The following is a 57,671-nucleotide window of genomic DNA, read 5'->3' on the forward strand; positions in this document are numbered from 1 at the left end:
AACTCAGAAGTGAAACGAACCCGCGCCAATGATAGTGTGAGGTTTCCTCATGTGAAAGTAGGTCATCGCCAGGGTTTTATTATTTTAAAGCGGCATTTCCATGCCGCTTTTTTTTTCTTCGAATATTTGTTCCGATATCAGAAAATGGTTGGTTTAATAACCATTAAGTGTTTTTTCCAATGTAATTGGAATTAATATAAATTTATAACTTTTTGTTTATATTTTATCTTTATTGTTCACGTTTTTTTTGTCATAGGCTCATAAAATTGATTTTTATATAACTTTAGTTTAAGTTAATTTTATTTAGGATAGGTTGTAGTTTATGTTAGTCCAACGAATTTTGGATTTTATCAAAACGCTTGAAAAGGAAGGCACACCGATTCCGTGTGATAAAATGCTGTCTGAATGTCTTTCAGAGCGATTTTCTAAAAAGCCATCCAGCGCGGAATTAACGGCCGATGATATTCATTTTCTTCTTTCGTGTTATAAAAGTCGCTGGGAATCTATAGTCGATAAAGAGGATGATTATACTCGTAATCCATCACCCTCAAATCTTCTGTGGATAAATTTAGCCAGTGAGCTTACTCCGATAACAGGGATAAATTATTTAAAAATATTAATTCCAACTTTGGTAAATGAAAAAGATTTAAATGATTTTTCATCACTTAATGAAACGGTTAATCTTTTTAATTTTTATCTAGGCCACGGTGGAAAGACTTTATATCGAAAATGGAGTTTTTGTAAGCACTTAGAGAATTGGAAATTTACTTTATCGACTTATAGGGCCGATAAAAAATTAAGTGTTGTAACAATAGATGAATTAGCGCGTCTAAAGTTATGTAAAGAGACTGCACGCGAAGTAAGTGTTGATGATGAGTATTTCAAAAACTTTTGGGATCTTATGCGTAAAAAAGTTTTTGTTAACTTAAGAGCTCAAGGACGTATGCCTATAGCCTTGCTACCCCATTTGCTCGAGTTAATTGAACGCTACTATTATTTGCGATCGAAAAATTCAGATTTTTCTATTTTTAAAAACGACATAAGGAATTTTTTTAATCGCTTATATGGTTATGAATTGGCGGATGTAAATTTTTTGTATGGGACGAAAATAGAATATAAAAAGGATGAGCAATACTTACTTGATCTATTTATCAATCTTCATACTGCAAATGATTATTCAGAAATAGATTATGAAATTCAAACGTTAGGCAAATGTTTATTTGAAATTAATCCTGATTTAAAAGCCAAAAGTAAAGAGTTAGCCCCTGTCTATCAAAGGGTATCTGTAAAAATTGAACCCTCAGAGCCTCAATTTGTTCAAACAGATGCTTTTGTGAATTGTTGTAAATTGCTTGTTTCATTACTTACTACACAATTTGAATTTTCATTTTTCTTTACTCGTCAAACCCCTAGTTTATGGGATAAAAAAAATGCTGTATTTCCTGAAGCGTATGGAATTTTTGTTATTTTGTTGCCATTAATCGCAGCGAATAAGCCTAAAGCTTTAGAAGCTGCTTATGCAGATATTATTAAAGATATTGTCATTCCGGCAAGAAAAGATAATAGTTGGTGTACATGGCTGACGCGTTTTAAATCAACGAACAGGTGGTTGGAGCTTGCTCAGAATTGTAAGTTAGATGAACTTGGTGTTTATTGGTTTGAGCCTGAATTATTATTTAATGCATTACTCCTTTTTAATACAAATAATCAGTCTATAAAAACACATATTAATCACTTTTTAGATGATATAATTCAAACTTATGCTCAAAATCAAAATGATCTGATGAAGCAATTTCGGGTTAATATTTTGTTTACTGAGTTTTTAGATGAGTTAAGTGAGAGCCAGCGCACCAATTTGTTACGATTAATTAAGTTATGTGATCCGCAAATAGCAAAAGCTAAGTTTCTCCTTAATTGCACCAAACATATCAATGCGCATGTGGCAAAATTATCCCAACGTACAGAAGCATCATCGGTACATTTTTTCCCGCAAGTGAGCAAATTAGAAGTTACACGATTATTTAATTTGACAGAAGAAATAAAAGATGTAGAAACAATGATGTTTGAGTATAAAACTCAATTGTCTAAATTTAATATTCTACCTGTGATAGGCGAGCGGATAAGCAACTACTTATTGAAAATAAGCCAACCTATTTTGAGCGTGGCACAAAAAGAAAATGCTAAAGATTGTGAGGCACCTATACTCGATTATATTGGTCAATATAACTAGAACGGTTTATATTTCTACTATCTTGACCAAAACTGTCTTGATTTTCTGTGTTCGAAGCTCAAATAGCTCTATGCATGCTACGTTTGACTCTAGTAAATCAGGATATTTGCTCAAACTAGTGAAATGCCAATAGGACCTAAATCATTCTCATTATTTAATTACAAAATAAACTTTATTTTGTGTATTGTGCGCAAAGTTTAATGAAATTTTCATATCGTTTTTCTGAAATTAAACCCTCATCCTTTGCTTTAATAATGGCACAGTGTTGGGTGTCTTTATGTGTGCAATTACGAAATTTACACTGTGACAAATAAGGCCTAAATTCAGGATAGCCGCGAGAGATTTCTCTAGCATCGATATGCCATAAGCTAAACTCTCTTACTCCAGGAGAATCAATTAGTGCCCCACCGCTAGGCAAATGGTAATAACGTGAATTGCTGGTAGTGTGTTTACCTAATTCTGATATTTCAGATAACTCATTTATAGAAATGTTTTGTTCGTGAGGCAAAATATTGGAAATAAGCGACGATTTGCCCACCCCAGACTGTCCTACAAAGACACTAATTTGGTGATTTAATATGTGTTTAAGTTGTTGCAAGCCATCAGGCATGTTTTTATTCGTTTGCAGAATAGGATAATGAAGATTCCCATAATCCAGGAGCAACTGTTCTTTAAGCGCCTCACAAGGCAAATCAGTTTTATTTAATAAAATTACAGCATGCAAGTGTAATGTTTCTGCCATAACTAAGTAGCTATCAAGTAGCGGCCAAGAGATTTCAGGTTTGGGTGCAATTACAATAATAAGTTGCGTAATATTAGCAGCAACAGGCTTTACCGTACCTGAGCTAGTTGGTTTTGCTAAAACACTGCTTCTAGGGTAAAGACTGACAACTACACCTTGATTCATTCCCTCTGTTTGCCAAATTACCCGATCGCCAGCAACCAATGTTTCCAGATTCGGTCTAATAGAACACCGTATATGCTTACCCTCATGGTCTTCGATTTCAACATGCCTGCTAAATCGAGTAATAACTAAACCATCCGCCAGATCATCATGATTTTGTTTATTTTCATGATAGTTTTGTTGGATTTTTTCAATACGGGCAGATTGTTGCTTACTAATACGTCTTTTACTCATAGTTCAGATCTATAATATAATCATTAAAAATATTCTTTAGCGTGTTGAAAGCAAATCAAGGCTAAATAACCATACAGTATGAAGGTAAATTAAATTTAATGAAAGTCTACTTGGTTGGTGGTGCTGTTCGTGATCAATTATTGAATCTACCAGTAAAAGAACGTGACTGGGTTGTTGTTGGCTCTAGCCCTGATGATTTATTAGCAAAAGGATTCAGGCAGGTTGGGCGTGATTTCCCTGTGTTTTTGCACCCAGAGACTGGTGAAGAATATGCTTTGGCACGAACTGAAAGAAAATCTGCTCCAGGATATTATGGTTTTTCTTGCAATTTTAGTAACACTGTAACTTTAGAGGATGATTTAGCACGTCGAGATTTAACAATTAATGCAATAGCTATGGATGAGCAGGGGCATCTTATTGATCCTTATCAGGGTAGAAGTGATTTAGAAGCAAAGTTGCTTCGTCACGTATCTCCAGCTTTTGTAGAAGATCCCGTACGTGTATTACGTGTTGCTCGTTTTGCAGCGCGTTTTCATCATTTAGGTTTTAAGTTAGCGGATGAAACACGTTCATTAATGTATACTATGGTTCAGCAGGGTGAGTTGGCTCATCTGGTCGCTGAACGAGTCTGGCAAGAATGGCAACAAAGCCTGGAGGAGAAAAATCCAGAGCAATTTATTGTTACCTTACGTTCTTGTGATGCATTACGAGTAATTTTGCCGGAGATTGATGCATTATTTGGTGTTCCGAATCCGTATCGATATCATCATGAAGTAGATAGTGGTGTTCATACTTTGATGGTCTTACGTGCAGCAGTGGGTTTAACTGCAGATCCGATTATACGTTTTGCCGCAACGGTTCATGATTTGGGTAAGGCCTTATCTCCTATGCACAATTGGCCAAGCCATCATGGTCATGAAGAGCGTGGTGTTGCCATTATTGAAGCTTTATGCTCTCGTTTACGTATCCCTAATGATTATCGAGCCCTTGCCGTGATAACTTCACGATTTCATTTGAATATTCATCGCTTATTTGAGTTACAAGCAAGTACTATTGTCAAGCTTTTAGAAAAGAGTGATGCATTTCGTCGTCCCAATCTCTTCTATAATATGTTAGTTGCTTGCCAATCCGATGCAGAAGGTTGCGGTCGAGATATTGAGTACCGACAAAGCGAATTATGGAGTCATTTGCTTGCTGAATGTGCTAAAGTGAATAGCCGAGCGCTTGTTACTGAAGGTTATAAGGGTGAAGCAATTAAACATGCGTTACATCAAAGACGCGTGGCATGTGTTGAACTGATATTAAATTCTTGGAAGGCAAATGAAAAATAATCAAAATTTAATTTGGATAGATTTGGAAATGACAGGGCTTGAACCTGAAAAAGACAGAATAATCGAGCTTGCTACCGTCGTGACGGATCCTCATTTAAATGTAATTGCCGAAGGGCCAGTTTTTGCTATTTCTCAACCTAAAACCTTACTGGATGGTATGGATTCTTGGAATACCAAACAACATGGCCAATCTGGTTTAGTCAAACGAGTTTTAGAAAGTCAAATTAGTGAGACACAAGCAGAGCAAGAAACCATCGATTTTTTAAAGCAGTACTTGGATAAAGGTAAATCACCAATGTGTGGAAATAGCGTGTGCCAGGATAGGCGTTTTTTGTATAAATACATGCCGGAGCTTGCGGCTTTTTTTCATTACCGAAATTTGGATGTGAGCACACTGAAAGAGCTAGCTATTCGTTGGAGGCCAGAGTTGTTGAATGGAGTAGTAAAAGAATCCAAACACCTTGCATTAGACGATATTAAAGATTCCATTGCAGAATTGGTATATTATCGTCACCATTTTATAAATATGTCGGATGTAACAAAATGATAGAAAGAGAGCAGTTGGAATTACCTAACGGTGCAGATAAGTTATTACTGCATTCATGTTGCGCACCCTGCTCGGGTGAAGTTATGGAAGCGCTTATCAGTTCAGAGATTAATTTTACTATCTTTTTTTACAATCCGAACATTCATCCTGTTCAAGAGTATGAAATCAGAAAAAACGAAAACATTAGTTTTGCTGAAAAACACAATATTCCTTTCATTGATGCGGATTATGATAAAGATAATTGGTTTACTCGAGCCAAAGGTTTGGAATGGGAGCCAGAGCGTGGTAAACGTTGCACTATGTGTTTTGATATGCGTTTCGAACGAACCGCTTTATATGCTTATGAACATGGTTTTCCGGTGATCAGCAGTTCTTTGGGGATTTCACGTTGGAAAGATATGAATCAAATTAATGATTGTGGAATTCGTGCTGCAAATAAATATCCTAACGTTGAATACTGGACCTATAATTGGCGTAAAAATGGTGGATCAGAACGTATGTATGAAATTGCCAAACGTGAGGGGTTTTATAAGCAAGAATATTGTGGTTGTGTTTATTCTTTACGCGATACAAATGCTTGGCGTAAACAAAAGGAACGTAATCGGATTAAAATCGGTATTAATTATTATTCTGAAGAACAAAAAGACGAAGGAGTGTTATGAGTACGCACTCTCATGATGGTTCACATCATCACCATCACGGACCAAATGTTGCAGCGACTTATGGGAAAGCATTTATCATTTCGATAATTGCTAATGGTCTTTTTGTGGTTTTACAGATTGTTTTTTCCTATTTATCTAATTCGACCAGTTTATTGGCAGATGCTTTTCACAACTTAGGTGATGTTTTGGGTTTGGTTTTAGCATGGATTGCTACAGTACTGATGAAACGCGCACCTACGATGAAGGCAACCTATGGTTTAAAAAAAATATCCATCCTCTCTGCTTTGGCGAATGGGATTTTATTAGTTTTTACATGCGGAATTATTGCTACAGATGCCGTATATAAATTATTTTCGCCATCAGAAGTACAAGCAGTATCTGTAATGATAGTTGCAGGTGTGGGAATAATAATTAATTTTGCTACGGCATTATTGTTTGCTCGTGGCTCTGATGATTTGAATATTCGAGGGGCCTATTTACATCTCTTCTATGATGCTTTGGTTTCTGTTGGTGTGGTTTTATCTGCTGCATTATTGTATTGGACTGGCTGGCTCTGGATAGACCCAGTAGTGGGTTTGTTAATTGCATTAGTTATACTCAAAGGAACTTGGTCTTTATTTTCTGGAAGTTTCAGACTCATCATAGATGGGGTACCAGAAAATATTTCCTGGACTGCGGTTAGCGATTTTTTACTTGGTAAACCTGGGGTAAAAGGGTTCCATGATTTACATATTTGGGCGCTAAGCACTCAAGAAAATGCTATGTCAGTACATTTATATATGCCTGATGAAGAACTTTCTGATGCATTAAGAGCAGAATGGGTTGAACAATTACGCCATGAATTTAACATTCAACATGTGACCATTCAGGTAGAAAGGACCGAAATAAATTGTAATGATGCATGTCATCATCCAAAGTTTTTATAGATAAAAATTTATCGTCATCCTGGGCGTTTACGGCGAAGGATCTCCTGATTTGAGCAATCTATTTATCATAGTGCTCGTACCAGATGTTGGAGACCCCTAATGGCGTTCGGGATGACGTATTAGGAAGATCCATAGCATTCCTAAGTTAATTAATTGCCTTCAGTTAAAGTTTCTTTTGTAATTAACTCTAAACCCTGCTTATAGCTTTTACAAGCAAGTTCTTCCTCACCAAGCTTTTCATGCAATTGCCCCTGAGTTTTGTACGCTAAAGCAGTAGGCTCAACCTCATTTGATTTTTCAAGATAATATTTAGCTTTGCCCCACAATTTACGTTTCATACAGATTTGCCCTAAGCATAAATAAAGCGCTGCTGAATGAGAGTTTTTCTTTAATAATCCCTCGGCAAAAGTAAGTTGTTTTTCATCTGCAGGTAATAAGCTATAAAGCCTAATCAATTGGGGACTAAGTTCTTTGCGCAACGAACGTCGCAATAAATCATTAGCGGTAGTGTAGTCTGCTTTCTTTAATAAGAAGCGGGTATATTCGGCAATAATATTAGGTTCATCAACTAAAGTTTTAGGTAGCGAATAAAAAAAAGTATTTACAGCCTCCGGTTGATTTTGCTTTACAAGATCAATAAGCCTTTGTAAATAAGCATTGTGTTGCAATAATGCGAATTCCTGTGGGTTAACAACCTGGTATTTTTTTAAGTCAGGCAAAATTGTAATGAGTTGTGGCCAGTCTTTTACTTCTTGATAAAGTTGCATGATGAGTTTTAAGACATAAGGATGACGTGGTGCTATATCATGTAAATGTTTTAACGTTGCCAGGGCCTGTTCCCATTGATGATTTGCGAGTTGCAATTCTGCTTGCGTCAATTCAACAGCAATTTTAGCTTCAGGCATTGATTGCTGGGCTTCACGCAAATAATCATCACGTAATTGGTTGTCTCCCATTTTTTGAGCTGCTCGGGCTGCTGTTAAATAATTAAGTAATGGTGTATCCGTGTTGGGTAAGGCTTTAATCAAATGATTTTTGGCCTTTAACCAATGTCCTTCGCTGTATTCAATGAATCCTTTACGAGTTATTGCTTGAGCTTTTTGGGCCTGTCGCTTGGAATGCCATTGAGTTAATGCGCCTGGAGTACGAGAGATGTTCAGGAATAAACGCAGAATAAAATACAAAATAATGAACAAAATAATAAGACTAAAGACAGCTACCCAAACCGTAGTTTCAATAGTCCAATAGTTGATCGCAATGAGTACATAACCTGGATCTTTATTAAGTTGAATTCCTAAAGCTACAGCGCCCAGTAAAATCAAAAAAGCAAAGAGAAGACGAAGCATTATTGATTTCCTCCTTGTTCGCTGTTTTCGCTATTTAAGGATTGATTCACTGGAGTCTTCTTTGCATCAATCAACTCATTGAGCATCGGGAGAGCCGAACCCAGTGTCGGTCTTTTTTGAGTTACATTCATCTGCTGTAATTCAGTTAGTTTTTTGATTAAAGCAGCCGTACTTGGCGTATTTTGATTAAAATTCATTTTAAGATTATTAATCGCTTGTTTCAGAACCAATTGATAAACAAAGGGCTCGTTATTTAGAACTGCCCATTGTGCTTCTTGGAGATTCAGATGGAGTTTTTCTTTGAGCAGGGCTTCAAATAAAGGGGACATGAGCGGTTTAATTTCCTGATCATGTCGGCGAATCACCACAAGTTTTTCCAGTACATTCATACTGCTTTGTAAACGTGAGCGCCAAGAAGAATTATTGGGTGTAGTCGTTACATTTTCTGTTGCAGGAGTGTTCCCACTTATAGGTAGCGGTATGCTCAAATCATTAACACTGTTTTGAGCAGCATCCAATTGGCTTAACAAACCGGCAATATCTACAGAGGGCAAGGCTTGCATTTGTGCTATATCCTTGGCTATTGCCTGTCGTATATTCAAAATTTTGGGGTCGTTTAACTGTTTTAAGAGCTGATCAGTTTGCTCCAGCAATGCTATGGTCGAATCAACACCATTACTCCAATGTGCATTGATTTGAGCTAATTCAAGATAGTAGCGCGCCTTTAGAAGAAGCCAATCCTGATTTTGATAGAACCTTTGGTTCATTGCATTTTGTAATTGCTTGTTCAGGTGATCAAATTTAGTTTGTAATTGTGTTTGTATTTCTTCGGCATTATTTGTTTTTGCACTAATTTGTTCTTGAGTTTGTTCTTGTTTTTGCTCGAGTTGTTGTAGTTGTGTGGAGAAATTATCTCGTGCTTGGTTTAATTGAGCGTGCAATTGTTTATTTAAGGAAAGAGTATGGGCTGCAACGCCTAAGGCGCCTAAGGACACAATAAAAGCGAATGCAGGGATTAGGTATTTACCTTGAGAAACAGTAGGATTGCTTTTGGGTTTTGCTTTTTCAACTTGCATAGTATGAGGTATTTTTTTTGTTTTTTGTGCTTGTTCTTCGTTACCGTTTACCATAAGTTAATCCTTGTTTACGTAGTTAAACAATGTATTCATCACCCGACTAGGGTGGCATATCCTAATATTTCTTATGCCCAATGAAGAGGCTACTTGAGCAAGTCGCTTGCTAATCATTAGCCATTTTTTATTACGCAGCCAATCATGGGCTTCTTTGTCAAACAGTGTAAATAGGTTATGCAAAGACTGTTCACTTGTTAACAGTATAATGTCCACTAAATCATCGCGCCATATCGATTGAATAAATTGAGTGTTAATTTGAGGGATAACCCTTTTGTACACTTCGAGAATAACCAGGTTAGCTCCTCTTTGTATCAACTGTTCCTCAATAAGTGGTCTGCCTCCTACTCCCTTAAATAGTAGCACGTTTTGTTTTTTTGGTTGTTGTAATGTTTTTAAGGCCAATAAATGTTCGCTGTCAGGTATCTCAGGGATCGCACTCACTCGGATGCCGAACTTCTGGAGCGCTGCGGCACTGCCGTGGCCAATTGCAATGACTTGAATTGAAGAGGGCCATTCTATATGTTGCTGGTTTAATTGAGTAAAACAATAATGAACCGCATGAGCACTAATAAAAATAGCTTGGTTTACTGTGCTTAAATCAGGTAATAAATTGACCCAACCAGTATTTGTCGCTTCGATTTCTAACGTTGGGAGTTCAATTACTTTTCCTTCTGCGTCACGAATGCTTTGGCTTAGCGGGCCCGCCTGACTTCGTGGGCGAGTATTTAGAATGCATAAGCCACGTAGTGAATTGTTCATTTTGGAACTGATGCAAGAAGATTTGCAGCACCTTGTGCCAGCAATGATTCGGCGCAATGTTCCGCCATGCTGGTTGCCTGCTCTATTGGACCAGTTTGTGTGCTCTGGATGATTTGCGAACCATCAAGGGTTAAAATTTTTGCTTGTAGAGACAGCTGATTATTCGCCATTGGTGAGCAAAAAACGGCTAAAGGCACATGACAATTCCCACCTAAGAGTGCATTGACCTTTCGCTCTGCATGCACGCAAATAGACGATATTGGATCGTTGAGTTCGACAAGTAGTGCCTGAATTTCGTGATCATCGCTTCTGCATTCGATTGCTAAGGCACCCTGACCACACGCCGGCAGCATGATTTGAGCTGATAATTGTTCCGTTATGACATCGGTGAATCCCATACGTTCAAGACCTGCCGCCGCTAGGATGATTGCTTGATATTCTCCTGATTTAAGTTTTTCAAGCCTGGTGTTGATATTACCGCGTAACGATTTAACACATAAATCCGGTCTATGCGCTAATAATTGCGATTGGCGTCTAAGACTTGAGGTTCCCACTATAGATTGAGCAGGTAGTGTTTGCAGATCAGTGTGTTGATAACTGACAAAGACATCAAACGGATTATCTCTTTTACAGATTGCAACGAGCTCTAAGCCTTCAGGAAATTCTGCAGGCATATCTTTTGAAGAGTGAACCGCAAAGTCTGCTCTCTTATCCAATAATGCTTCTTCTAACTCTTTTACAAATAACCCTTTTCCGCCAATAGCCTGAAGTTTATCTATGAGGAACTTATCTCCAGATGTACTCATAGGTACTAATTCTATCTGCAGATTTGGCCATTTATTTAGCAGTAAATCTCGAACATGATTGGCTTGCCATAAGGCTAATGGACTTTGGCGTGTTGCGATACGTAATGTTCTACTCATATGATACTGCATTTAGGAAAGGATGCAGTATCATACTATGTTCGTTATATGGATGCACGTACAGAAAGAGCGATAAAAATATAAGTCCAACCATTAACAATCATATCAATTGCAATGAACATTCCGATAACCCATAAACCACTAATTGGCCATTGCATGATGATTAAAATGCCAAGAAGAATGGCGATGATTCCTGCAAATAAAAGCCAACCCCATCCTTTAGCTTCTTTTAAAGAGAAAGCCAGAATTATTCGAGTGATACCAATAACAATTAGAACCCCTGCCAAAAGTGCCGTAATTAAAGTGGATGCTAAGAAGGGGTCATAGATGACAACACCAGCGCCAATTAGGTATAAAACTGCAATGATTGCTTGCCAAAATATGCCTTTCCAATCTCTGTGTTTGAAAATATCAATAAAATGAGAGATTGCAGAGATAATTAATAAGGCCGCAAAAAAATACATACTGACCAGTGTCAAGCCAATAACCATACTCAAGCCGACGCAACCTAGAAAAACAAGTAATATTCCCAACCCTAAAAGCCATCCCCAATTACGTCTTAAAGCATCTGGGGTGTAAATTTCATTGGTGTTTGCCATATCATTTCCTTATTGTGATACATCCATATTGAATAATACAAAGTGAAATATACCCTAATTTTCAAAGAGTTGTCGAATGGAGTTGTGAGTTTCGTCGAATTTTTAGTTTAATCGTAAATACTGCCTTTAAATGCAATCTTTTAACGAAAATTTAGGTTGCCTGTGATCGTTGTAGCCTGGGTGCAGCGCAGCGAAACCCGGGTTACGGCTTTGCCTTCACCCAGGCTACAAAGCTTATTTATAACTATCGTAAATAGCATAAGGTTTGTGTTTATAATAAGCCCAATAACGATCTCCATAAGACCAATGCCAGTATTCGTTACGATAATTAACAAAACCTACGGCCTCTAAGACATGACTCATGATCTTTCGATTTTGCTTTGCTTCCTCGCTAATAATTTCTGAAGCAGTTAATGAAAGGGTGCCATCTAAATCTTCCATCCAATCTTTGGGATGAATTCCCATTTCAATGGCCTCTCCTTGTTTATTGATTAAATAGACATCTATTGCAGCACCTGTTGAATGAGGTGGAATATTGGGCGAACCGTCTTGGTTGATTACCGGGGAAACCATTCGGGTTGTTTCTGTAAAAATCTGTGCAGATGACCATTCAGGATGTTTATTTTTAACTTTCTCATAACGTGTATCAAAAAGCGATTTTTGTAGTGTCAGACTCCGATAACTTTCATACAAACAAAAACGTAATCCTTTAGGTAACAAGGATTGAGCTTGCTTTAATTTTTCAAATACTGTTTTTCGCATTTTTGTGTAATCAGTGTTATTCGGTATTTCTGGAGAGGGACCATAGCTAATTTCAGGATGATTTATTAAATCAACTATTGGATCTTGATTATCAATTACCGGAATGGCGACAATTTTAGGATCTGCAATGAGTAAAGCGGGTTCCAGTTCAGTATAGTCTGACATTTTGAATCCTTATAACTTATTTTTTTGCTATGGAGCTAAAGAAATCTGCTGCGTTTTTTTTGATTTCTTCGTCCGTTAGATCTTGGGTATGTGTGGCAATCATCCAAAAGTAACCAAAAGGGTCTTTAATTTGCCCGACGCGATCGCCCCAAAACATATCAGTTACAGGCATAGTAATTTGTCCCCCTGCAGCTACAGCTTGTTGGAACATGGAATCTACATCAGAAACATATAAAAAGAATCCAATTGGGGATTTGCCAAGAGTTTCAGCACTTTTAGCACAATTTTCTCCTTCCATTTCGTCCCCCATCATAATAGTAGAGTTACCGATTTGCAGGTGAGCGTGCATAATCCCTTTTCCATCTAAGGAAGGGAAAATATGCAGGGATTTGGCATTAAATGCTTTTTGGTAAAATTCAATTGCTTTGGCACATTCTTTAAAAGTAAGTGTTGGGGTTACAGTATGAAATCCTTTTGGAATTGCTTGTACCATATCTTATCTCCCTCAGTTTTTGTTTGAATAGCCATTATAGTTTGAAGATTGTTTCAAGGAAATAAAATGATTTTCCTCGTATTTGGTTTTAATCCTGCTGGAAAAAAAAATCACTTCTGGGTATCATCCTAAATTATTATCATGAGGTGTATGGGCATGAGGTTGCAGTTTTTCATATTATTGTTTTGTTTTTCATTTACGGTGTATGCATGTGATGAAGTGCGACAACGAGAAATGCAATTAAGAATTCAACCTGTAGGGGAAGTCGCTGTACAAGGACAAGCTCAAGCAGATAATAAAGCAATTAGTAATGCAACAACAAAAAAAGAACCCGGACAAGAAACGTACGAACAATATTGTATTGTTTGTCATCGAGATGGCCTTGCGGGAGCACCAAAATTCAGAAATGAACAGGATTGGAAGCCGCGTTTAGCCGGGAGAAAATTAAATGATTTACTTGCCTCTTCAATAAAAGGGTTGAATGCTATGCCTGCAAAAGGAACGTGCATTAAATGCAATGATGATGATCTTAAAGCCGCTATATCCTATATGTTGCCAAAATCATGAGAAAACTTACTTTCAGAAAAATTCAAACCTTCAATGCCACACTGACAGTGTTTGTATTATTCGCTTCTTTTTATTTTCAATATGTTGTTGGGCTTGTCCCTTGCCCTTTATGCATTATGCAGCGTGTTTGTGTCTTGTTGTTGTTAGCTGTTATGGGATTGAGTTTTCGAACCTTAAAAAAAGCGCGTGTTATTAGTTTCTTACAAATAATTATTGCATGTGCCGGGTTGTATTTTTCTTTACGCCAGCTATGGTTACAGTCCTTACCTGCAGGTAAAGCTCCCGCTTGCATGCCAAGCTTGGATATTTTAATTCGTTACTTACCATGGCAAACCGTAGTAAAAGCTTTGTTTTTAGGAACCGGGGATTGTGCTGAGGTCACTTGGCGCCTATTCGGAATCTCGATGCCGGGATGGTGTGCGATGTACTTTTTATTCATGGCTCTAATGGGATGTTTCTTATTTTGGCAGACCAGTTCGAGTAAGTTTCGCATGGATAATTTGTAGCCTGGGTGCAGCGCAGTGGAACCCGGGGGATTATGAGCCTGAAAGAATCGTTAGAACCCGGGTTCCGCTGCGCTGCACCCAGGCGTTAAATCGTTTCTGAAGTGTTAAACTGCTGATTTTTACCAACAATGCCAGAATCCTTTTCTTGCGCTACTTGTGATAAATAGGGATTGCGATGATTTTTTTCCGGATGGGCAAAGCGAAGCAGCTGATTTTTAAAGTGAGTAATACGAGCGGCTGATTCCGATGATTGGGATAACGTGATTTTTTGTAATAATTCGAGCAATACTTGGCGTGGTTGATGGCAGACAATCAACATATCACAACCCGCTTTAAGTGCCTCTTCTGTTCGTGTCATTAGATTGCCTATATCGGCACCGGTCATACTCAGACAATCGCTTAAAATCAGACCATCAAACTTCAATTCATGGCGTAATATCTCTTGCAACCAAATTGTTGAAAAGCCAGCAGGCTTGTCCGCATCTATTGTTTTATAAGTTACATGAGCAGGCATGATGGCACTGAGCAATCCTTTTCTAATCAGCTCGATAAAAGGTTTTAAATCTTTAATTTTCAATTCATCAATTGAGGCAAGAGAAATTGGCATTGAAATATGTGAATCAGCACTAACCGAACCATGGCCAGGAAAATGTTTGGCAACTGCAGGCATACCGGCTGCATTCATGCCTTCAATAAAAGCGCTTGCCAAAGCAATAATTACATCAGGATCATGGTGAAAAGCACGATCCAGATGTGCAATAACGCGACTTTGGCCATGTAAATCCAAGACTGGTGCGAGACTTACATCAATACCACAAGCCAACAGATCTTTGGCCATAATTTCGCCATATTGTCTTGCAAGTCTGATACCGACCTCTGGGTTCAGATCATAGGCATCGCCATAAACGCGTGCTGCAGGCAAGGAGCGAAAACCCTGACGCAAAAAGCGTTGCACAAAACCCCCTTCGTGATCAGTTGCTATAAAAATATGGGGATTGAGGTCACGGATTTCACGAATTAAGTGCTCTAATTGCTGAGGATTTGTAAAATTACGTGTAAAAAGAATGACAGATCCTACATGAGGATGTCTTATGATTTCCCGTTCAATATCTGAAAGCTCAATACCTTCTATGTCAATCATGAATAAATTAGTATTTGAACTGGGCATATGTTGATATCCTTTTTAGAATTTGGATGAATAGGACCATGCTTCCATTGGTTTTGCGCATGATATCATAGATTGATTCATTATTAACATGGCTAATGCTGGTAATCTGCAGTTGACTTAGCTATCATCGGCATTTTTGAATTATTTTTAGTAAATGAAAACCTTTTCTTGCAATGTGTTACATAAGCACGCCGCTACTCAAGCACGGGTAACACGTGTAACTACAGCCCATGGTGAATTTATTACACCGGTCTTTATGCCAGTTGGTACCCGCGCTGGTGTAAATAATATGACCCCTACAGAATTGCGAGATGCACACAGTCAAATCATATTAGGTGGGAATACTTATCATATGTTATGTGCCCCTGGTATGGAAGTTATTGAAAAAGCCGGGGGAATGCATCCTTTTATGGGATGGCACGGTCCGATGTTAACAGATAGCGGTGGTTTTCAGGTTTTTAGTCTTTCCAAGAATAAAGAAATTTGTACTATTGATGAAGAAGGGGCTCACTTCAAATTACCTAGTAGTCAGCGATTGATTCATATGACTCCCGAAATGTCTTTGGAAACCCAAAAGATTATTGGCGCGGATATTATCATGGCTTTTGATCAGTGTACGCCGGATAGTTGTACCAAAGATGAAGTAAGCCATATTATGACACGTACGCATCGATGGTTACGACAATCCATGCAATACCACCTCCAACATCCAAACTCACGATATGGTTACGAGCAGGCACTTTTTGGAATTATTCAAGGAGGAACTTTTAAAGACTTACGTCGTGAAAGTGCAGATTTTATCTCTTCAATGAATACCGATGGTATTGCGATTGGTGGCGAAACAATTGGTTTTGATATGAAAACTACTGTTGAGGTTATTCGTTGGGTTCGTGATTATCTGCCTGAAGATAAACCGCGCTATACAATGGGTGTTGGCATGTCGCCACAGGATCTTTTGGATGTAGTTGCCGAGGGAATTGATATGTTTGATTGTGTTGCTCCAACACGTAATGCACGCCATGGCTCTTTATATTGTGGGGAATTAATTCGAGAAGGCAATTGGTTACGTTTTGCCAGTGAATATGAGAACGAACGGATTCAAATTAAGAAATCATGTTTTGCTGAGGATATGTCGCCAATTATGGCACAGTGTTCGTGTTATACCTGCCAGAATTACTCACGTTCCTATTTACATCAGTTAGCAAAGCAAAAAACAAATTTATTTACCGCGTTGGCAAGTATTCACAATGTTCATATAATGCACGATGTTTGTGATAAAATGCGCGAGTTGATAATTAACGAAAGTTCAAACTAAAGGCATCATATGCCCGTTTACGTCATTAACGAATGAATTGTCCTATAAAAAGCAATGCTTTTTATATGGATTCATCAAATAATCTAAAAAATAACAGGAGATAAAATGGTTGTAATTAGCACATCTAAAGGTGATATTCATCTACAGTTAGATACAGAAAATACTCCAGCTACAGTAGAAAATTTTCTTAATTATGTGCGCAGTGGTTTTTATAATAATACAATTTTCCATCGTGTTATTGCAGGTTTTATGATTCAAGGTGGTGGACTGGATTCAGAGATGAAGCAGAAATCTACTAATGAGCCCATTAAAAATGAAGCAAAAAATGCGAAGCCAAACAAACGTGGATCTATTGCAATGGCACGAACCATGGATCCTCACTCTGCAACAGCGCAATTTTTTATTAATGTTGCTGATAATGCATTTCTGAACTACAGCGGTGACCACATGCAAGGATATGGATATTGCGTATTTGGTGAGGTAGTGGAAGGTATGGATATTGTGGACTCTATTGCCAAAGTAAAAACGGGACAACATATGGGACATGCTGATGTGCCAGTAGAAGAAGTAAGCATTATTGAAGTGAAAGAAGTTTAGGAATAAGAAGAAGTAGCCTGGGTGAAGCGAAGCGGAACCCGGGTTTGAACAATTCGTTCATATCCAGAGAATCCCCGGGCATCGCTGCGCTTCACCCTGGCTACAATTTTATCCCTAGGATTTCCGTCTACGCTTTTTGATACTCTCTGAATAATCAAATATGGGTATTTCAATATGGAAGAAAATAGCCAACAGACGCGCTGTAAAAATACTGACTAGTGTGACTATTATGTTAATATTTTCTGGGGTATGAAAATAATCTAGAACGATAAATAGTAATGCACCAGCAAGAGCAATCACTGCATAGAGTTCTTTTCTTAACACTAGAGGGATGTCATTACATAAAATATCCCGCAACATCCCCCCACAAATACCGGTGATCATGCCACTAATAATGGCGATGCTCGGAGATAAACCATGATGCAATGCTTTTTGAGTACCAATAATCACGAAAGTAGATAATCCAAGTGCGTCAAGGATTAAAAATATTTTCATAATTCGAATCAATGAATGGGCAATAAATATAGTTAGGAATGCACATAATGAGGTATACAGCAGATATTCAGGATGAGTTACCCAGGTCAGTGGATAAGTATTAAATAGGGCATCTCTTACAGTTCCACCGCCTAATGCAGTAATGCTGGCAATGAGCATCACACCAAAAAAATCCATTTTTTTGCGACCGGCTGCTAATGCGCCAGTGATCGCTTCAACACAAATGCCTATGATGAAAAGATAATGGAGTAACATATAAACTCAGTGTGTTTTTTTAAAATGCAATGATACCACTATTAAGTCAAATGGAGAAATAGGGCACTGCGAACAACGTGTGTTAGTTCCCAGATCCATCACCAAATAATGGTTCACCTAATTCTTGGACTATCTTGGGCTATTTTGGGGGGACTCTTTTGTAGATGTACTTTGGGAAGAACCACTTTCCAAATCAACATAAATTCCCATGCGAACAAATGAATCAAAATCGGCATCATCATATGATTTAAATAAAGCAGAAAACTCTTCGAACATTCTTTTTTTGACTCTTTCATGAATTGAGTCCCAAATGCTTTCCAGTGTTGGTTTTTGCTTGAACATGCTATTAACTAATAGAGGAGGAGAGGACTGAATAAATTTTTTTGCTTCCTCTCTAACTACTGCCTGTAACTTATAGGAAGCAACTTCTTTTGTGACAAAGTCGATCTCTACATCGGGATGGATTCCTACTAATTTTTCCATGAGCTTATTCAATTTTCCATCACGACAAATATCGATATCCTCTTGCGCACTCTCTTTATCGCCTTCTAATAAGTTATATCCTCTTTGAATCTCATATAAACCCTCTTTCAACATCCTGAGAGCCTCTGCTAATTCCCCCTGTCTATGTTCTTCATCATGAATAGCAATCCAAGTTAAGAGCAAAAGTTTTTTTAAAAGAATACCTGTCTTGGTATGGATTTCTGTTCCTTTCAAAAGGTCATCCAGAGCTCTATGAGCAGCTAATTCTTCCTGAGATTTTGAATTTGATAAAACAGTACCCCACATGGTTATTTCACTAATCGTTTTATCTATTAACGCTGGTTTTAGTTTATCCCCATAACGTTTCTGCAATCGTAGAGCTGATTCGGCTGCCGAACTGTCTACACTTGAGGTATGTGTACTTTGTTTGGTATTAAGACGAGGTACAATATGCATCTCTGCCAGTTTGGTGCGCAATGTATTGGCAATTTCAAATTGCTTATAGCGCTCTGCTAGAGCAACAAATTCATCTTCAGCTACACTTATAAGCTCCGCTCCATTATCTAACAGCATATTGACCATATCTAAATCGCCATTAACAATGGCTGTTTTTAATGGCAGCTCATTCTGAGCGTTTAAATTAGCGCCTTTCAAAATTAAATAGCGTGCGCAATCAATATGATTGCCTCGAACAGCAAAACACAATGCTTTATCTTCGCCAGCACGCAAATCAAAACCATGTTCTTCCAATATCTGAATAATGGGAAGATATCCATGAGCAGCCGCGATGAATAATGGTTCGCAATTGCTAAAGTCAATTTCCTTACTCTTTTCAAGTAATATATTTTTTACCAACTCAATATTATTTGCTTGGCATGCTTCTAGCAAAGCCTCATTCGCCGTAAGGCCGTGCTTTATCAGCAATTTTATTAATGAATATTTTTTAGATGCCGCAGCAAGATGTGCCGCCCCCTTGATTCTGGATGCCTCCCAGAGCAAGTCCCTTGACAACAATTCGCGAAGCGCATCTTCATTTTCGACAAGACAACATGCTTCCAAAAGGTTATAGCTTCTTACACTTTTTTCATGCCTGATTAAACCAGAAGAACGTTTTACAAGCTCCGCTCTAGAGTACTTATTTATTTCAGTTTTTAACTTCTCGATATCATTTATTTCGATGCACTGAAAAATAGCCTCAGATTTCAAAAATTTTTTCATACAGTTGAATCCTTAAACTTATATGATCAAAATCAATACTTCTTAATATTTTCTTAATCTATATAACTTAAAATACCCCACTCAGCATTGTGCTTACATGAGGTGTGCATAATATGCTCTTGAATTTAATTATACACAGACTTTATGGGAGTTTAAAATGCCTCGCAAAACTAGTGATCTAAGAAAAATGTTGGAAAACGGAAAAATTGATACTTCTGATTTTATTTTAATTGCATTAGACATACTCAAAAATGAAAACAATATACTAGAAGATCAAAAACCACTAAAAGAGGCGATGGATGCAATTAAAGTTGATTATCTAGAAGTCAATTATACTGATGCTGTTGAAAAACTTATTACAGCAGCCAAAACTCTAAAGGACCCAGGCATTGCAGAGTTATTTGAACAAGCTGCTGTAGCAGCAGCTAAAAACTGCAAGCCTGAGCAAGTAGAAAGTAGACGGTACTTTGAACATAAGTTTACTACTGAACAATGGAAAACTCTTGACACGACAGATCATCAAGACAGTCTTGACCGCCTTGCCAAATTTATGGTTGGTGCTAATAAGCTATATGCAGAAAAACAAGATTTTTCAAAGCTTAGAAAAGTTAATAATTTGAATGATATGGAAATGGTCGTTGCTGCAATAAGGGGATTTGGTGAGGACGCACATGCTACACCGGTTGTTTTAGGTAAAATAATTGAGATGCGGCATGAAGAAAATGCGTTATCTGATTTTAAAGACAGAGGTTCAGAACGTAAACCACACGATGTCGGTTACTCAATAAACCCTGGTATCATCAAAGCAAACACTCCAATGCCTTTAGTTGAGCGTAGAGAGGAAGCAGTAAAAGGCAGTATTACGGATAGTTTTTTAATCAAGCGAACAGTTAAAGACGGGTATTCTGCTAAAAATGTGGATGTTCCTTTTGTTAATTCAGTTTCTGGTACAGCTTATACTTTGGCAGCCGTATTAAATGAGTATGTTAAAGAAAACCAGCAAAGTCCTACGTTACAAAAAGATATGGATAATATTATTCAGACTTTCTTGGCATTTACTTGCAAATCAGGTTTTCATAGTTTATCAGAAATGATAGATGTACTAAATTCACCAGAAGTGACTAAAGTATTCGATGGATACGGTCTCAAAATAAATCATCCTTTTTCCAAAGAGACTCTTGAAACTGCAATTACTGCTGCATCAGATTATACGGAAACAAGACAATCTCAAAAAAACATGCTTAGTGAAAAATCAAAACATCCTCTCTTTAAGAGACATGCGGAGCCAACTGCTAAAGCAAGTTATCCTGGAGAAATTGCTCTTCGTGTTAGAGAAGATAAACTGACTGGCCCCCGGGTTGAAAGAGCATTGAGAGAAATGTATCAAGAGGGTCTTAAAGGTGATGAAAAATATTCTCCAGAACATTGCAGGGAAATGGCTCAACAATTTGTTAACTATGCAAATAAACATCATCGTCATTTCAATATGGATGGAGTGAAACAATTCCTTAAAGAAATGAATGAGGTCATTAAAGAAAGACAAGAGCATATCGAAAAATATATCGAGCGTTATACCCAGCCTTTCTCAATATGATTCCATTCAATTCATTTTACCAAGGGGCTAGAGACTATTTGAAAACTCGATGCCCTTTGGTCATTTTTCCATTGCTGAATTATTTGGCGCTTTTTATGTTCCAGGTGCATGGCTAAAGTGTTTGACTGAAGCTAAAGCCAAATCAATAATTTTTTTAGACTGCACTTCATCCGCATTAATTAGACTAATATCGTTAATTAATTCCATTAAAAAATTAGGTATTTCTTGTTCCAAGAGTGTACTGTTATAAAGACATGATGCTTTGGTGAAGAGATAGTGAAGTAAATTTTTATTAACTGTTATTTTTTCGCGAGTAATCCCTTGATCATTTTGAGAGTTTCCAAATAACAACCAACCCGGTGAAACATGAAGTTTCCCCGCGATTTCCACCAATTTGACTGGTTCAGGAATTGCTTCACCACGGAGGTACTTACGGCATATTTGTACCGAATACCCTGTAATTTCAGACAACTTATGGATACAAACACCTGAAGTAGAACGTTGTGAATTAAATCCCGCCGCGATCATGGCATCACGTAAGCGGTCCGCAAATTGTTTTGCCAAATTAATTTTTTCCATGCACTGATCTCGGAGTTTGATTTTGATATAAAAACAAATTATAACAAATCGAAACGTTAAATTCAAAATATACAAGTTTAAGAAACTATAAGTTTCTATTGGAAATTAAAAGTTGACAATAAAGGGTGAAGAAGTATAATGCCTCCGAAACCTATGGAAAGGTTTAGTGATGTAAGATGGAACAATATCACAGCACAGTCCAATAGAAGAAAAGTGGATAACTCATAGCAGTTAACCTCGCAAAATCATGGCTTGAATGGTTTCCCCTCCATTTAAGCCTTTCTAAATTCCATAGCCTTGCATTTTGATTGAGTACTTTAGCAAATACGATAAATACAGGGATGAAATAGACGATTTATTAATACAAAATAATCTAAATGATTGCTTTGTAATATCACCTTATTATATACTTCACCCCAATGTGTATGCAGGTCGTTTTATAGGCACGTAGCTCAGTGGTAGAGCACCACCTTGACATGGTGGTGGTCGGTGGTTCGATCCCACTCGTGCCTACCATGCAACTAAATCGTATTCCAGGAGCACCCACTTTCATTTGGGATGATGTTTGAGATCGACTCCTCTTAATAAAGGTTTAAGCCCTGCCATGCAGGGTTTTTTTTTGAAAAGAAGTGCTTACGGATAAAATTATGCCAAACATTAAATTACCTGATGGAAGTATAAAACATTTTGAAGCGCCCTTAACGGTTTATGATGTAGCTCATAGCATAAGCCCTGGTCTTGCTAAAGCTGCTTTGGCAGCTCGTGTTAATGATCGCATGGTCGATACTTCTTTTCTGATTGAAAATGATTGTGCCTTAGTTATTCTGACTGAAAAACAAGAAGAAAGCCTTGAAGTAATTCGTCACTCTACAGCGCACTTATTAGCACAAGCAGTTAAAAGTCTTTTTCCAACAGCTCAGGTAACTATAGGACCAGTTATTGAAGATGGTTTTTATTATGATTTCGCCTTCCAAAGAGCCTTTACTCCTGAAGATCTGGAATTAATCGAAGCAAAAATGGTGGAATTGGCCAAGGCGAATTACCCAGTGGTGCGCAGAGAATTGCCCCGTGATGAGGCAATACAGTATTTCAAGAGTATTGGCGAAGAATACAAAGCGAAGATCATTGCCGATATTCCTGAAAATGAAGTGTTATCCTTGTATAAACAAGGCGATTTTGAAGACCTCTGTCGTGGCCCTCATGTTCCTTCTACTGGATTTTTGAAGGCATTTAAGTTGACTAAATTAGCTGGTGCCTACTGGCGTGGCGATTCCAATAACGAAATGTTACAACGTGTTTATGGTACTGCCTGGGCTGATAAAAAATCTTTGGCAGACTATTTATTCCGTTTAGAAGAAGCTGAAAAGCGTGATCATCGTAAATTAGGAAAGAGCTTAGAATTATTCCATTTTCAGGATATCGCTCCTGGAATGGTATTTTGGCATCCCAAAGGTTGGACAATTTATCAAGAACTCGAGCGCTATATGCGCAATCGCTTGGTTGATTTTGGTTATCAAGAAATTAGAACACCGCAATTAGTTGATAAAGTACTTTGGGAAAAATCAGGCCACTGGGCTAATTTTAGAGATGAGATGTTTGTTACTGAAACAGAAAATCGTCACTATGCAGTTAAGCCAATGAATTGTCCATGCCATGTTCAAGTATTCAATCAAGGTTTAAAAAGCTACAGAGATTTGCCATTAAGATTTTCAGAGTTTGGTAATTGTCATCGCTGCGAACCCTCTGGTGCATTGCATGGTTTAATGCGCGTTCGTAACATGGTTCAAGACGATGCTCATATCTTTTGTACTGAAGATCAAATTCAATCAGAAGTAGCAATGATGCTTGAGCTGGTTCAGTCGGTATATACTGATTTTGGTTTTGGTGAGATTAAGTACCGTTTGGCATTACGTCCTGAAAAGCGGGTTGGAAGTGATGAGGTATGGGATAAAGCCGAATCTGCTTTAAAACAAGCAATGAAAGATCGACATATTGAATGGGTTGATGCACCAGGCGAAGGTGCTTTTTATGGACCCAAAATCGAATGTTCTTTAGCAGATTGTTTGGGTAGAATTTGGCAGTGCGGAACCATACAAGTTGACTTCTCAATGCCAGGTCGGTTGGATGCTTCATATGTCGCTGAAGATGGCAGTAAACAAGTTCCAGTGATGTTGCATCGTGCAATTTTAGGATCTTTTGAACGTTTCATGGGTATTTTGATAGAACACTATGCAGGAAAACTGCCTTTGTGGTTATCCCCAGTGCAAGCAATGATCCTAACAATCAGCGAAAAACAGAATGAGTATGCAAAGAAAATAACACAAATTTTGCAAAAAAGGGGTGTTCGCGCCAACTATGACTTGAGAAATGAAAAAATTGGTTTTAAAATCCGCGAACATACTTTACAAAAAGTACCTTATCTCCTAGTGATAGGAGATAAAGAAGTTGAATCAAACCAGGTTGCTGTGCGTTCACGCGAAGGAACAGACTTAGGTGTGATGACAATAGATACAATTTGTGATACCTTGGCGCAAGAAATTGCTCGTAAAGGGTCAATTATTAAGTAACAAGCAGGGGGGATTAAACCATTAGTGCACCAACTAAGCGTGAAAATGATCGCGCACGAATTAATGAACAGATCAATGTACCTGAGGTACGCTTAATTGATGTCGATGGTAATCAGGCAGGAATAGTTTCAACGCGTGAAGCCCTGCGTGCAGCGGAAGAAGGTGGGTTGGATTTGGTGGAAATATCCCCATCCGCCAAGCCTCCTGTATGCCGTATCATGGATTATGGCAAGTTTCTCTTTGAATTGAGTAAAAAACAAGCTGAAGCGAAGAAAAAGCAGAAGCAAATTCAAGTCAAAGAATTAAAATTCCGTCCTACGACGGAAGATGGAGATTATCAGGTCAAGCTACGCAACCTGATCCGTTTCCTAAATCATGGTGATAAGGTCAAAATTACGCTACGTTTTCGTGGACGTGAGATGGCTCATCAAGAACTCGGTATGAAGATTCTTGAACGTTTACAGCAAGATACAGCTGAATTTGCAGTTGTAGAACAGCATGCGAAACGTGAAGGAAGACAATTGCTGATGGTCTTAGCACCCAAAAAAACTAAGTAGCTGAATAAATGCGGAGTATATTGTTATGCCGAAGTTGAAGTCACATCGCGGAGCGTCTAAACGCTTCCGTAAGACAGCAAGTGGCGCGATTAAACGTCGCGGCGCTTATAGAAATCATATCCTCACCAAAAAGTCTACCAAGGCGAAGCGTCATTTGCGCGTGGAAGCTGGTACTTTGAAGCCATGCGATGCACGTTTAGCAGCACGCATGTTGCACGGTAGTTAAGGGGAGAATGAAGAATGCCAAGAGTTAAACGTGGTGTGACAGCGAAAGCTCGTCACAAGAAAGTTTTAGACCAAGCTAAAGGTTATTACGGAGCCCGTAGCCGAACCTACCGCATGGCGAAACAAGCAGTAATTAAAGCAGGTCAATACGCATATCGTGACCGACGTCAGAAAAAACGTCAGTTCCGTGCTTTGTGGATTACACGTATTAATGCGCAAGCTCGTGAGTGCGGTTTATCATACAGCCGTTTGATTGACGGATTGAAAAAAGCAGCAATCGAACTGGATAGAAAGGTATTGGCTGATTTGGCTGTTCATGACAAAGTAGCTTTTGCTGCAATTGCTGAACAAGCTAAGGCTGCATTGGCAAAATAATCTTTATAAAATATTTAAATGATCGGTGTAGCCTGGGTGAAGCGTAGCGAAACCCCGGTTGTTAATTGTATGTTCCCGGGTTTCGCTACGCTTCACCCAGGCTACAAGTTGACTAAGAATACTAAATAAAGATGAAATTTATTTAAGGAGGCTGCGGCCTCCTTTTTACTTGTGGGTATAATTATGCAGGATATCATCACCATACAAGAACAAGCTTCCGAAGCAATTAAAAACGCGCAAGATGTATCTGGACTGGAGTCTATTCGCGTTGATTTTTTAGGTAAAAAAGGTAAGTTAACTGAAATTTTAAAAAGTCTTGCCCATCTATCTGCCGAAGAAAAACCTAAAGTAGGCCAATTAGTGAACCAGGCAAAACGTGAAATCAGTGAGTTAATTGAAACGAAAATGCTTGAGCTCAAAGAAAAGCAGTTATTAGAAAAACTCTCAGCGGAACGAATCGATGTTACCCTTCCAGGGCGTAAAAAAGAGAGTGGTTCATTGCATCCAGTAACTCAAGTAAAGCATAGGATTAATGAATTTTTTAGTCGTATGGGCTTTGATATCATTGATGGTCCTGAAATAGAAACTGAATTTTATAATTTCGAGGCATTAAACATTCCCGGGCATCATCCAGCTCGCGCAATGCATGATACTTTTTATTTTGGTGATGGCCGTCTTCTGAGAACACATACTTCACCGGTACAAATTCGTGCTATGGAGCAACGTAAACCTCCATTTCGTTTAATTGCCCCAGGAAGAGTTTATCGTTGTGATTCAGATTTGACACATACACCTATGTTCCATCAAGTTGAAGGGTTGCTAATTGACAAGCAAGCAACTTTAGCCAGCTTAAAAGGATTACTCCACGATCTTTTTGCGGATTTCTTTGGTCGTAAATTAGCATTGCGGTTTAGACCTTCTTATTTTCCTTTTACAGAACCCTCAGCGGAAGTCGATATTGAATGCACGCAATGCAGTGGTAAAGGATGTCGTTCTTGTAAATTTACAGGATGGCTTGAAGTTTTAGGTTGCGGCATGGTGCATCCTAATGTACTTAAAGCAGTCAATATTTCCCCAGATGAGTATCAGGGATGGGCATTCGGTATGGGTATGGATAGACTGGCTATGTTGTACTATGGAATCGATGACTTACGTATGATGTTTGAAAATGATCTTACATTTTTAAGTCAATTTTAACAAACGCGCGCTGTTCCAATTATTTTTAGTATTAAAGCTCAATAGAATATGATGATAAAGAGACCTACTGGGCAATAAAAGTTTAATCTGGTGGTAAGGACTATAAATGAAATTAAGTAAATTATGGTTACGTGAATGGGTGAACTTCTCACTAACTGAACAAGAATTAGCACATCAACTGACTATGGCTGGTCTGGAAGTGGATGCAGTGAGTCCCGTAGCAGGGGAGTTTACTCAGGTTATTGTAGCCGAAGTTCTTAGTACCAAACCCCATCCTAATGCGGACAAATTGACTGTATGTGAAGTGAACGCAAATGGAGATAAACCTTTGCAAATCGTTTGTGGTGCTTCTAATGTTAGAGCAGGATTAAAGGTGGCATTAGCGATGGTTGGAGCACGTTTGCCAGGTGGATTTAATATCAAAGAATCCAAACTACGGGGAGAACTGTCACAAGGAATGCTTTGCTCTGTGAGTGAGTTGGGTATGGCTGAGCAATCTGAAGGCATCATGGAGTTAGAAAGCGATGCCCCGGTCGGTATGGATTTACGCGAATATTTAACTCTTGATGATCATATTTTCGATATCGATTTAACTCCTAATCGCGCTGATTGCTTTAGTGTGTTAGGGATCGCCCGCGAAGTCGCGGTATTAAATAAATTACCTTTATTGGAACAATCTATTCCTAAGGTGACCCCAAGTATTGATGATGTATTGGCGATACAATTGAAAAATCCTGACGCCTGCCCACGTTATTGTGGTCGAGTAATTCGCAATATTAATCCTAAAGCAACCACTCCTTTATGGATGAGTGAACGCTTACGTCGTAGTGGCATTCGATCTTTGCATCCTATTGTGGATGTAATGAATTATGTGATGCTCGAATTAGGCCAACCCATGCATGCTTTTGATTTAGAAACAATCAAAGGTGAAATTAATGTGCGCTTTAGTAACAATCAAGAACAGTTAGAGTTGCTCGATGGTCAAGAGCTAAACCTCAATGAAAAAGTATTGGTTATCGCCGATAAAGAAAAACCTTTGGCGATGGCGGGTATTATGGGTGGGGAAGCGAGTGCAGTACAAGCACATACACAAAATGTATTTTTAGAAAGTGCTTATTTTAATCCAATTGTTATTGCCGGTATCGCTAGAAAATTTGGATTATTCAGTGACTCATCACAGCGTTTTGAGCGTGGCGTTGATCCATACTTACAAATGAAAGCCTTAGAAAGGGCTACTGCATTAATTTTATCAATTGCGGGTGGTGAAGCTGGGCCGGTCATAGAAGCTCAAGATAAAAAGCATATACCTGAAACAGTAAGCTTCTCTTTTGATACAGATAAAGTTAAAAAATTAACCGGACTTAATATTTCACAACGGGAAATGAAAAGTTTATTAGAAGGACTTGGCATAACTGTCGGAAAAGAGCAAGCCAGTTTTTTTGATGTGACTATTCCTTCACATCGTTTCGACATTCAACAGGATGTAGATTTAGTTGAAGAAATTATCCGTCTGTATGGATATGATAATTTACATGCCCAGCCTACATATACCTTTGTACAAGCTGGAAAGACTTGCGGTAATGAAGAAATAGCGACCAAGCTTTCACGTTGGTTTAGCTCCAAAGGATACCACGAGACGATCAGTTATAGTTTTGTTGATCCTGAATTACAACAAGAACTTTATCCGCATAAAGAATTTATGCAGTTACTAAATCCAATTTCCTCAGAATTATCGCAAATGCGTGTTGGGATGTGGCCGGGTTTGATCGCATCCATGATTTATAATGTTCATCGTCAACAAAATGCAGTTAAATTTTTTGAAGTTGGTGTGGTTTTTGATGTGAGTAAGGAACAACTCATAGAACGCCCTTGCGTTGCAGGCTTGTTGATGGGAGAGCAAGGCAGCGTAAATTGGAGTGAGCCCGCGCGCTGTTTTGATTTTTTTGATCTAAAAGGGGATCTGCAATCTTTATTTGCTTCACTTAATTTAAAGCAGGTCGAATTTATCGCGGCTGCGCATGATGCGCTACATCCTGGACAATCTGCTCAGATTGTGATCAATAAAGTGCCCGCAGGATGGATAGGTATGTTACATCCTCGTTTGGCGGATGCATTGGACTTGCAAAATGATGTCTTACTTTTTGAAATCAATTTAGCGGCATTAATTGGTCATGAGGTGCCACGCTATAAAACAATTTCCAAGTACCCACAAATTCGTCGAGATTTATCCTTCCTGGTTGATGCGAATATTAGTGTCATGCAAATTGAATCAGCTGTTCGTGCAACGATTGATGAAAATTGGCTGAAATCTTTCGATGTATTTGATGTATATACTGGAGAGGGTGTACCCAAAGGAAAGAAAAGTCTCGCAATTGCTATGACCCTACAAGATGAAAGTCGGACTTTAGTTGATGCAGAGATTAATTCTTTAATTAGTGCTATAATCAATACGTTAGAAAATAAATTTTCAATCATATTGAGGGAATAATCGTGAATGCACTAAGCAAAGCAATAATGGCGGAAACCTTAAGTGATGAATTAAAATTGTCCAAACCCGCATCAAAAGAAATGGTCGAGAATTTTTTTGAAGAGTTGCGGCATGCGCTTGAGCATGGACATCATGTAAAATTATCGGGTTTTGGTAATTTTACCTTAAGGGATAAGCCACAAAGACCGGGAAGAAATCCTAAAACAGGAGAAGAAATTCCTGTAGTAGCCAGAAGAGTGGTAACTTTTAAACCTGGTTTGAAGTTAAAAACAAAAATTGAGTCTATAGGAAAGTAATTCATTGGCCTATTACAACAAACATGTTCTTATATGCACCAACCAAAAGGCTGCAGGCAAGCAATGCTGCGCCAATACTGGTGGTGAAGCTTTTTTTGATTATATGAAGTCGCGACTCCTGGAGTTAGAGATGCATGGTCCAGGTAAAATTCGTGTAAGTAAATCAGGTTGTCTTGGACGTTGCAGTTCCGGTCCGTGTATCGTGATTTATCCTGAAGGGGTGTGGTACACCTATTCATCTTTTGCGGATATTGATGAAATTATAGAAAAGCATATAGTTGCTGGTCATGTTGTTGAACAATTACTAATTGATCAAGAATGATTATTACTAAATTGTAGCCTGGGTGCAGCGAAGCGGAACCCGGGATTAATCGAATCAGTCATGTTTTGATCCCGGGTTCCGCTTCGCTGCACCCGGGCTACATTAAACCAAAAAATCACTGTGATTCTTGTGCGAAATTTGTTATATTTACGCGGATTTAATTAATTGTTTATAAAATTTTATCCTTTTTACTTGTAGGATGTTTCTGTTTTGGTTAAAATCGCCCGTCCATGATAGAAGATTACCAATTTAGGCGGTTCGGAGTTCATTTAATGAAGACATTTAGTGCCAAAGGCCATGAAGTCAAACGTGACTGGTTAGTGGTTGATGCCAGCGATAAAGTTTTGGGTCGCTTAGCTAGTGAGATTGCTCGTCGTTTACGAGGCAAGCATAAAGCTGAGTACACCCCTCATGTTGATACAGGTGATTACATTGTTGTTACAAATGCGGAAAAAGTTAGAGTGACTGGCCGTAAGTTTACTGACAAGATGTACTATCGCCACACGGGATATCCTGGTGGAATAAAATCAGATAGTTTTGAAAAATTACAGGCTAGAAATCCTGTTAGAATTATCGAACTTGCTGTTAAAGGCATGTTACCAAAAAATCCCTTAGGTAGAGAGATGTATCGTAAGCTAAAAGTATATGCAGGTAGCGAACATCCACATACTGCACAGCAACCCAAGCAACTTGATATTGAGGAATAAGTATTATGGCTGAAATGAAGCAATACTACGGCACTGGTCGTAGAAAAAGTTCAACAGCTCGTGTGTTTTTACGCCCAGGCAAAGGCGACATCAAAGTAAACGGTCGTACTTTACAGGAATATTTCTGTCGTGAAACCTCTTGCATGGTTGTTATGCAGCCATTAGAAACCGTTGAGCTTGTTAATAAGTTTGATATTTACATTACTGTATCTGGCGGTGGAGTTTCTGGTCAGGCAGGTGCTGTGCGTTTGGGTATCGCAAGAGCGTTAGTTGCTTATGATGAAGTAGGATTAGCAGAAGATGCTGAGCCTAGCCCCAATTCTATTCGCAGAAAACTTCGTGCACGTGGTTTGCTAACTCGTGATTCACGTCGTGTTGAAAGAAAGAAAGTGGGCTTGCACAAAGCACGTCGTGCAACTCAATACTCAAAACGTTAATCGTTTTTTGGTTAAAAGGCCCCGCAAATGCGGGGTTTTTTGTTTTGCGCAACACTACCTTAGGTTGAGACTCCCCTCTCCCATACGTGGGAGAGGGGTAGGGGTGAGGGTTCATTAGCTGCAATCAATACCCTCATCCCCTGATGGGCACCTTCTCCCCATGGGGAGAAGGGAACTCGTTTAACCAAATGGCGGTGGCGCACCCAGGCTACAAATATACATAAGTAGACGATATGGTGAATAAAATTGCTGGTCCTGCTCCTGAACAGGATAAAAGCGATCTTGTAGATGAAGATCGTCGTCGATTTTTGTTAACTACAACCTGTGTCCTAGGAGGCATAGGGGCTCTATGTGCTTTAACACCCTTTGTTGCTTCCTGGTTACCTAGTGCCAAAGCTCAAGCAGAAGGTGCTCCAGTACAAGTAGATTTGAGTAAGCTCGAACCAGGGGAACAGGCAGTTGTTGAATGGCGTGGTAAACCTGTATGGATAATCAGACGTACTCAGGAAATGTTGCAACGTTTAACTACATATTCTTCAAAGTTGCGCGATCCGAATTCGTTGAGCCAACAGCAACCCTCTTATGCAAAAAATGAGCATCGATCCATCAACCCAGAATATTTAGTACTTATAGGAATTTGTACTCATCTGGGTTGTTCCCCTAAATACAAACCTAATCTTGGAGATTTAGGGCCTGAGTGGCCGGGTGGCTTTTTCTGTCCTTGCCACGGTTCTACTTTTGATCTTTCCGGCAGAGTTTTTAAAGATGTTCCTGCGCCAATTAATCTGGAAGTCCCGCCCTATTATTTTATCGATAAGCATACTATTGTTATTGGCGAGGATAAGGCATAAGTTTCATGTCTACATAATTTGTAGCCTGGGTGCAGCGAAGCGAAACCCGGGAGTGTAAAAATAGTTTTTCCCGGGTTCTGCTTCGCTGCACCCAGGCTACAATAAATGCAATGAGTAAGGCTAGATTAAATGAATAGACTCCTTAATTGGATCGATGAGCGCTTTCCACTGATGAGCACTTGGAAAAATTATTTCAGTGCTTATTATCTTCCAAAAAACTTAAATTTTTTTTACTTTTTTGGCTCACTAGCACTGGTGGTTTTAGTCAATCAATTTATTACTGGTTTGTGGCTTACCATGTTTTATACCCCAAGTGCAGAACAGGCTTTTTCTTCCATAGAATATATAATGCGTGATGTTAATTTTGGTTGGTTATTGCGTTACATGCATTCTACCGGTGCCTCCGCATTTTTTATTGTTATCTATTTACATATGTTTCGTGGCTTATTGTATGGTTCGTACCAAAGACCTCGGGAATTGGTTTGGCTTTTAGGGATGTTTTTATATATCCTGCTTTTGGCGAGTGCGTTTTTTGGTTATTTATTGCCATGGGGGCAAATGTCATACTGGGGGGCAGAAGTCATCACTTCATTGCTAAGCGCAATACCTTATATTGGTAAAAGCCTTGTCATTTGGTTAAGAGGTGATTACACAGTTGGCAATGCCACTTTGCAACGTTTTTTTGCTTTGCATGTTATAGCGATTCCCTTCTTACTCTTCTTGCTAGTTTTCCTGCATGTTGTTGCCTTACATAAGGTAGGTTCTAATAATCCGGAAGGAATCGAAATTAAAAAACAGCTGGATGCAAAAGGTGAACCGTTAGATAAAATTCCCTTTCATCCATATTATATTGTTAAAGATTTAGTGATGATACTTGCCTTTCTCGTTCTGTTTTTTGCAGTAGTTTTTTTTACTCCTGAAATGGGGGGATATTTTTTGGAGCATAATAATTTTGCGCCGGCTAATCCCTTAATTACTCCAGATCATATTGCTCCAATGTGGTATATGTCGCCATTTTACGCCATGCTGCGAGCCATTCCAGATAAATTATCCGGAGTAATGTGCATGGGACTCGCATTACTAGTTCTATTCTTTTTGCCATGGCTCGATCGCAGCCCAGTTCGCTCAATGCGGTATAAAGGAAATTACTCACGAGTGATGCTGTTTCTAGGTGTCATTGCATTTGTATTTTTGGGTTATTTAGGAACAATCCCAGTAACTCCTGCGCGTTTATTTTTGGCCCGTGTCAGTACGGGATTATATTTTGCTTATTTTATATTAATGCCATTTTATACGCGTTTTGAATCACCACGCCCATTGCCTGCACGCATAGGAGGGCGATGATGTATAAGAAAGCAGGCCTTTTTTACTTGTTGACATGGTTTTCAGGCTTACTTGTGAATCCAGTTATTTGGGCTGCGCATCCAGTTGAGGCCAATGTACATGATAAGGAGAGTTTGCAAAGAGGGGCGAGGCTTTTTATGAATTATTGTTCAGGCTGCCACTCTCTGAAGTATTTACGCTATAATCATATGGCCAAAGGATTGGGCTTAACTCAGTTTGATGGTCGAATAAATGAAGATTTATTAAAAAATAATCTGATTTTTACTCAAGCAACAATTAATGATCCAATACGAATTGCTTTGCCTCCAGAAGATGCAAAACAATGGTTTGGAATTGTACCTCCGGATTTATCTTTAGTTGCTCGAGAAAAAGGTACGAACTGGCTTTATAGTTATCTAAATGGCTTTTATAAGGATGATGCACGTCCTTTTGGGACTAATAACCGGCTTGTCCCTGATGTTGCTATGCCAAATATTTTGGAGACTTTAAAACACGAATTGCCGCAGGGACAATTTGACACTAACTTACAAGATTTGGTGACTTTTCTTGCATACGTTGGTGAGCCAGTTCAATCCCTACGTTACCGTATGGGATTCTTTATTGTTGGCTTTTTATTTGTTTTATTTCTTGTTGTACTGGGTTTAAAAACAGTTTATTGGCGAAAAATCGGCATAAAGTAACCCAAAAAGGCAAAAATGTGGTAAAGTGCGAGTTTTGTGTGTTTACTTTACCTTTATATAGGTTTTATGAATTAAATAGGAGTTGCTCATGGCAATTGTTGCGAAGCGCACTATAATGTCTTTATTTTCCGATACAGATGATGTCTACAGCCATCAGGTTCGGATTGTGTTGGCTGAAAAAGGGGTGAATGTAGAAATTCTTGCTGCGAAACAGGCTGAGCCCAGCGCTGATCTTTTATCAGTTAATCCATATGGAACTGTTCCTACTTTAATCGATAGAGAACTTGTGCTTTATGAACCACGTATTATTATGGAATATTTAGATGAGCGTTTTCCTCATCCACCTTTATTACCTGTATACCCTGTTGCTCGTGCAGAAACACGAAAAATGATGCACAGAATAGAACATGATTGGTATTATTTAATGAATCGTATTTTAAAGGATGATAATGCAGACCAGGCTAGGGCAAATTTATTTGAAAGTTTAACAGCACTTGATCCTGTATTTGCAGATAAACCTTATTTTTTGAGTGATGAATTTTCCCTATTAGATTGTGCATTAGCACCTTTATTGTGGCGTCTGCCTCGATTGGGAATTGAGATTACTCCAGAGTTTAAAGGAATAATTGCTTACATGCAGCGCTTGTTCAAACGAGAATCGTTTCAAGCAAGTTTGACTGATGCTGAGCGACAACTAAGAGCGGCATAAAGATATGGCAATGACATCAAATAAACCCTATTTAATTCGGGCTGCCTACGATTGGATAGTAGATAACGAATTAACACCTTATGTTCTGGTTAATGCGGCATACTCGGGTGTGCAGGTTCCCAAAGAACATGTAAACCATGATCGTATCGTGTTAAATATTTCTCCAGCAGCAACTCGCGGTCTTTTATTAGAAAACGATCGAATTATTTTTACTGCACGGTTTTCAGGAAAGACAGAACAAATTTTTGTTCCACCTGGAGCGGTATTGGAAATTTATGCTAAAGAAAATGGTAGAGGCATAGCCTTTGCTATAGAAGATGAAGAAGAACCACCTCCAGCTTCTTCTGGGGATTCTGGTGCTGAATCTGAGGGTTCAACTGCTTCTAAAAGTAAGCCTTCATTAAAATTAGTCAAGTAAATGGACGTAGCCTGGGTGAAGGTGAAGCCGTAACCCGGGAGTTCTGAAACCCGGGTTTGCACTACATCCTAGACTATATATAAGAAACGTGTTCAAACTAAGGCCTGTTTCCATTTCGCTGGCCAAGGCAGTAGAAATGGTAACAGGCCTTAATAGATTTGGAGCACAAGGTGACCATACCAGCAAATTCTCTTTATCGTTGTGAACAAATTAGAGCTTGTGAGCAGCAAGCAACATCTTTGTATCAATTAGATGAGAATGAATTAATGTCGCGAGCGGGAGCCGAGGCATTTTCACTGATACAAAAACTTTACCCGCATGCACGCCATATTGCTGTATTTTGTGGTGCGGGAAATAATGCTGGTGATGGCTATGTTGTTGCACGTTTGGCGCATGAACAGGGATTATTGGTCACGATTTACCAATGTAAAACAGTAGCTGATCTTCCTTTTGCAGCGCAACATGCAGCGTTAATGGCAATAAATGCTGGGGTTGATTGTCAAGCTGCAGATGAACCCTTAGAGAGCGAAGTCGAGTTAATTATTGATGCTCTATTAGGGATTGGTTTGAAAGGACCTGTACATGGAGTCATTGCATCGGCGATTCATCAGATCAATGCAAGTGGCCTTCCTATAGTGGCTTTGGATATTCCATCAGGTCTTAATGCAGATACGGGAAAGGTTGAGAATTTTTGTGTCAAAGCGAATACTACTCTAACGTTCATTGCACAGAAAGTGGGTATGTATACTGCAGATGGCCCGGACTATTGCGGCGAGATTCATTGTTGTTCCTTACAACTTGATGCGTGTGTATCCAAACTAATTCCTTTGGCACGTCTTTTAAGCCCAACTACTTTATCTTTACCACTTGCTGAGCGTAAAAAAAATTCGCATAAAGGAAATTATGGTCATGTTTTAATAATTGGTGGCGGTCCGGGCATGCCTGGAGCGATTAGCTTGGCAGCAAAAGCAGCAATGCGAGCAGGTGCAGGCGCAGTAACTGTTGCAACTTGGCCTGAGCACGCAAAGAACGCTTTATCATTAATTCCAGAGGCCATGGTAAGCGGGGTAAAAACTGCGAAAGATCTAATGCCCCTCTTAGCTCGTGCCACAGTCTGCATTATTGGTCCCGGTTTAGGAGAGACTGAATGGGCGATTAACTTATTTTTGACCGCCATTACGTCACAATTACCTATGGTGATTGATGCATCCGCATTAAGATTGTTATCTGAGCATGCGCAATTGGATGATAATTGGATTTTAACACCTCATCCTGGTGAAGCGGCTTGCCTGTTAGCTTGTTCTACTGATTTGATTCAAAAAGATAGATACCAGGCGGCTGTAAATATCCAACAGCAATATGGCGGAGTAGTTGTATTGAAGGGAGCAGGGACAGTAATTCAAACTGCAGAAAAAGATACTTTTGTTTGTCCTCGAGGTAATCCGGCGATGGCTAGTGCTGGCATGGGTGATGTATTAAGCGGTATTATTGCGGGCCTTTGTGCGCAAGGATTTTCTTTAGCTGATGCGGCACAATGCGGTGTTTGGGCGCATGCGGTTGCGGGTGACCAGGTCGCAAAAAACTTGGGCGGAGCTGGATTATTAGCCAGTGATTTATTGGATGTTTTACCTCATATATTGAATTATCCTGAATGATGACAAAAAGCGAATCGGATACAGATACAAAAATCATATTAGATTTACCTGATGAAAAGGCAAGTGAACAGTTCGCCGCACAATTGGCGTCATGTCTTTGCCCTTCTTTAATCATAACCTTTAGTGGTGATCTGGGGGCTGGTAAAACCACTATTATTCGAGCCATGTTAAAGCATCTTGGTGTCCAATCTGCGATTAAAAGCCCTACCTTTTCACTGGTAGAAAGCTATATATGCAATCATTTAATCATCCATCATTTTGATCTCTATCGAATACATCATGAAGAAGAGCTGGAATATTTGGGATTCAGGGATTATTTTACGCAGGAGAGTATTTGTTGTATTGAATGGGCAGAAAATGCAGGAAAAACATTGCCTAACGTCGATATTCGTTTTAAGTTAGGTATTAAAGGGGCTGGACGTGAAATGCAAATAATGGCATTGAGCACAGTGGGTAAAAGAATTTTAGCTTGCCTGGCAGGTGAAACATGATATTTCGCTCATGGTGTTTTGTGGTAATGTGTCTCTGCTCCATTGCAACGTTTAGTGCTCAACTTAAGTCCGTGGTATTAAAACAGCAAGGAAATCAAACGTCACTATTTCTAACAATCAATGGACCATTCACACATAAAGTGTTTTTTTTAAGTAATCCCGAACGAGTTGTAGTGGATTTAAAGGAAACACAATTAGCTGTAGATTTAAACCAACTGGGGTTAATCAATGGGTTAGTAAGACAAGTTCGCAGTGGACATTCTGATCCACGAACTTTAAGATTAGTTTTCGACGTGAACCAAAAAGTACAGCTCAGATCATCTCCTTGGAAACCAAGTGGAGCTTTTGGTGGTGTACGCGTTGATTTAATACATAGCGGTCGTCTTGCTTATCCAACGGCAGTCAATATTCCCCAAAAAGCAGCGCCTGTATTACCCAAAAAATCCAGTATAAACAAGACACAACAGGCACGATTACCTGTAAAAATTGAACCGAAACAGTCAACACACCCTATTTTAGCAAATAAACAGCCTATTAAAGTAAGTGGTAAGCCTTCGAATTTACGTGATGTGATTGTTGTTTTGGATGCAGGTCATGGAGGCAAAGACCCTGGGGCTCGAGGTCCTCATCGCAGCCGGGAAAAAGACGTTGTCTTGGCGATTACTTTGAAGTTAAAACAATTAATTGATAGGCAACCAGGAATGCGTGCAGTATTAACCCGTTCTGGGGATTATTATGTAGGACTAAGACAACGCCTGGATATTGCCAGAAAATATAATGGTGATGTATTTGTGGCCATCCACGCGGATGCATTTAATAACCCTCATTCAAATGGTGCTTCGGTATTTGCTTTATCGCAACGAGGAGCAACGAGTGAGGCTGCACGTTGGCTTGCAGAAAAAGAGAACTATTCAGAATTAGGTGGCGTGAACTTGGGTGATTTGGATGATCAAAATGGTGTTGTACGCTCGGTTCTGATTGATTTGTCACAAACAGCTACGATTAATTCAGGATTGCAAATGGGGGGCCGAGTTCTAAATCAACTGGGTAATTTCACTAATTTACATAATAACAAAGTGGAACAAGCTGGATTTGTGGTGTTGAAGTCTGCTGATATTCCTTCAATTTTGGTGGAAACTGGATTTATTTCAAATCCCATAGAAGAACGTAATTTAACAAACCCAAATTATCAAGCACGCTTGAGTCAGGCAATTTTTCAAGGTATTAAAGGCTACTTCTGGGAAAATCCTCCTCATGGATCCCGAATCGAAGCAATGACAACGAATAATGTCCATTTGGTTCGTGCTGGGGAAACTTTACCTGCCATCGCTGCTCGTTATCATATTTCGGTCGCGGCCCTCCAATCCACAAATCATTTACGTGGTATTACTCAGCTTAAGGCTGGACAAAAACTGGTGATTCCTCCGGCATGGGCATAAGAATTCAGCAATTACCACCGCTTATCGCAAATCAAATTGCTGCGGGTGAGGTCATAGAACGACCAGCATCGGTAGTGAAAGAACTCTTGGAAAATTCTTTTGATGCAGGTGCTGATACGATTACCATTGAAATAGGTTATGGTGGTTTGAATCAAATTAAGATCAGTGATAACGGTATGGGAATCGTTGCTGAAGACTTGCCTTTAGCAATTGCTGCGCACGCGACGAGTAAAATTAGTTCACTTAATGACTTATATGCGATTGATAGTATGGGTTTTCGTGGTGAAGCATTGGCCAGCATTGCTTCGGTAGCAAAAGTTACAATTAGCTCTAAACCAGAACAACAAGAAACAGCAGCAATGTTGCGTATACAGGGTACAGAACGATCCATCACTCCCTGTGCTCGTAGTGTAGGAACTACAGTGGATGTGGTTGATTTATTTTTTAATGCACCAGTTCGCAAACGATTTTTAAAAAGTGAAAAACTGGAATTTCAAGCAATAGAAACTGTAGTAAAGCGTTTTGCTTTAAGTGCACCTAAAATCGCGTTAACACTAAGACATAATGGGAAACAGATTTTATCTTTGCCTGCAGCAACAAATGAACAAACTCGTTTAACACGTATAACCCGTATATTAGGAAGTACTTTTGTTAAAGAAGCAATTTATCTTGATGTAGAACATGGCGCAATGAAGCTCAGTGGCTGGATAAGTGGTCCTAATTTTCAGCGCAGCCAAAACGATCGATTGTGGGTTTATATTAACCAGCGCATGGTAAAAGACAAGTTGATTAATCAGGCCTTGAAGCAGGCTTATGATGGTTTGTTACATCCAGGTCGGTTTTCTGCTTGTGTGCTGTACTTAACAATGAACCATGCGGAAGTGGATGTGAATGTACATCCTACCAAGCATGAGGTACGCTTTCAGCAACCTCGGTTGGTATTTGATTTTTTTACTTCCCAATTGAGTGCTGCATTGCAGTCAAAAAAAGATATCAGCGAAGACACTTCATATAGGTTATTCGAACAGCCAAATCGAGAGCAAAGCCAAGAGATTTATGAACCCTATCCCAAATTGACTGGCTCAAGCAGAACTATTTATAACCTAGAACCTGAGCTGTCCTGGGTTCATTTAAATAATAGATATATTTTGGTGTTCATACAGCAGGAGCCTTATGTTGTAGACATAGTAGCCTTACATCAATATAGGTCGCAAGAACTAATCGCCCAGTTAGTTTTGCCTTTAACAAGTAGGCCTTTATTAGTGCCGATTCGTTATTCTCTTCCTCCCAAACTCCAAAACAACAAAGTGGAGTTGGAGCGGTGTCTTAGACAGTTAGGAATGAATCTTGAATGGACGGGAGAGCATGAGGTCCTTATTCGTACTATTCCTCTTTGTATGCCCAATTTGGATTTGCGTTTGTTTCTAGATTCTATTGCTGAATGTGATGAAATTGTTCAGAATCAATTGCTTGAATTACTAAATCAATCACAAACATTTGATCCTAGACTGTTGAGTCTTGAAGAAAAAATGGAATTAAATGAGTTATTACTTAAAATATATAAAGATAAGGATAAGAAAGCTGGGTTATTTAAAGTATTAACACAAGAAGAGTGTAGAAAATTAGTGGATGTCTGAGGGGAGTGGAACCCACCCCTACCCCTCTCCCACGAGGGGGAGAAGAGGGGATTCTCTTCTTAACATAAGTTAAGAAATATCCCTTCTCCCTATAAGGGAGAAGGTGCCCGCCAGGGCGGATGAGGGTATGATTAAGACTTGTTTGGTTGAGACGATGAATGGTTAAATTAATTTTTTGTTTGATGGGACCTACTGCCTCAGGGAAAACGGCCTTAGCTTGTGAATTGGTAACACGTTATCCTTTTGAAATTATTAGTGTCGATTCCGCAATGATTTATCGGGATATGAATATTGGAACTGCCAAACCAACTCTTCAGGAGCGACAAACTGCACCACATCATTTAATTGATATCAAAGATCCTATTGAGTCCTATTCGGCTGCTCAATTTTGTACTGACACTCTATCCTTATGCGAGGAGATTATCAAAAAAGGCAAAATTCCTCTACTCGTAGGGGGAACGATGATGTATTTTAATGCGTTACAAAAAGGCTTATCTACTTTGCCAGAAGCGGAGCCAATTGTGCGTCAGCAATTAGAAGATGAGGCTGCTTTATGTGGTTGGCCTGTTCTCCATCAAAAATTAGTACATATTGACCCTGAATCTGCTGCTCGTATTCATGCGCATGATGCACAACGAATTCAGCGTGCATTAGAGGTATATTATTTGACTGGTAAAACATTATCTTCTTTTCTTAATCAGGAGCATGAAAAACCTGATTATCATTTTGTGAACTTTATTCTTTTTCCTGAGCAAAGGGCATGGTTGCATGAACGTATTGCACAACGCTTTGATCAGATGTTAGTGGAAGGCTTTATTGAAGAAGTAAAACAGTTGCAGCAAAAATGGAATTTAACCATGAATTTACCCGCAATGCGTTGTGTAGGGTATAGGCAAGCACTTGAATATTTACAAGATGATACTGATTACTCCCTAATGCGTGAAAAAGGGATTGCTGCCACGCGACAATTGGCGAAACGTCAGTTAACTTGGCTTAGACATTGGGGCGAGGCTTTTTATTATGATCCACAAAATGAGTCTTTTCGCGATGAGATTATAGCGAAAATTGGGGAAATATTAGATAATCCTACCAAATAAGTTTTTAAAGGAACATCATGTTAAAAGCTAAAAAAAAACCAGCGAGTACAGAAAAAAATTATGTGGTACATCGTAATGAATTACCTCTGAGTTGTCCAACGAAGGATATGGTGTTATGGAACGCTCATCCTAAGGTTTATTTACCTATCGAAAAAACTGGAGTAGAAGTTTGTCCTTATTGTGGTTCGCGGTTTGTTTTACAGAATGATTAAATCCATTTGTATTGTACGTTTATCTGCATTAGGTGATGTTCTAATGGCTGTTCCGCTCATTAGAACATTACAAGCCAGTCTCCCACAAGCCAAATTGACTTGGATCATTTCCAAGCCTGCTTTTGATTTGGTAGAAGGGATGGATGGTGTTGAGTTTATTCTAATCGACAAACCGAACAGTGTTGTAGACTATTGGCGCTTTAAAAAACAAATGAAAGGGCGTACTTTTGATGTGTTATTAGCACCACAAGCCAGTCTTAGGACAAATTTTCTCTATCCCCTGATCAGAGCAAAACGAAAAATAGGGTACGATGAGCATCGAGCGAATGATGCTCATGGTTTATTTGTTAATGAGCGCATTACTCCAGGTTTAGAGCATACTTTGGATGGTTTTTTGAAATTTGCTCAGGCCTTAGGAATAAAGGAACGTGTTATTCGCTGGGATTTACCTATTTCCCCTGCAGATTATGAATGGGCAGAACACCATTTACCAAAACAAGGTCCCATCTTAGTCATTAATCCTGCAGCAAGCAAACCTGAACGCAGTTGGCCTGTTGATCGTTATATAGAAGTCTTACAGCGAGCTCAGGAACAATGGAATGTGCAAGTAGTTATAACTGGGGGGCCGATTGATTTTGATAAACATTTGGCAGAACAAATAGCTCAAGTTATTCCTGCAATCAATCTCGTTGGCAAAACCAAACCCAAACAGTTATTGGCGCTTATTAGCAAAGCGACCGTTGTTCTTTGTCCTGACACAGGTCCTTCACATATGTCTACTGCCGTAAACACCCCAGTTATTGCATTGCATGCAGTGACTAACCCGCTTATTTCCGGCCCTTACCTTTTTCAACATTTAGTTGTTAACCGTTATCCTGAAGCAGCAGAAAAAATTCTGGGTTGCAAGCGAATTGAAGATGTTTGGGGACAGCATGTCCATGGTGAAGAGCCCATGCAATTGATTTCTGTTGATGAGGTCATGGAGAGGCTATCAACCGTTTTGGATGATAAGTAGAGTCTACTGTATCACCGGAAAGCCATATTTGGCTCTTAAACGAACAATACACTGATAAATGCTCACATACTGATGTATGCTGCGCTTTCTCAACGTTTTGTTCGTTCAACCTGAGCTCAAAATCTGACTTTCCACCAAGATTCAAGCATATCCCCCTGAACGGTTATGCTAAACTCAATTAGAAAGAGCTAAGCTGCCCTGTTGTGTCATTTCGGCTTGTGTTTCAAATGATACGACATTCGGATGGAATTTCATTACTGTGGCGCGATGCGCAATACTAACCACCGTGGTGTTAGGTAGTTTCTCTTTTAAAAGACGATAGAGAAAATCCTCACTTGGCTCATCTAGTGAGGCAGTCGCTTCATCTAAAAATAGCCAATCCGGTTTCTTTAATAAGGCTCTGGCAAAAGAAATGCGTTGCTTCTGACCACGAGATAATCTTTTTGACCAGGTGTCTTCTTTTTCTAATTCTGGAATAAACTGTTCCATTTTTCCGCCAACAGCAAATAATACAGCTATATATTGTTCGTCAGTATACGTGTTGGTTAAATCAGGATAAGCAAGCACGGCCTTTAATGAATCTTGAGGAATGATTGGTTCTTGAGGTAAAAAATAAGTTTTCTGATGTTGGGGAATCCGGATTTCGCCTGTTCCATAGGCCCAAGTGTTACGGGCTGCTTTGAAAAAAGTACTTTTACCTGCTCCTGAAGGTGCTGTGAGTAGCGTATTTTCTCCAGGTTTAATTTCCAAATTTAAGTTGCGTATAATGTAGCCTGAGCTTGAGGCGCGTGGATAAGCAATGCTTAAATTTTTTACGGTTAAAGTACTTTCATGAGATTCATGGACATGAATATTTTTGGGACTTATTTCATCGCCTTCATTCTCCAACTCCTCTTCCAGATCGACAATTCGCTGGATACTGGTTTGATACTTTTTCAATGATGTGTAGGAATTAACGAACCAATTTAAGGCATTACTGACTTCATTGAAAGAAGCCCCGATTTGTACCAGTTGACCAAAATCGATTAATCCTGAGAAATAGGCAGGAGCAGCAAAAAGATAGGGTAATATATCGGCAAGATAACTATTACTCATTTGAAAGGCGGAGACCTTTAAATCAACCCACATTTTCTGAAACGCATTTTGAGATACTTGCTCTAAATCATTTTCTAATACCTTTTGGTGATAAGGTTCCCCACATTCGAGGGCAATATTTTCAGATTCGTTATGAACGAATTCCAAATCCTTTCTAAATTTTGCCTCTAAAAGATCCTCCTTTTGATTAATCGTTGTTAAGGATTTGCCTAACATATGGGTAATCACGGCATTTACTAAGGCAACACCTAATGAAGCCCATACCAGATATCCTGGAATAATGAAGTTAACACCGAAAACCACTATTGTGAGCGTACCGCCAATAACCCATAGAGTGCCAATAAAGGTTACTAAGGTGAGTGTCGATCTGAGAAATTCAGTGCTTAACGAAAGGGTGTGCTCAACAAAGTGTTTAATGTTTCCTTGGATACGTTGATCTGGATTGTCGATATGTGGTGAAACACGCGCTAAGTCTAAATAATTTTTTTTCCCAAAGAGGTATTTATTAATGTACTTTGATGATAACCATGACCGCCACTTGATGGATAATGTATCGGTTAAATAATCCATTAAGGTGCTCATTCCAACAATAACTGCACTGGTTAGCGCGATGAGACCGCTATAAAAAAAGAACCCAGTCAGTTCTTTTGCCGTAAGGGCTGCCCAAAACCCTAAAAAACCCCAAGGCAAGCAAGCTGTTAACGCAACAATGGCAAGAATGCAAAAAACAATTCCTCCAAGCAAGAGCCATGCAGTTAATTTTTGATCGGAATTAATAAAATAATCACTAAATAATTGAAACGCTTTTTTTCTGTAGGAAATGTCCATTTTTTTATTCCATTTCTTTAAATTAGCGTACGTTCGGGATAAAGATTTTAATGAGTCAGAATCTCTGGAGCCGTGCGGGCTGAGTTCTTCAAGAATCGGCTGAATCCTTCAAGAGTTTCTGGATCGGATGCGTTTGGAATCGTCTCAAAGTTTTGGCACGACACTTTGACTATCATGCCAAGACTTCAAGACGACGTAAAGACAACCGCGTATTTCTGATTGGGAGGATGATTTATCAGGTCATATAATCCATATATTTTTGCGTCGCTTTTTTATCGGGTTTTGTAAATACATACCCTGCAGAAGTAGGAACACGCGTTACATAAAACGTATCAATTTCGTCAAGATACTTAGTGGCATCAAATCCAATTTTTGAGCTAAGAGTGTGCTTTTTCGCAGACGGATCAAGCTTTGAACCCAGAGCACCATTGACCACTACAAGATCTCTTTCTGCTTGAAAACGTGTGGCTACGGCCCATTCAATTTGATTTTTGTCATCAATATCGATGTCATCATCGACGACAATGACAAATTTTATATCGTAATGGCATCCTAGGGCACAGCAAATAACATTCTTCGCTTCTCCCAAATTCGATTTTTTCATTTTAACAACCATATGGTACCGACCTAACCCACCTGGAGTTAATCTTAAATCCAAAACATTGGGAAAATTTAATTGTATTCGTTCAAGCAAAGAAGCTTCTCGTGGTACTCCCCCTAATACTATATTTTCTAACCCTGAAGGATGATTTGTTTCAAATATGGGTTTTTGCCTATGGGTGATACAAAGAACGTGTATTACCGGTAGCATGGAGCTGCCGCTATAGTATTTAGGGAATTCACCAAAAGGTCCTTCTAAGGCTTTTACTCCAGGAAGAATAATTCCCTCAATAGAAATTTCTGCTTCGGCAGGTATGAATACATTATTGGTGTACGATTTCACTGTAGATAATGGTCTACCCATGAGTGCACCAGCAATTTCCAACTCAGATTGATCGCGTGGCGCTATCATTTGAGAGGACATTTTAGTTAAGGGATCATGGCCAATTGTAATCGTGATAGGTAAAGGTAGCCCTTGACTTTCTGCATACTGATGATAGGCGTAAAGATCACGCGGCAACATCAATATACCTAACTTATCTGGTGCATGAACTTGCATGCGATTAATTGAAGTATTCTGTTTGCCAGTTTGTAAATTTAAACCGTGTACTAATCCGGAGGTAATGTATGGCCCCGCATCCTTTTCATGATGCGTTACCACAGGAAAAAATTTTAACAGATCAATATTCTTATCAATCACTACTTGATGTACGGGCGCTTGTTCCTGATTTACAGGACTCCAGGGAATAGGATTATGCAAGGCTTTTGATATATGTTGTAACATTTCAGATTCATGTACATTCATGGCTTCAGCGGCCCAGCTGCGCTGGCCTAATATTCCTGCCACAATAGGGATTTCATATCCTTGAGGTTCAGGAAAGAAACACGCTTTTTTCCCTTCATACTGTTCTATCCAAGTCATTACTTCAAATTTTGGATTGATGCCGGTTTTGCAAACCATTAATCGTTCTGTGTTATAAAGTTGATCAAGCCAATCGCGCAAATTATTCATCAGTTAATCCCTATTAATAATGTAGGCAGTCAAGAAAATGAACATTTTGAAATGTGTTGAAAGAACCGGTGGATGAGGTATCTTTGGGGGGGAGTGTTTCTTTGGATTGGACCGCAAAAAGTAATCCATACCCTGCATGTTCTTCTACGATGATTTGATAGTCATTGAGGATAATATCATGGCTCGCCAGAAATTGTTCTGGATTATCTAATAACAATTTTTTTAAACCCTCATTCTCTTTAACTTCATTAAGTAGGTTGGTTAATTTTTCTACGAACGAAGGTGATTGAATGTCTTGCATGCTCATCTCCCTATTCAGCAAGTATTATTACCTCTTTATCTTAGAGGGATTGAATTGATTAGGACAATAATAGCACCTATTTCTGTTGCCCGTCCCATGATTTGAATCGTTTTTACGGTGGTCCTTAATTGATGCTAATATAATCTTATATGCATTTTTAAATGTTTTACTTGAAAACGCGCATTGTCATTAACTTGGATTCATATATGAATAGCAACGAATTAAAGACATTTTTAATGGTTTATGAATACCGCTCTTTTTCAATTGCAGCAAAACGTTTGTATGTCACTCAATCAGCAGTAAGTAAACGCATTAATAATTTGGAGATAGAATTTAAAGTCAAACTATTTGAAACGAGAGGAGGGTTGCTTTTTCCTACTATGGAAGGGGAGTTACTCATACCCTATGCTCGGTTGCTTTTACATACCATGTATAATGCTGCTGATAATTTAAAAAATCCTGAACTTGAAGAAATACCGGTATTTCTTGGTACTTCAACTTTTCCAGCGTTGCAATTTTTACCGCTTTTTATCGATTATTTGATGGCAAATCAAATCAATTTTCCTAATTTTCATATTAAACAGATGATGAAACAAGAGCTTGTCCCCGGGCTACAAAATGGATTGATTGATTTGGCTCTAACCACAGAAGATCTAGTGGTCGATAGTGCCATTATAAGCCATCAACTTGATGAAGAGGATGTTATCATTGTTGTATCGCCTAAACATGAATTAGCCAATGAAAAAAAGGTTGATTTAGCAAAGCTTGCCCAATATCGGTGCATTTTGACGGAGCGCGGTTTTTCCATTCGCGATAATTTAGAACGAATTTTTTCCAAGCATGAATTGCCACTTCCAGTGGGACATGAGTTATTTTCTTTCGATGCAATAAAAAAATTGGTAAAAACAGGGTTGGGTTGGAGCGCATTACCAAAGCAATATTGTGATCATGAGTTGGTAAATTTAGAAATAAACAACTATTCTGAAAAAATAAGATTGTGTTGGTACTGCCACAAGAATCGCGTTAGCTCTAAAATTATACAGTATGTAGGAGAATTGCTGAAGAACTCGATCCATCATATTCATTATCAATAGAGACTAGCAGTCAGTCAAAACTCTATTGGCCCACTTTATTTTAAGGAAGTAAAAATGTCAGGGAAGAATCAGTTCTCTAATCATGATATGAAATATCCCTCACAACGCATGCCTATTTATGCAAAAAATTGTGTGGCCACTTCACAGCCTTTGGCGGCCCAAGTGGGCTTGCAAATCTTACAGAATGGAGGTAATGCAGTTGATGCTGCGATTGCAACGGCGATTACCCTAACTGTGGTTGAACCGACAATGAATAGTCTCGGAAGCGATGTTTTTGCTATGGTTTGGGATGGGAAACATTTGCACGGCCTTAATGCGTCAGGTAAATCGCCACATGTTTGGAATCGGACTCATTTTGCACGTTATAAAACAATGCCTCAGTCAGGCTGGGATACTGTAACTGTGCCAGGAGCAGTTTCAGGTTGGCTGGCCTTAGCTAAAGAATTTGGGCGGTTACCTTTTGCTCAGTTATTCGAGCAAGCAATAAATTATGCGAAAAATGGATTTCTAGTATCACCTATTGTTGCCGAGCAGTGGCAAATGTACGCCAAATCTTTTAAAAATAATCCTGAATTTGCCCGGGCTTTTTTGCCAAAAGGTCGGGCTCCTAATGCTGGAGAGCTATTCTGTTTTCCGCAGTATGCAAAAACTTTAGAGCAGGTAGCTCAGTCAAAGGGCAAAGCTTTTTATGAAGGTGAAATCGCTGAAAAAATAGCGCACTATGCAAAACAGGAGGGCGCTTTATTAACCCTTGAGGATCTGAAAACACATCAACCCCATAAAGCCATTCCCTTAAAACTGAATTATCGCGGCTACGAGCTTTATGAATTGCCACCTAATGGCCAAGGTTTAACCGTTTTGATCGCCTTAGGCATTTTACACTATTTTGATATGCACCAATATCCAGTTGATTCAGCGGACAGTATCCATTTGCAAATTGAAGCGATGAAATTAGCCTTTAGCGATGCGAAGCGTTATATTGCAGATCCCGATTTTATGCAGATTAAAGTAGAAGATTTATTAACGCCTGAGTATTTAAGTCAACGAGCCAAATTGATTCATAAGAAACGTGCGCAAAGTCCTGAATATGGCATACCCCATGAGCAGGGAACTGTTTACCTAACTACAAGTGATAGTAAGGGTATGATGGTTTCTTTTATCCAATCTCATTACTTAGGATTTGGTTCGGGGGTGGTAATTCCAGACTCAGGGATTCTCATGCAAAACCGTGGTGCTTGTTTTACTTTAGAACCAGGACATCCTAATGAGGTTGCTGGGAATAAACTCCCCTTTCATACGATTCTTCCTGGTTTTCTATTTAAGGATAATAAACCGTTGATGAGTTTTGGCGTAATGGGCGGACATATGCAGGCACAAGGTCATGTACAGGTTATTGTAAGATTATGTGATTACCAACAAAATCCCCAAACGGTATTGGATGCACCACGTTGGTATATTTCCCCAGATAATAAAATTAGTCTAGAAGCTTCTATTCATCCAAAAGTGATTAAAGAGTTGATAGATCGTGGCCATGAGCTTGTTCCTAGTCCCACTTCTATTTATGGAGGGGGACAAGCAATTTACTGTTTGGAAGAAGGTTATATGGCTGTGTCCGATCCAAGAAAAGATGGGCAAGCTGTTGGATTTTGATTAAATTAGATTTAAAACAAATGGGTGGTATGCTCTCGTGTACGGCTAAAAGATGTAGTTCTTACTACTATCTAAAGCAGTTTTATTGTTATCACGTTCAAATAAAGCAAGTTCCTTCTCATTACTTTCTTTACTAAAACAACTACTCCAAAAAGAATAGGACACTGAGTTATGTTGTTTCGGTCTAAAGTGCGTGGGGGGGGCTTGATCATAAAAAAGTTCATCTGAGCATGCAGGTGTGTGTTTGCGGATTTTTAAATGAGATGACTCTCTCGGAGAGCTTGCCTCCTCATATCGCTTTGCTTCTTCTTGTAAATGTTCTATAGGTTGTTCTTTAAAGCGGTAAACATTCATAAAAATCATACATGCTTGAAGAATCATTAATGTTACGCCAACTACTGGATTAAGAGTTAAACCCAGTGCAACTAATAATCCACCAGCTACTAAAATCGAGCCGAGATTATAAGCTAAGCTTATGGTCAGATTTTGATTTATATTGGATACAGTTTGTTTCGAGATCGCAAAAACTGACGCGATTGGTAATAACATTCCCTTATGAATGACAGCTCCTGCCGCCTCTTGAGTTAATACATCACTACTGTCAGATATTACTGCTATGCCCAAGTTGCTGACTTTAATTGCAGGGGTGTCATTTCCAGCATCGCCTACCATAGCTACTTTACGTCCTTTCCTCCTTAAAGCGAGAATATGAGCAGTTTTTGACTTATCATTTTCCTCTTGAGCATTCCCCACTATAGCGGTTGGAGGACAGCCGGCATAAACGTGTTCAATACCAAGCGCTTTAGCATAGCGATGTGCAGTTTCTTCATCCGCTCCAGTACACAAGCAGATTTCTTTGCCCATTGCCTTTAATGTTTGAATAGTACAATATGCATCTTCACGAAGAGGATCTGTTATTACCATAAATCCAATTACGGTATTATCGCGTGCAACATAGACTAATTGATCTCCAGCTTCTAATTCGGGTTGTTTGAATCCAGATGGGATGGAGATGCCTTTTTCTTTCATTAAAGTCATACTGCCAATGGTATATTTTTTATTCTTTATTTTTCCAGAAACTCCAGAATGATGAGAGTCATCAAACTCCGTGACTTCATGGTTTTGTGTTTGATATTGATTTGCAAAAGAATAAATGGCTTGGCCTATAGGATGACTCGATTTTTTTTCAAGGGTAGAGCAATAGGAGAGGAAATCTGCTTCTGAAAGCCCGCTTTCATCAAATAGATAAAGTTCTGTGACACTAGAAACTCCGGTTGTTAAGGTGCCATTCAAATCAAAAATTACGGTATTTATTTGTTCTGCGTGTTGCAATGTTTTGGCACTGTTAAATGTAACCCCATTTTCTGCTGCTTTGTGCATCCCTGTTTTTACTGCAAACGGAGTAATTAAACCTAAAGTACAGGGGCAAGCACTTACTAAAACCGAGACAGCGCATTGAATTGCTATAGCTGCAGGATAAAAGAGTCCAATAATGATTCCGGAGGCAACTGCTAATGCAATTACGGCTGGGATAAAATAGGTTAATAGTTCTTCTGTTTTTATTTCGATGGGGGCTGCGTCCAGCGCCGATGCTTCTATTGCCGCATCAAGCCTTGCTAGATAGGATTCTTTTTGAGTTTTTGTGACACGAATGGCTAAAGGGGGCATATTGTAAGGTAAACGCATGCCCGCGACTACTTTTGCTTGTGGGGGAAAATAATGAGGGCGAGTGGCTCCTGTAATAATGGTATTGTAAATGATGCTTTCATTTTCACAAATGCCATCAAGAGGAATAACTTCCCCTTGATGCACGATAATCACATCGTCTTCGTTGATCAGTTCTAAACTAATTTCATCAAAACCTTTAGAATTTCGTTTTCTTACAAATTTAGGGGCTCTGTCCTGAAATTTTGTTGTGCCAATTTTTTCTTTAATGGTTTCTTCTATCGCAATACCTATATGTCTAAAGCCATAAATAAGCAAACCCGCTTCAAACATCATAGGAAGCCACGGTACGAAGAGTGATGCGATGGAAAAGATGATGATGGAGGCAGTACTGAGGGCAAATAAACTGTCCATGGTTAATTTTTTGCTCTTGGTCAGTTTTATCCACGCGTCATAATAGGAATTAGCGCCTAAGGCTAGGGTTAATAAAGTACTAAAAACAGCAAGTGAAATCATAAACGGGAGTGAGAGCCCGCCAGCAAGACAAAGAATAAGTACCGCCACTCCTGACAGGCATCCGAGAGCACCAAGTAACCAATGCGAGGTAAAAAATTTTTTGGTTTTATTAAATATTCGATTTAAAGTACCTGTTTGTGCAGGTTGTATTTGCGGTTCATCTTTTTTATCCGGTTGATATTGATACTCTTCGCATGAAAAACCTATTTCATCGATGTGCTTCTTGATTTCCGACCAGATTTCTTTGTCGGCTCGCTTGTCCTCATCCTTAATAATAACTGTTGTTTTTTTAGGATCAGGTGTTGTGAGGTCTGCATGGAAATGGATTAGTTTGTCAGACAGTTGGTCCTTTAGGTAGTTTTTAATAGTTCCACTACAACCACCGCAAGTCATTCCGTTAACATAAAAAATATAGCTTCTGGATTTAGGCATACTGGCTCGTCAATTAAGGGTTCATTTATTAATGACTTGATATTCTTCTTATTCTTATTGCTGATGTGTTGTCATTCGCTGACTTGGTTGCTCATATATTTTTGATATATGTCTGATTTAGTCATTGAAAAACAAGGTGTTTTACTTGGATTGTATAAAACATCAAGCTTTAAGTTTTGTTTTAAAAACAGAAAGTTACAATGTGCATGAAATCATATCACATGCATCATTTTTTGCACCATATTTTTTAAAAATGCTTTATTAAGGGTTGATAAAAATCGAATCCAGATGCTTTGAGTCGAGTTAAGATTTGCAAGAATTGTACATGCGATTTTGGCTAAAATGATTCAGGGTGAAAGGTTTTCTTTCACCCTGAGTGAACTACTATTATTGTCCTGCATTCAGATCAGCATTAGGTGCGCCAGTACGAACGCTTTGTAACAACAAGATGCTATTCGTCATTAAAAGACGTTCATGGATTTGGCGATCTAAATAAAGTTGATAATTAATCTCAGCAAGTAAGATCGCGATTTCTTTTTCTACAGTAGCAGGAGCTGCGGTGTTAAGTGACTGAAGCCATTGACTTGATGGACCGCTATTACTACTACTTGTACCTGATTCAGTACCAACTGCTGCAGGCGTACTCGTTCCAGTACCACCGGTACCACTAGTACTACTACTAGGAAATAACCGCCAAGTTGCCATAGTAAATTCAGTCAAGGCTTGGCTCTGTGGGGTTAGATTTTGTCCTGATCCTGATGATTGTGTGCCCTGAGGGGGTTGTTGAGACAATCGTTTGGACATAATGAAGTACAGGTTACTTACGCCCACAGAGGTTTGAGCTGCATAGGTGCGTAAACTTGCAAGATATTTAGCAAGTGTTTGTTGCGCTTTCATTTGTGCGGGAGTAAGAGTAGCCCCCGCCTTAACATTAGCAAACTGCGAAACCAACTGATCATAATCATAACGTTTTGGTAATTTTATAGGAACAACACTACCTGAAACATAGCGAATAAAATTAAGTGCAAGTTGTTCTTGAGTTTGTGCGGTTAGTCCCATATTTCCACCAGTTCCATTTCCAGTTCCAGTTCCAAGACTCTGATTTGAATACATTAATGGTCCAGTTAAGGCGTTGCTATTAAGCTGATTTAAAAATTCTGAAATGTAAGTACCGGCAAAAAATTTGTATGCATTGGGAATGTCTCCTATTACATTTTGAGAGACTTTAGTATTATACAGATAGGGACAAGGATCTATAACCTTAGTTGGAGTTTGACTATTGTCCATACAGAACGTGTAATCCGGTGTTCCTAAAACATTTATTATCGTTTGGCTTACTGGATCTTGTTGAAAATTTTGTTGTGAAGCTTGTGAAGGTTGTTCCGGTAATTGAGGTGGTTGAAGGGATTGATCGAGTAATGGATTCGCAGTAACTGTTGTCGTGGAACCACCAGTTCCAGATCCATTAAAGCCATTAAATGTACTATTAACTTGGCCATTAATCGTTGAAGTTATAGTTGAAGTCACACTATTAGAACTATTAGCAGGTACTAACTGCGCGAAAGGATCTCCTGAGCTTCCAGAACTGGTTTGAGACGAATTCGAACTGCCACTTGTAAACGTGTTTACTGGGATCGAACCTAAATAAGTATTAAACATATAGGTTTGGATTGCTCCTACAATAGGAAAGTTAATCAGATTGTAGCTTATGAGATAGCTTTGTGGATTAGGAGCTTGAGTTACATTAAAACCCAAATAACTACCGAAATTTTGGAAATCCGTGACCAATTGTTGCATGCTAGCAGACATTTGTTGTTGTTGACTATATAACGCAGTTCCATTGTCTGCCGCAGCAGGAAAAACAGTAAAACAAAGCAGATTCAGCAATACCAATTTAGACGACGATACTTTCATTTATTCTTCCCCTTCAAGTGCACGTAAAACAAGTTTTAGACGGTACTGACAAAAAACTCGCGACAATAATCTTAAACGTTCAAATACTATGTTTCTTTTAAGAAAAACCCCCGCTGGATCATGGCTTCCTGTGCTCGTTTCTTCTGCATGGATTAAAACACGCGAAGCACTGCCTGGATGGACTGTATCGATTGCCTGCAGAAGACGCAGTCCTCGACCCGATTTAATATTCCCTACAATACGAATAAATTTCTCCTCTTCGGCTAAGAGCCCCATATCTATTTTTTCTATGTCATCAAGTTCCTTTCCTAACTGCTCCATGGCCTGTTCAAACTCTGGATTTCCATCAAGAGTCCAATCTTCCACACTCTCCATAAAAGTAATCACTCGATAGATCATAGGATCAATATATTCAAACCAGTATTGTGCGGATGCTTCATGACTAAGATCTGGCATTTTTTACTCTTTCTTTACTTAAAATTAGCGGATGGACGAAACCATTACTTACTACTATAGTATATTATGAAAGGTAAAAGAAAGAAGTAAAAAATATGAAAAAGCGGTCGAGAATAATTAGGCTAGTTTCAACGATCATTAATGTTCGAAGGTGGTTCGATTGGGAGCGAATGAAAGCGTTTACCTTATATTTAGGAAATGGCTGTAAACGTCTATTTGTACCTCAGAAAGAAGTCGAAGGGGAATCATTTAATGAAGCAGTGAAGCAGTTGAATCTTAGCGATGAAAATATATTAGCGAAGCAAAAATCATTGTTTCGCCTAAGTATTATTATGGTATTAGCCGCTGTCGTGATTTTGGGATATGCTGGTTTTCAGCTTTTTTATGGTTCGATAAAAGCATTTCTTGTGAGCCTTATTGTTACTATGATTGCACTTGTTTTAGCCTTCCGTTACCATTTTTGGTACTTTCAAATGAAAAATCGTAAACTAGGATGTACCTTTAATGAATGGTATAGGCAGGGGTTGTTGGGAGAGAAGAAATGAATAGGTTGTTAGTTACTCTGCTCCTCCTTTTATGTCCTGGTTTGGTTTTAGCTGATAGTGCTTTGAGTTTTGCCCCTCCTGCTAGTGATTTTTCCGTAGTATTTCTTGGTAATTTATTTGGTGTTGTTGATGGCGTTTTAAGCGGTACTGGTAGCCAAATCATGGGTAACATGTTTGCCGTATTTAACGCTGCGGTTTTGGCATTGGGCGGTATCATTATTATGTACACCCTCATCGTCGCTACTATGAACACCGCTCACGAAGGACAGATGCTTGGGCAAAAGTGGTCCTCTATTTGGATTCCTATTCGCTCCACAGTAGGTTTAGCGTTAATGATCCCTAAGACTTCGGGTTATTGCTTAATGCAAATTTTTGTCATGTGGGTTGTCGTGCAAGGTGTTGGCGCAGCAGATAAAGTATGGAATGCTGCCTTAAGTTATTTGAATCGTGGAGGCGTTATTATCCAGGCCCAACAGATAAATCCAGCCTCCCAACTTACAAATACTTCTGGCACAGATACAGGAGTGAGTAGCATTGCAAACGGCGTGGTCAATATACTTGCCGGCCAAGTATGTATGCTGGGATTACAGACTCAATTGGGGGCTCAACGGCAAGCCCTTCTAGATGCTCAATCGCAACAATCAGGAGCATGTTATGGAATCTCTCAGTCTTCTCCTATGTATCCATTTTGTAACACTGTAGTTCCTGACTTTTTGGGTTCGGTCAATGCGGTTGCTGTGCAAAATAATGCTCCAAACGATGGTGCTTGGAGTGTGGACATGCCCAATTTTGATTCCACTAACCCATATAGTTTTTTAAATGGGATTTGCGGCACGATTACCTGGAAAAGTATTTCCTCCCTTAATCCAACTTTTGCTAATCTTCCGACTAATCCTACTTCAGGAAATAACGTGACCGTTGGCAATAACACATTAACTCCTTCTGAGATTGCCGCCACGCAAATGTCTCGAGCTATTGCAATCCAGCAAATGTATATGGATTTGACTCCGGTGGCTCGAACTATGATCACGAATGATCCAGGAATACCATTCAATCAACCCCCTACGGACTCCACTACTGGAACTAGCACTTTTTCTCCAGTTGCGAACGAACAATTTGGTGTGCCATATAAACAAAATGGAACAGTGTGTCAAAGTTATAATAGTGGTACTGCGCAAGCAGATAAATGCGTTATATGGGGACCTACACAAGGATCTGCAATTGGTGGAACTTTGTTTACTGGTATAGAATTACTCAATGCGATTAATGATTATAACGGCATTATGATGCCAACGGTTAATCTATCACGCCTAATTAATACAGCAAATAATAATAATAATGCCACCAGCTTTATAAACCAGGCCGAGACGCAAGGATGGATTATGGCCGGCGCTTATTTTTTTAATTTAGTACAAATTCAGGGGACGTCATCCATAGCGAATGCAAGTCAAACCGATACAGACACTGGCTTGGGCGGAAGTACCTTTAACCCTCAATCGATTACGAGCCCATTTGTAATAGGCACAAATGGTACGAGTGTTACCTGTGGCCCAGGAAATATGACGGATAAAAATAAAGATTTTACTTTATTATGTACTTGGTTTAACCAAAATAATGCTCCTGTATTAGCCGTACAATCTTTAATTACTTCAAGTCCCACAGATAAAAAACCTTCTTGGTCATCCAATATGACTGCGGTTGGTGGTCCTCCCTCATCTACAGTATATGGTTTTATTAACAATGGGCTGATGATGCAAACCCCGGGCCAACCAGGGGTAGCGCCACTCACTTTTGCGAATACCATTAATTTCAGTGTGAGTACCTCGTTGTATCGATTGCAGCCACAAAACTTTTCTTGTGGTGAAGTAAAACCTTTCTTCTCAATTTGTTTAGGACAAATACTTGGAAACATATTTTATAACATCATCTTAGTGACCGTATATAATCTGTTTCTTGATATCTTTGGGCAGATTATCAATAGTGTGGTTTTGGCATTCTTAATGATTCCATTACAAGGAATGGCAGCAATCTTTCAACAGGGACTCCAGATTATCGCGGCTCCCGGGGTAAACCCAGTTGTTGCATTGGCAAATATGGGAAATGAGTACATCAATTTTGCTGGTAACTTATGGATGCTCTTATTGAATATGGCGGTATCCAGCGCGTTAATCCCAGTATTTGGTATCTTTATTTTTGCCATGATGTCTTTAGCCATGCCGCTTGTTATCGCCTGGGTTGGGGTCATGGTCAGCGTAGGCTTTACAACAGCTTATTACATTCCAATATTACCTTATATGATCTTTACCTTTGGTGCTTTGGGTTGGTTAATCTCAGTAATCGAAGCGATGGTTGCAGCACCTATTGTTGCCTTGGGTGTGACACATCCTGAGGGACATGACGCATTTGGTAAAGGTGAAGCAGCAATCATGATCTTGGTGAATGTGTTCCTACGACCTTCCATGATGATTATTGGATACATTTCTGCCATTGCGTTATCTTATGTAGGCGTGTGGGTTCTGAATGCAGGATATGATCAGGCTATAGCATTTATACAACAAGAGAATACCAATAGTGCTTCGCTCGCTGCTGGAGTCTGGTCTTCTGGTGGAACGGATTCGCCTTCTGGTACAGGTGGGTATTCTGATTGGGCTGGAATTTATGCATTCTTCTTCTCAATATTAACTTATACCACTTTGTACTTAGTGATTATCCAAAAAGCATTTACACTGATATCCTATTTACCCGACAAAGTCTTACGATGGATTGGAGGTACTCCCGAAAGCCTGGGTCAAGAAACCGCACAATGGGGTGAGGAAGTAAAAGGTAAAACTCAAGAAGCAGGTAAGGAAACCCAAACTGCACAAGGACAAATCGATAAGACACTCGGTGGCTATGGTACGAAAGCTGTTGGTGCAGTTAAAGGTGGGCTGGGCAAACTTGGTGGCAGTGGAGATGTTTCAGCCTCAGGTAACGCGACTCCGAGTAGCGATAAAGAAGGTGGCGGTAAGAAGAAGGGAGGCGGCAAGGGCCTAGGTGGTGTAGGTAAGTAATAA

Annotated in this window: 55 protein-coding genes and 1 tRNA gene; 38 read left to right on the forward strand and 18 right to left on the reverse strand. The window is 39.1% G+C overall.

Annotated features, from left to right (window positions below; genetic code table 11):
• On the forward strand, nt 1-195 hold a 195-nt coding region (locus Lstg_RS17975), incomplete at its 5' end, for a hypothetical protein (RefSeq protein ID WP_058476634.1).
• Nucleotides 196-322: 127 nt separating this feature from the next.
• Nucleotides 323-2,230 carry a hypothetical protein gene (locus Lstg_RS05350; RefSeq protein WP_058476635.1) on the forward strand — a complete coding sequence of 636 codons (1,908 nt, stop codon included), beginning with the start codon at nt 323-325 and terminating at the stop codon, nt 2,228-2,230.
• A 172-nt stretch (nt 2,231-2,402) separates the two neighbouring features.
• Here the strand turns inward: Lstg_RS05350 and rsgA are convergent, their stop codons facing one another.
• On the reverse strand, nt 2,403-3,368 hold the full coding sequence (gene rsgA / locus Lstg_RS05355; RefSeq protein WP_058476636.1) for a small ribosomal subunit biogenesis GTPase RsgA: 966 nt from the start codon (nt 3,366-3,368) through the stop codon (nt 2,403-2,405).
• 98 nt (nt 3,369-3,466) lie between these two features.
• Here rsgA and Lstg_RS05360 point away from each other — a divergent pair, with 98 nt between their 5' ends.
• The 4 genes from Lstg_RS05360 to Lstg_RS05375 are packed head-to-tail and all read left to right on the forward strand — an operon-like array spanning nt 3,467 to nt 6,834.
• Nucleotides 3,467-4,699, forward strand: coding sequence for a multifunctional CCA addition/repair protein (locus Lstg_RS05360; protein ID WP_058476637.1), 1,233 nt, complete (start codon nt 3,467-3,469; stop codon nt 4,697-4,699).
• Entirely contained in the window at nt 4,689-5,246 is a 558-nt protein-coding gene (gene orn, locus Lstg_RS05365; protein ID WP_058476638.1) for an oligoribonuclease, read from the forward strand. The genes Lstg_RS05360 and orn overlap by 11 nt, the downstream gene beginning before the upstream one ends.
• Complete coding sequence (locus Lstg_RS05370; protein ID WP_058476639.1) at nt 5,243-5,908, forward strand: epoxyqueuosine reductase QueH; 666 nt, start codon at nt 5,243-5,245, stop codon at nt 5,906-5,908. The genes orn and Lstg_RS05370 overlap by 4 nt, the downstream gene beginning before the upstream one ends.
• A complete protein-coding gene (locus Lstg_RS05375) occupies nt 5,905-6,834 on the forward strand; it encodes a cation diffusion facilitator family transporter (RefSeq protein WP_058476640.1) in 930 nt (309 codons plus the stop codon). Before Lstg_RS05370 ends, Lstg_RS05375 begins: the two co-directional genes overlap by 4 nt.
• A gap of 149 nt (nt 6,835-6,983) precedes the next feature.
• On the opposite strand, the gene Lstg_RS05380 is transcribed toward Lstg_RS05375, so the two are convergent.
• The 7 genes from Lstg_RS05380 to Lstg_RS05410 form a co-directional block, all read right to left on the reverse strand.
• On the reverse strand, nt 6,984-8,180 hold the full coding sequence (locus Lstg_RS05380; RefSeq protein WP_058476641.1) for a heme biosynthesis HemY N-terminal domain-containing protein: 1,197 nt from the start codon (nt 8,178-8,180) through the stop codon (nt 6,984-6,986).
• Nucleotides 8,180-9,310 (reverse strand): uroporphyrinogen-III C-methyltransferase, encoded by a 1,131-nt coding sequence (locus tag Lstg_RS05385; protein ID WP_058476642.1) that lies wholly within the window; start codon nt 9,308-9,310, stop codon nt 8,180-8,182. Before Lstg_RS05385 ends, Lstg_RS05380 begins: the two co-directional genes overlap by 1 nt.
• Nucleotides 9,311-9,313: 3 nt before the next feature.
• On the reverse strand, nt 9,314-10,072 hold the full coding sequence (locus Lstg_RS05390) for a uroporphyrinogen-III synthase (protein ID WP_058476643.1): 759 nt from the start codon (nt 10,070-10,072) through the stop codon (nt 9,314-9,316).
• Nucleotides 10,069-10,995: a hydroxymethylbilane synthase gene (gene hemC, locus Lstg_RS05395; RefSeq protein ID WP_058476644.1), complete on the reverse strand. Its 927-nt coding sequence runs from the start codon at nt 10,993-10,995 to the stop codon at nt 10,069-10,071. Before hemC ends, Lstg_RS05390 begins: the two co-directional genes overlap by 4 nt.
• 44 nt (nt 10,996-11,039) lie before the next feature.
• Nucleotides 11,040-11,594, reverse strand: a complete 555-nt coding sequence (locus Lstg_RS05400) for an HdeD family acid-resistance protein (protein ID WP_058476645.1) — start codon at nt 11,592-11,594, stop codon at nt 11,040-11,042.
• Nucleotides 11,595-11,828: 234 nt separating this feature from the next.
• A complete protein-coding gene (locus Lstg_RS05405; RefSeq protein WP_058476646.1) occupies nt 11,829-12,521 on the reverse strand; it encodes a M15 family metallopeptidase in 693 nt (230 codons plus the stop codon).
• 16 nt (nt 12,522-12,537) lie between these two features.
• Nucleotides 12,538-13,014, reverse strand: coding sequence for a VOC family protein (locus Lstg_RS05410; protein ID WP_058476647.1), 477 nt, complete (start codon nt 13,012-13,014; stop codon nt 12,538-12,540).
• Nucleotides 13,015-13,170: 156 nt separating this feature from the next.
• Between Lstg_RS05410 and Lstg_RS05415 the strand changes: the two genes are divergently transcribed.
• Together Lstg_RS05415 and Lstg_RS05420 are read left to right on the forward strand one after the other, a co-directional pair.
• Nucleotides 13,171-13,581 carry a c-type cytochrome gene (locus Lstg_RS05415; RefSeq protein WP_058476790.1) on the forward strand — a complete coding sequence of 137 codons (411 nt, stop codon included), beginning with the start codon at nt 13,171-13,173 and terminating at the stop codon, nt 13,579-13,581.
• The gene (locus tag Lstg_RS05420; protein WP_058476648.1) at nt 13,578-14,087 is read left to right on the forward strand and encodes a disulfide bond formation protein B; all 510 of its coding nucleotides are present in this window, start codon (nt 13,578-13,580) and stop codon (nt 14,085-14,087) included. Before Lstg_RS05415 ends, Lstg_RS05420 begins: the two co-directional genes overlap by 4 nt.
• An 85-nt stretch (nt 14,088-14,172) precedes the next feature.
• Here the strand turns inward: Lstg_RS05420 and nagZ are convergent, their stop codons facing one another.
• A complete protein-coding gene (gene nagZ / locus Lstg_RS05425) occupies nt 14,173-15,255 on the reverse strand; it encodes a beta-N-acetylhexosaminidase (protein WP_058476649.1) in 1,083 nt (360 codons plus the stop codon).
• A gap of 154 nt (nt 15,256-15,409) precedes the next feature.
• Here nagZ and tgt point away from each other — a divergent pair, with 154 nt between their 5' ends.
• On the forward strand, nt 15,410-16,570 hold the full coding sequence (gene tgt, locus Lstg_RS05430) for a tRNA guanosine(34) transglycosylase Tgt (RefSeq protein ID WP_058476650.1): 1,161 nt from the start codon (nt 15,410-15,412) through the stop codon (nt 16,568-16,570).
• Between the two features lie 105 nt (nt 16,571-16,675).
• Nucleotides 16,676-17,167, forward strand: a complete 492-nt coding sequence (locus Lstg_RS05435; RefSeq protein ID WP_058476651.1) for a peptidylprolyl isomerase — start codon at nt 16,676-16,678, stop codon at nt 17,165-17,167.
• A gap of 114 nt (nt 17,168-17,281) precedes the next feature.
• Here Lstg_RS05435 and Lstg_RS05440 read toward each other — a convergent pair whose 3' ends face one another.
• Nucleotides 17,282-17,917: a trimeric intracellular cation channel family protein gene (locus Lstg_RS05440; protein ID WP_058476652.1), complete on the reverse strand. Its 636-nt coding sequence runs from the start codon at nt 17,915-17,917 to the stop codon at nt 17,282-17,284.
• A gap of 129 nt (nt 17,918-18,046) precedes the next feature.
• Nucleotides 18,047-19,618 carry an ankyrin repeat domain-containing protein gene (locus Lstg_RS05445; RefSeq protein WP_058476653.1) on the reverse strand — a complete coding sequence of 524 codons (1,572 nt, stop codon included), beginning with the start codon at nt 19,616-19,618 and terminating at the stop codon, nt 18,047-18,049.
• A gap of 157 nt (nt 19,619-19,775) precedes the next feature.
• Between Lstg_RS05445 and Lstg_RS05450 the strand changes: the two genes are divergently transcribed.
• A complete protein-coding gene (locus Lstg_RS05450; protein WP_058476654.1) occupies nt 19,776-21,212 on the forward strand; it encodes a hypothetical protein in 1,437 nt (478 codons plus the stop codon).
• Nucleotides 21,213-21,305: 93 nt separating this feature from the next.
• Here Lstg_RS05450 and Lstg_RS05455 read toward each other — a convergent pair whose 3' ends face one another.
• Nucleotides 21,306-21,791: a helix-turn-helix domain-containing protein gene (locus tag Lstg_RS05455; RefSeq protein ID WP_058476655.1), complete on the reverse strand. Its 486-nt coding sequence runs from the start codon at nt 21,789-21,791 to the stop codon at nt 21,306-21,308.
• Between the two features lie 441 nt (nt 21,792-22,232).
• Here Lstg_RS05455 and Lstg_RS05460 point away from each other — a divergent pair.
• The 23 genes from Lstg_RS05460 to Lstg_RS05565 all read left to right on the forward strand — a co-directional run bounded on the left by Lstg_RS05460 (nt 22,233) and on the right by Lstg_RS05565 (nt 42,510).
• Nucleotides 22,233-22,307: transfer RNA gene (locus tag Lstg_RS05460), tRNA-Val, on the forward strand.
• A gap of 131 nt (nt 22,308-22,438) precedes the next feature.
• A complete protein-coding gene (gene thrS / locus Lstg_RS05465) occupies nt 22,439-24,358 on the forward strand; it encodes a threonine--tRNA ligase (RefSeq protein WP_058476656.1) in 1,920 nt (639 codons plus the stop codon).
• Nucleotides 24,359-24,378: 20 nt separating this feature from the next.
• The gene (gene infC / locus Lstg_RS05470) at nt 24,379-24,915 is read left to right on the forward strand and encodes a translation initiation factor IF-3 (RefSeq protein ID WP_058476657.1); all 537 of its coding nucleotides are present in this window, start codon (nt 24,379-24,381) and stop codon (nt 24,913-24,915) included.
• Nucleotides 24,916-24,940: 25 nt separating this feature from the next.
• A complete protein-coding gene (gene rpmI / locus Lstg_RS17490) occupies nt 24,941-25,141 on the forward strand; it encodes a 50S ribosomal protein L35 (protein WP_082650800.1) in 201 nt (66 codons plus the stop codon).
• A 14-nt stretch (nt 25,142-25,155) separates the two neighbouring features.
• Complete coding sequence (rplT, locus tag Lstg_RS05475) at nt 25,156-25,515, forward strand: 50S ribosomal protein L20 (RefSeq protein WP_028380708.1); 360 nt, start codon at nt 25,156-25,158, stop codon at nt 25,513-25,515.
• A 183-nt stretch (nt 25,516-25,698) separates the two neighbouring features.
• Nucleotides 25,699-26,712, forward strand: a complete 1,014-nt coding sequence (pheS, locus tag Lstg_RS05480) for a phenylalanine--tRNA ligase subunit alpha (RefSeq protein ID WP_058476658.1) — start codon at nt 25,699-25,701, stop codon at nt 26,710-26,712.
• 106 nt (nt 26,713-26,818) lie between these two features.
• Nucleotides 26,819-29,200 (forward strand): phenylalanine--tRNA ligase subunit beta, encoded by a 2,382-nt coding sequence (gene pheT / locus Lstg_RS05485; RefSeq protein WP_058476659.1) that lies wholly within the window; start codon nt 26,819-26,821, stop codon nt 29,198-29,200.
• Between the two features lie 2 nt (nt 29,201-29,202).
• A complete protein-coding gene (locus Lstg_RS05490; protein ID WP_028380711.1) occupies nt 29,203-29,496 on the forward strand; it encodes an integration host factor subunit alpha in 294 nt (97 codons plus the stop codon).
• Nucleotides 29,497-29,500: 4 nt separating this feature from the next.
• Nucleotides 29,501-29,818 (forward strand): (2Fe-2S) ferredoxin domain-containing protein, encoded by a 318-nt coding sequence (locus tag Lstg_RS05495; protein WP_058476660.1) that lies wholly within the window; start codon nt 29,501-29,503, stop codon nt 29,816-29,818.
• 272 nt (nt 29,819-30,090) lie between these two features.
• Entirely contained in the window at nt 30,091-30,525 is a 435-nt protein-coding gene (gene rplM, locus Lstg_RS05500; protein ID WP_058476661.1) for a 50S ribosomal protein L13, read from the forward strand.
• 5 nt (nt 30,526-30,530) lie between these two features.
• Nucleotides 30,531-30,962: a 30S ribosomal protein S9 gene (rpsI, locus tag Lstg_RS05505; RefSeq protein ID WP_058476662.1), complete on the forward strand. Its 432-nt coding sequence runs from the start codon at nt 30,531-30,533 to the stop codon at nt 30,960-30,962.
• A gap of 233 nt (nt 30,963-31,195) precedes the next feature.
• Nucleotides 31,196-31,813 carry a ubiquinol-cytochrome c reductase iron-sulfur subunit gene (petA, locus tag Lstg_RS05510; protein WP_058476663.1) on the forward strand — a complete coding sequence of 206 codons (618 nt, stop codon included), beginning with the start codon at nt 31,196-31,198 and terminating at the stop codon, nt 31,811-31,813.
• 129 nt (nt 31,814-31,942) lie between these two features.
• Nucleotides 31,943-33,157: a cytochrome b gene (locus tag Lstg_RS05515; protein WP_058476664.1), complete on the forward strand. Its 1,215-nt coding sequence runs from the start codon at nt 31,943-31,945 to the stop codon at nt 33,155-33,157.
• On the forward strand, nt 33,157-33,837 hold the full coding sequence (locus Lstg_RS05520; protein ID WP_058476665.1) for a cytochrome c1: 681 nt from the start codon (nt 33,157-33,159) through the stop codon (nt 33,835-33,837). The genes Lstg_RS05515 and Lstg_RS05520 overlap by 1 nt, the downstream gene beginning before the upstream one ends.
• A gap of 88 nt (nt 33,838-33,925) precedes the next feature.
• Nucleotides 33,926-34,546, forward strand: a complete 621-nt coding sequence (gene sspA / locus Lstg_RS05525) for a stringent starvation protein SspA (protein ID WP_058476666.1) — start codon at nt 33,926-33,928, stop codon at nt 34,544-34,546.
• Nucleotides 34,547-34,550: 4 nt separating this feature from the next.
• Entirely contained in the window at nt 34,551-34,964 is a 414-nt protein-coding gene (locus Lstg_RS05530) for a ClpXP protease specificity-enhancing factor (RefSeq protein WP_058476667.1), read from the forward strand.
• Nucleotides 34,965-35,140: 176 nt separating this feature from the next.
• A complete protein-coding gene (locus tag Lstg_RS05535; RefSeq protein ID WP_058476791.1) occupies nt 35,141-36,619 on the forward strand; it encodes a bifunctional ADP-dependent NAD(P)H-hydrate dehydratase/NAD(P)H-hydrate epimerase in 1,479 nt (492 codons plus the stop codon).
• Nucleotides 36,616-37,110 carry a tRNA (adenosine(37)-N6)-threonylcarbamoyltransferase complex ATPase subunit type 1 TsaE gene (tsaE, locus tag Lstg_RS05540; RefSeq protein ID WP_058476668.1) on the forward strand — a complete coding sequence of 165 codons (495 nt, stop codon included), beginning with the start codon at nt 36,616-36,618 and terminating at the stop codon, nt 37,108-37,110. The genes Lstg_RS05535 and tsaE overlap by 4 nt, the downstream gene beginning before the upstream one ends.
• Nucleotides 37,107-38,549, forward strand: coding sequence for an N-acetylmuramoyl-L-alanine amidase family protein (locus Lstg_RS05545; protein WP_058476669.1), 1,443 nt, complete (start codon nt 37,107-37,109; stop codon nt 38,547-38,549). Before tsaE ends, Lstg_RS05545 begins: the two co-directional genes overlap by 4 nt.
• Entirely contained in the window at nt 38,540-40,186 is a 1,647-nt protein-coding gene (gene mutL, locus Lstg_RS05550; protein ID WP_058476670.1) for a DNA mismatch repair endonuclease MutL, read from the forward strand. Before Lstg_RS05545 ends, mutL begins: the two co-directional genes overlap by 10 nt.
• Before the next feature lie 158 nt (nt 40,187-40,344).
• The gene (gene miaA, locus Lstg_RS05555; RefSeq protein ID WP_058476671.1) at nt 40,345-41,283 is read left to right on the forward strand and encodes a tRNA (adenosine(37)-N6)-dimethylallyltransferase MiaA; all 939 of its coding nucleotides are present in this window, start codon (nt 40,345-40,347) and stop codon (nt 41,281-41,283) included.
• A 17-nt stretch (nt 41,284-41,300) separates the two neighbouring features.
• Complete coding sequence (locus tag Lstg_RS05560; protein WP_058476672.1) at nt 41,301-41,495, forward strand: zinc-finger domain-containing protein; 195 nt, start codon at nt 41,301-41,303, stop codon at nt 41,493-41,495.
• The gene (locus tag Lstg_RS05565) at nt 41,488-42,510 is read left to right on the forward strand and encodes a glycosyltransferase family 9 protein (RefSeq protein ID WP_058476673.1); all 1,023 of its coding nucleotides are present in this window, start codon (nt 41,488-41,490) and stop codon (nt 42,508-42,510) included. The genes Lstg_RS05560 and Lstg_RS05565 overlap by 8 nt, the downstream gene beginning before the upstream one ends.
• 174 nt (nt 42,511-42,684) lie before the next feature.
• Here the strand turns inward: Lstg_RS05565 and Lstg_RS05570 are convergent, their stop codons facing one another.
• The 3 genes from Lstg_RS05570 to Lstg_RS05580 form a co-directional block, all read right to left on the reverse strand.
• A complete protein-coding gene (locus Lstg_RS05570; protein WP_058476674.1) occupies nt 42,685-44,433 on the reverse strand; it encodes an ABC transporter ATP-binding protein/permease in 1,749 nt (582 codons plus the stop codon).
• A 235-nt stretch (nt 44,434-44,668) separates the two neighbouring features.
• Complete coding sequence (locus Lstg_RS05575) at nt 44,669-46,045, reverse strand: UbiD family decarboxylase (RefSeq protein ID WP_058476675.1); 1,377 nt, start codon at nt 46,043-46,045, stop codon at nt 44,669-44,671.
• 13 nt (nt 46,046-46,058) lie between these two features.
• Nucleotides 46,059-46,346, reverse strand: coding sequence for a hypothetical protein (locus Lstg_RS05580; RefSeq protein ID WP_058476676.1), 288 nt, complete (start codon nt 46,344-46,346; stop codon nt 46,059-46,061).
• A gap of 206 nt (nt 46,347-46,552) precedes the next feature.
• Here Lstg_RS05580 and Lstg_RS05585 point away from each other — a divergent pair, with 206 nt between their 5' ends.
• Together Lstg_RS05585 and ggt are read left to right on the forward strand one after the other, a co-directional pair.
• Nucleotides 46,553-47,440, forward strand: a complete 888-nt coding sequence (locus Lstg_RS05585; RefSeq protein WP_058476677.1) for a LysR family transcriptional regulator — start codon at nt 46,553-46,555, stop codon at nt 47,438-47,440.
• A gap of 54 nt (nt 47,441-47,494) precedes the next feature.
• On the forward strand, nt 47,495-49,090 hold the full coding sequence (ggt, locus tag Lstg_RS05590) for a gamma-glutamyltransferase (RefSeq protein ID WP_238585376.1): 1,596 nt from the start codon (nt 47,495-47,497) through the stop codon (nt 49,088-49,090).
• A 45-nt stretch (nt 49,091-49,135) separates the two neighbouring features.
• On the opposite strand, the gene Lstg_RS05595 is transcribed toward ggt, so the two are convergent.
• The 3 genes from Lstg_RS05595 to icmW form a co-directional block, all read right to left on the reverse strand.
• Nucleotides 49,136-51,703: a heavy metal translocating P-type ATPase gene (locus Lstg_RS05595; protein ID WP_058476678.1), complete on the reverse strand. Its 2,568-nt coding sequence runs from the start codon at nt 51,701-51,703 to the stop codon at nt 49,136-49,138.
• 387 nt (nt 51,704-52,090) lie between these two features.
• On the reverse strand, nt 52,091-53,617 hold the full coding sequence (icmX, locus tag Lstg_RS05600) for a type IVB secretion system protein IcmX (protein ID WP_058476679.1): 1,527 nt from the start codon (nt 53,615-53,617) through the stop codon (nt 52,091-52,093).
• Nucleotides 53,618-54,073: a type IVB secretion system protein IcmW gene (gene icmW, locus Lstg_RS05605; protein ID WP_058476680.1), complete on the reverse strand. Its 456-nt coding sequence runs from the start codon at nt 54,071-54,073 to the stop codon at nt 53,618-53,620.
• A gap of 95 nt (nt 54,074-54,168) precedes the next feature.
• Here icmW and icmV point away from each other — a divergent pair, with 95 nt between their 5' ends.
• A complete protein-coding gene (icmV, locus tag Lstg_RS05610) occupies nt 54,169-54,618 on the forward strand; it encodes a type IVB secretion system protein IcmV (protein ID WP_058476681.1) in 450 nt (149 codons plus the stop codon).
• Nucleotides 54,615-57,668 (forward strand): type IVB secretion system protein DotA, encoded by a 3,054-nt coding sequence (gene dotA, locus Lstg_RS05615; RefSeq protein ID WP_058476682.1) that lies wholly within the window; start codon nt 54,615-54,617, stop codon nt 57,666-57,668. The genes icmV and dotA overlap by 4 nt, the downstream gene beginning before the upstream one ends.
• Nucleotides 57,669-57,671 lie beyond the last annotated feature (3 nt).

The organism is Legionella steigerwaltii, assembly GCF_001468065.1.
GTDB classification, from domain to species: domain Bacteria; phylum Pseudomonadota; class Gammaproteobacteria; order Legionellales; family Legionellaceae; genus Legionella; species Legionella steigerwaltii.

Coding starts and splice junctions, on each gene's coding strand:
- Lstg_RS05440 (WP_058476652.1), bottom strand. CDS start 17,917: ATGTTACTCCATTATCTTTTCATCATAGGCATTTGTGTTGAAGCGATC.
- Lstg_RS05455 (WP_058476655.1), bottom strand. CDS start 21,791: ATGGAAAAAATTAATTTGGCAAAACAATTTGCGGACCGCTTACGTGAT.
- pheS (WP_058476658.1), top strand. CDS start 25,699: ATGCAGGATATCATCACCATACAAGAACAAGCTTCCGAAGCAATTAAA.
- Lstg_RS05435 (WP_058476651.1), top strand. CDS start 16,676: ATGGTTGTAATTAGCACATCTAAAGGTGATATTCATCTACAGTTAGAT.
- sspA (WP_058476666.1), top strand. CDS start 33,926: ATGGCAATTGTTGCGAAGCGCACTATAATGTCTTTATTTTCCGATACA.
- Lstg_RS05400 (WP_058476645.1), bottom strand. CDS start 11,594: ATGGCAAACACCAATGAAATTTACACCCCAGATGCTTTAAGACGTAAT.
- icmX (WP_058476679.1), bottom strand. CDS start 53,617: ATGAAAGTATCGTCGTCTAAATTGGTATTGCTGAATCTGCTTTGTTTT.
- Lstg_RS05450 (WP_058476654.1), top strand. CDS start 19,776: ATGCCTCGCAAAACTAGTGATCTAAGAAAAATGTTGGAAAACGGAAAA.
- rplM (WP_058476661.1), top strand. CDS start 30,091: ATGAAGACATTTAGTGCCAAAGGCCATGAAGTCAAACGTGACTGGTTA.
- Lstg_RS05405 (WP_058476646.1), bottom strand. CDS start 12,521: ATGTCAGACTATACTGAACTGGAACCCGCTTTACTCATTGCAGATCCT.
- Lstg_RS05560 (WP_058476672.1), top strand. CDS start 41,301: ATGTTAAAAGCTAAAAAAAAACCAGCGAGTACAGAAAAAAATTATGTG.
- Lstg_RS05390 (WP_058476643.1), bottom strand. CDS start 10,072: ATGAACAATTCACTACGTGGCTTATGCATTCTAAATACTCGCCCACGA.
- Lstg_RS05360 (WP_058476637.1), top strand. CDS start 3,467: ATGAAAGTCTACTTGGTTGGTGGTGCTGTTCGTGATCAATTATTGAAT.
- Lstg_RS05385 (WP_058476642.1), bottom strand. CDS start 9,310: ATGGTAAACGGTAACGAAGAACAAGCACAAAAAACAAAAAAAATACCT.
- Lstg_RS05580 (WP_058476676.1), bottom strand. CDS start 46,346: ATGCAAGACATTCAATCACCTTCGTTCGTAGAAAAATTAACCAACCTA.
- miaA (WP_058476671.1), top strand. CDS start 40,345: ATGGTTAAATTAATTTTTTGTTTGATGGGACCTACTGCCTCAGGGAAA.
- rsgA (WP_058476636.1), bottom strand. CDS start 3,368: ATGAGTAAAAGACGTATTAGTAAGCAACAATCTGCCCGTATTGAAAAA.
- Lstg_RS05375 (WP_058476640.1), top strand. CDS start 5,905: ATGAGTACGCACTCTCATGATGGTTCACATCATCACCATCACGGACCA.
- mutL (WP_058476670.1), top strand. CDS start 38,540: ATGGGCATAAGAATTCAGCAATTACCACCGCTTATCGCAAATCAAATT.
- Lstg_RS05530 (WP_058476667.1), top strand. CDS start 34,551: ATGGCAATGACATCAAATAAACCCTATTTAATTCGGGCTGCCTACGAT.
- Lstg_RS05585 (WP_058476677.1), top strand. CDS start 46,553: ATGAATAGCAACGAATTAAAGACATTTTTAATGGTTTATGAATACCGC.
- rpmI (WP_082650800.1), top strand. CDS start 24,941: ATGCCGAAGTTGAAGTCACATCGCGGAGCGTCTAAACGCTTCCGTAAG.
- Lstg_RS05380 (WP_058476641.1), bottom strand. CDS start 8,180: ATGCTTCGTCTTCTCTTTGCTTTTTTGATTTTACTGGGCGCTGTAGCT.
- nagZ (WP_058476649.1), bottom strand. CDS start 15,255: ATGCCCAGTTCAAATACTAATTTATTCATGATTGACATAGAAGGTATT.
- Lstg_RS05565 (WP_058476673.1), top strand. CDS start 41,488: ATGATTAAATCCATTTGTATTGTACGTTTATCTGCATTAGGTGATGTT.
- tgt (WP_058476650.1), top strand. CDS start 15,410: ATGAAAACCTTTTCTTGCAATGTGTTACATAAGCACGCCGCTACTCAA.
- icmV (WP_058476681.1), top strand. CDS start 54,169: ATGAAAAAGCGGTCGAGAATAATTAGGCTAGTTTCAACGATCATTAAT.
- thrS (WP_058476656.1), top strand. CDS start 22,439: ATGCCAAACATTAAATTACCTGATGGAAGTATAAAACATTTTGAAGCG.
- Lstg_RS05570 (WP_058476674.1), bottom strand. CDS start 44,433: ATGGACATTTCCTACAGAAAAAAAGCGTTTCAATTATTTAGTGATTAT.
- rpsI (WP_058476662.1), top strand. CDS start 30,531: ATGGCTGAAATGAAGCAATACTACGGCACTGGTCGTAGAAAAAGTTCA.
- Lstg_RS05515 (WP_058476664.1), top strand. CDS start 31,943: ATGAATAGACTCCTTAATTGGATCGATGAGCGCTTTCCACTGATGAGC.
- Lstg_RS05520 (WP_058476665.1), top strand. CDS start 33,157: ATGTATAAGAAAGCAGGCCTTTTTTACTTGTTGACATGGTTTTCAGGC.
- petA (WP_058476663.1), top strand. CDS start 31,196: ATGGTGAATAAAATTGCTGGTCCTGCTCCTGAACAGGATAAAAGCGAT.
- pheT (WP_058476659.1), top strand. CDS start 26,819: ATGAAATTAAGTAAATTATGGTTACGTGAATGGGTGAACTTCTCACTA.
- Lstg_RS05410 (WP_058476647.1), bottom strand. CDS start 13,014: ATGGTACAAGCAATTCCAAAAGGATTTCATACTGTAACCCCAACACTT.
- Lstg_RS05415 (WP_058476790.1), top strand. CDS start 13,171: ATGAGGTTGCAGTTTTTCATATTATTGTTTTGTTTTTCATTTACGGTG.
- Lstg_RS05350 (WP_058476635.1), top strand. CDS start 323: ATGTTAGTCCAACGAATTTTGGATTTTATCAAAACGCTTGAAAAGGAA.
- Lstg_RS05420 (WP_058476648.1), top strand. CDS start 13,578: ATGAGAAAACTTACTTTCAGAAAAATTCAAACCTTCAATGCCACACTG.
- icmW (WP_058476680.1), bottom strand. CDS start 54,073: ATGCCAGATCTTAGTCATGAAGCATCCGCACAATACTGGTTTGAATAT.
- ggt (WP_238585376.1), top strand. CDS start 47,495: ATGTCAGGGAAGAATCAGTTCTCTAATCATGATATGAAATATCCCTCA.
- dotA (WP_058476682.1), top strand. CDS start 54,615: ATGAATAGGTTGTTAGTTACTCTGCTCCTCCTTTTATGTCCTGGTTTG.
- Lstg_RS05595 (WP_058476678.1), bottom strand. CDS start 51,703: ATGCCTAAATCCAGAAGCTATATTTTTTATGTTAACGGAATGACTTGC.
- hemC (WP_058476644.1), bottom strand. CDS start 10,995: ATGAGTAGAACATTACGTATCGCAACACGCCAAAGTCCATTAGCCTTA.
- tsaE (WP_058476668.1), top strand. CDS start 36,616: ATGATGACAAAAAGCGAATCGGATACAGATACAAAAATCATATTAGAT.
- Lstg_RS05370 (WP_058476639.1), top strand. CDS start 5,243: ATGATAGAAAGAGAGCAGTTGGAATTACCTAACGGTGCAGATAAGTTA.
- Lstg_RS05545 (WP_058476669.1), top strand. CDS start 37,107: ATGATATTTCGCTCATGGTGTTTTGTGGTAATGTGTCTCTGCTCCATT.
- orn (WP_058476638.1), top strand. CDS start 4,689: ATGAAAAATAATCAAAATTTAATTTGGATAGATTTGGAAATGACAGGG.
- Lstg_RS05575 (WP_058476675.1), bottom strand. CDS start 46,045: ATGAATAATTTGCGCGATTGGCTTGATCAACTTTATAACACAGAACGA.
- rplT (WP_028380708.1), top strand. CDS start 25,156: ATGCCAAGAGTTAAACGTGGTGTGACAGCGAAAGCTCGTCACAAGAAA.
- Lstg_RS05445 (WP_058476653.1), bottom strand. CDS start 19,618: ATGAAAAAATTTTTGAAATCTGAGGCTATTTTTCAGTGCATCGAAATA.